Here is a 57,075-nt window from a genome sequence, read left to right as displayed (position 1 = left end):
GTATCTGGGCATCTGCCTCGGTATGCAGGTGGCCGTCATCGAGTACGGGCGCGACGTCGCCGGCCTCGCCGGTGCCCACAGCACCGAGTTCGACCGCGACACGCCGCACCCGGTGATCGCGTTGATCACCGAATGGCAGACCGAGGACGGCCAGCGCGAGGTCCGCTCCGCCGAGACCGACAAGGGCGGCAGCATGCGGCTCGGCGGGCAGAATTGTCGGCTGGAGCCCGGCAGCCTGGCGCGCCGGGTCTATGGCCGCCACCAGATCCGCGAGCGCCACCGGCACCGCTACGAATTCAACAACCGCTACCTGGACGCCATGAAGGACGCGGGGCTGCGTTTCTCCGGCTGGTCGCTGGACTCGAGGCTGGTGGAGATCATCGAGATCCCGGATCATCCATGGTTTGTCGGCTGCCAGTTCCACCCCGAGTTCACGTCTACGCCGCGGGACGGCCACCCGTTGTTCCGCGGATTCATTGAGGCCGCGCTGGCGCAGCGGCAGCGGCAGCGGCGGGCGGCGGACAAGGTCGCCTGAGCGGCATGCCATGCCGCCCGGCCCCCGGTTGTCTGATCCGCGCCGCCCGACCCATGTGGTCCGGGCCATGCCGTCCGGCTGGCTCCGCCGCCTTGCGCCGGTCATTGACGCGCCTCTGTTGCCGAACATGCACATCCCCCTGCCCATCGCTCTGTAGTACCTGCGACCCAAGCTGGAGAACCGAACCATGTCCGAGATCGTCGATGTCCGTGCCCGCGAGATTCTTGACTCCCGTGGCAATCCCACCGTCGAGGTGGATGTCATCACCGCCGACGGCGCCATCGGCCGCGCCGCGGTGCCGTCCGGTGCCTCCACCGGCTCGCGCGAGGCGCTGGAGCTGCGCGACGGCGATAAGGCCCGCTACGGCGGCAAGGGCGTGCTGAAAGCCCGCGACAACGTCAATGGCGAGCTGCGCGACGCCGTCAAGGGCATGGAGGTGAGCGCCCAGGAGGCCATCGACCGCAAGATGATCGACCTGGACGGCACCGACAACAAAGGCCGGCTCGGTGCCAACGCCATCCTCGGCGTGTCCATGGCCGCGGCGCACGCGGCGGCGCAGGAGAAGTCCCTGCCGCTGTACCAGTATCTCGGTGACGACGCGCACGTGTTGCCGGTGCCGATGATGAACATCATCAACGGCGGCGAGCACGCGGACAACAGCGTCGACTTCCAGGAGTTCATGATCCTGCCGGTAGGCGCGCCCAGCCTGCGCGAGGCGGTGCGCTACGGGGCCGAGGTCTTCCATGCGCTGAAGTCCGTCCTGCACGGCCGCGGCCTCGCCACCGCCGTCGGCGACGAGGGCGGCTTCGCGCCGGACCTGTCCTCCAACGAGGCCGCCATCGAGGTGATCCTGGAGGCCATCGACAAGGCCGGCTACAAGGCTGGGCAGGACGTCGCCCTCGGCATGGATGTGGCCGCGTCCGAGTTCTATGTCGACGGCGTCTACGACCTCAAGGGCGAGGGCCGCAAGCTGGATTCCGCTGGCATGACCGACCTGCTGCTGGACTGGGTGCGCCAGTACCCGATCATCAGCATCGAGGACGGCCTCGCCGAGGGCGACTGGGACGGCTGGAAGGCGCAGACCCAGCGCCTCGGCGACAAGGTGCAGCTGGTGGGCGACGACATCTTCGTCACCAACACTAGAATCTTCCAGGAAGGCATCGACAAGGGCATCGCCAACTCGATCCTGATCAAGGTGAATCAGATCGGCACTCTCACCGAGACCTTCGAGGCCATTAAGATGGCCAAGGACGCCGGCTACACGGCGGTGGTCTCGCACCGCTCCGGCGAGACCGAGGACACCACCATCGCCGACCTCGTGGTCGCTGCCGGCACCGGCCAGATCAAGACCGGCTCCATGTCGCGCTCCGACCGGGTGGCCAAGTACAACCAGCTCATGCGCATCGAGGACCAGCTCGGCGATGCCGCCGTCTATCCCGGTCGCTCCGCGTTCAAGTACCTCTGAGTAACGACCCCCATAGGGGAATTTGTCAATGCAGCAGGGGGCAAAGCCGTGACACGCTGGGTTATCCTCGGCCTCCTGCTGCTGTTGGGTCTGCTCCAGTACCGGCTCTGGGTGGGCGGGGGCAGCCTCGAGGAGCTGCAAGCCCTGCGCGCCCAGATCGACGACTACCACGCCGAGCTGGACCGGCTGGAGGCGCGCAACCTCGCGCTGACGGCGGAGGTGGAGGACCTGCGCACTGGACTGGAGGCCATCGAGGACCGCGCCCGCAGCGAGCTCGGCATGATCCAACGTGGAGAGGTTTTCCTGCAGGTGATCGAGAAGGACAGGCCGGAGGCGGGCAAGTGACCGGTATCGGACTGGGCCTCCGGTGAGCGCCCATGCACGCCACTGGGTGCTGATCCCCGCCGCGGGCGTCGGCCGGCGCTTCGGCGCAGAGGTGCCCAAGCAATACCTGGACCTTGCCGGGCGGCCCGTCATCGACCACGCCATCGGCGCCTTCGTGGACCACCCCAGCATCGCCGGCTGCGTCGTCGTGCTGGGCAGCGAGGACGGCTGGTGGGCCGATACCAGTGGCTATGCCGGGCACCCGCGGGTGCATCGCGCGCCGGGCGGTGCCGAGCGCTGCCACTCGGTACGCAATGGGCTGGACGTGCTCGCACGGCACGCCGCCGACGACGACTGGGTGCTGGTGCACGATGCCGCGCGCCCCTGTCTGCGGCGCGCCGATCTCGACGCCCTGCTGGCGACGCTGGCGGACGAGCCCGTTGGCGCGCTGCTGGCCGTGCCCATCGCCGACACCGTCAAGCGTGCCGACGCCGATCGCGTGGCCGCCACGGTGCCGCGCAGTGACCTCTGGCGTGCCTACACGCCGCAGGCGTTCCGGCTCGGTCTGCTGCGCCGCGCCCTGGACCATGCCGAGGCGCAGGACCTGATCGTCACCGACGACGCCAGCGCTGTCGAGCTCCTCGGCATGCGCCCGCGGCTCATCGACGGACATACCGACAATATCAAGATCACCCGGCCCGAGGATCTGCCGCTTGCGGTCTTCTTCCTCGGGCAACAGCAGGCAGCCGACGGGTGCCGACGGGTGAAGGAGTAGTACTAGCCATGCTGATTGGACAAGGCATCGACGCACATCGGTTCGAGACCGGCCGCAGGCTGGTGCTGGGTGGCGTCGAGATCCCTTACGACCAGGGGCTCGCCGCCCACTCGGACGGCGACGTCGTCATTCATGCCCTCTGCGATGCGTTGCTGGGCGCTGCCGGACTGGGCGACATCGGCCACCACTTTCCCGACAACGATGCCGCTTACGCCGGCATCGACAGCCGCATCCTGCTGCGGCGGGTGATGGACGCGCTCGCCGAGCGCGGGCTCAGCGTGCACAACGCGGACCTCACCATCGCCGCCCAAGCGCCGAAGCTCGCGCCGCACATCGCCGCCATGCGCGAGACGCTGGCGTCCGATCTGCGGTGTCCGTCCGCGCGCGTCAACGTCAAGGCCACGACGACGGAGCGCATGGGTTTCACCGGCCGGGGTGAGGGGATTGCCGCTTTCGCGGTCGTCCTGCTCGACGCATCGTGATCAGGCTACACCCCCGCCTCCTGCAGGACGCCGACCGGTCAATGCCAGCACCCACGCCCGCAACAGCAACGGCGAGCGCGCCGCGGCAGTCCGACGAGATGTCCGTCCCCGTGCCCTGGTGGCGGCCGTTCGACACCTTGCCATACGCCCACAGCGAGCCGCTGATCCGCTGTCGGCTGCGCAGCCAGCCCGAGGACTTCGTGGTCGATGAGATCCTCGCCTTCGGCCCCGACGGCGACGGCGAGCACCGCATGCTGCGGGTGCGCAAGACCAACTGCAACACCGACTGGGCGGCGCGGCGCCTCGCGGCGCTGGCCGGCGTGCCCCACAAAATGGTCGGTTACGCCGGGCTCAAGGACCGCCGTGCCGTGACCACCCAGTGGTTTTCGGTGCACCTGGGCGCGAGGCCGGAGCCGGACTGGTCGCTGCTGGCCACCGACGGCATCGAGGTGCTGGAGTCTCATGCGCACAAGCGCAAGCTGCGCCGCGGCGTGCTCGCCGGCAACCGCTTCGACCTGCTGCTGCGCGACGTCGAGGGCGATGTCGATGCGCTCGCGGCACGTGTCGTTGCCATCGCCAGTCTCGGCGTGCCCAACTACTACGGCCCCCAGCGCTTCGGCCGCGAGCAGAACAACCTGCACCGTGCCGCGGCCATGTTCCGCGGTGCCCCCGCCGCCGACGACCGCGGCCGCCGCGCCGACCGCCACCTGCGTGGGCTCTATCTCTCCGCGGCGCGCTCCCAGCTCTTCAATGAGGTGCTGGCGGCCCGCGTGGAGCGCGGCGACTGGCACAGCGCCCTGCCCGGAGAGCGGCTGCAACTGCGCGGCAGCCATTCTCACTTTCTGGCCGAGACCATCGACGAGCGCATCCGCGAGCGCGTCGCCAGCGGCGACACCCAGCCCACCGGCCCACTCTTCGGCGCCGGCGAGCCGCTCACCGCCGGCGAGGTCGCGCGCCTCGAAGCACAGATCGCCGCGCCCTTCGCGCAGTGGCAGCAGGGCCTCGCGGCTGCCGGGCTCAAGCAGGAGCGCCGGCCGCTGGCGCTCTATCCGGAAGACCTGCGGTTGTCCCGAGCCGCGGAAGACCAGGTACGGCTTCAGTTCTCGCTCCCCGTGGGTAGCTATGCCACGGCGCTGCTGCGCGAGCTGGCGGCGGTATGGATGGACGGATGAGCTCGCTGCATCGCTACCACGGTCCCGCGCGCGACAGTTGCGCCCGCGCGGGCGCCGGCTGATCCCGGCTGCGGCAGGCCGCTCTTCCATCCTCGTAAATCCTCGGGGTCACATCTTCGGGGTCAGGTCTTGCAATCCAGCATTCCCGCGGCAGCGGGCCCTCTAGGATGCGGGATTGTTACTCGGACAGCATGTCGCTAGCCGTGAGCCGGTTTCGGCCAGAAGAACTCGCGAGGGGACCTCGAATTTTTCGAGGTGCCCTCGACGCGCGCCACCACGTCCCGCCGGGTACCGCTCCGGGCTTCTCGTAGGCAGCGATGGCGCCATTGTTGTCAGATCCGGCCTCGGCGCTGTTGCGGATGTTGGCGCTTTGACCAAGAATCCTTGGGATGCGCCCGGCTTATCGGTGGGCGGCCGCAAGCGCTGACCTGGCAGGCCGTTTCTTTCCAGCCACTCGCCGCCTAACTACGGTGGAGCGTGCCCCAGACCGCGCGGACGGCTTACCACCGCACAACCGCAGTCCCTCGCGTTCGCGATACGAAACCTGATGAATCGCACGCCGCACCAGCAAGGAGCTGGCATCAGCACACCCGAGGGACGGCACGGGCCCGAAATGATCGTGGGGCTGGGCGCCTCGTCCGGGGGGCTCGAGCCGCTGGAGCAGGTGTTGGCACATCTGCCCCCCGACGCCGGCCTGACCGTCGTCGTGGTGCAGCACCTGGAGCCCCGTCAGCCGAGTATCCTGACGGATCTGCTGGGCCGCCACACCGCCATGCCGGTGCTCGAGGCGGCCGACGGCATGCGGCCCGAGCCTGATCACGCCTATGTCATCGCACCCGGCACGTTGCTGGCGCTGGCAGATGGCGCCTTCCGGGTGACGGCGTTAACCGTGGGGGTTGCCGGCGGTGCCATCGACCATTGCTTTCGCTCCCTCGCCGCGGCGGCGGCGGAGCGGGCGGTCGCGCTGCTCTTCTCCGGCGCCGGCCACGATGGCACTGCGGGGCTGCGTGCGATCAAGGAGCGCGGGGGGCTGACGCTCGTACAGGCCCCCGAGACCGCCCGGTACGCGTCCATGCCCCGGAGCGCGATCGAGGCGGGCCTCGCGGACCATGTCCTGCCGCCGGATGAGCTGGCCGCGAAGCTGCTGGAGCACGCCGGCTATCTCGCCAGCGCGCACAACGCGGCGAGCGCGACCCTAGAGGCGCAGCTCGCCGACCACCTGGAGCGGATCTGCGATCTCATCCAGCAGCAGACCGGCCACGATTTCTCGGCCTACAAGGAGGGCACAATGCTGCGGCGCATCCGCCGGCGCATGCAGGTGATGCATATGCCCGCGGTCGGTCGGTATCTGGCGCTGCTCGGGCGGGACAAGGCGGAGGCCGAAGCCCTCGTCAAGGACCTCCTCGTCGGCGTGACCCAGTTTTTCCGCGATCCGGATGCCTTCCAGACCTTGGCGCAGCGGGTCATTCCGCGGCTGATCCAGGGGCGTCCGGCGGATGCGCCGCTGCGCATCTGGGTGGCCGGCTGCGCTTCGGGAGAGGAGGCGTATTCGATCGCCATCCTCGTGCGGGAGCACTTGGAACGGTTGCGCTCCGCGCGCTTCGTCCAGATCTTCGCCACCGACCTGGACACGGAGATGCTGGCCGAAGCCCGCGCCGGGCGCTACTCCCCGGCCATCGCCGAGCAGCTGAGTGCCGAGCGCCTGTCGCGCTGGTTCGTCTGCGAGGGCCAGCACTACCAGGCGGCCAAGGAGCTGCGGGAGCTGTGCATCTTCTCCGAGCACAGCCTCATCCGCGATCCGCCGTTCTCGCAGTTGGATCTGATTCTCTGCCGCAACGTGCTGATCTATTTCTCCGGCGCGTTGCAGCGGAAGCTGGTGCCGCTGTTGCACTACGCACTGCGCCCCGGGGGCTTCCTGTTCCTCGGGCCCTCCGAGGGTCTCGCCGGCGGCTCCGAGCTGTTCGAGACCATCGACAAGCCGAGCCGGATCTTCCGCCGCAAGGAGACCGTCATCCGTCCTGCCGTGGACTTCCCGATGGCCGCCCGCAGCCAGGCCTCGCTGGTACCGGCCGCGCCGAGCCGGGAGCAGTCCCCGCTGGCGCTGCAGCAGCGTCTCGGCACCGCCTTCGAGCGCATCGTGCTCGACGAGTACTCGACCCCCTGCGCGGTGGTCAATGATCGTGGCGACCTGATCCTGGTGGCCGGACGGCTGGATCGGTACTTCCGGCTCCCCTCCGGTGCCGTCACCACGAACCTCGTCGATCTGCTCCCGGCGGCCTTGCGCGTGGAGCTCCGGCGGGCGCTGAAGATGGCGGCGACGGTGCGGCGGCGGGTGATTCGTGACGACATCCCCGTCGAGCTCGACGACGGCATGCATCGCCTGCGGCTGACGCTGCGGCCCTTGCCTGGCCTGGAGGCCGATGCCGGGCTGCTGTTCGTGGCGCTGCAGGACCACGCGCCGCTGGATACGCCCGAGGCGCCCGACGCCGCCGCCGGGCTGTGCGACGAGCCGGCCCTCGATCGGCTGGAGAGCGAGCTGCGCGCCACCCGCGCTGAGCTCAAGACCACCGTCGAGGATCTCGAATCGGCCAACGAGGAACTCAAGTCGGCCAATGAGGAGCTGATCTCCACCAACGAGGAGCTCCAGTCAGCGAACGAGGAGCTGCAGACCTCCCAGGAAGAGCTGCAGTCGTTGAACGAGGAGCTGGAGACGATCAACGCCGAGCTGCGCCAGAACGTCGAGGAGCTGGGCGGCGCCAACAGCGACCTGCAGAGCCTGTTCGCGAGCACGGAGATCGCCACGCTGTTCCTCGATCGCCGTCTGCGCATCGCGAAATTCACTCCCGCGGCCACCCGTCTGTTCCATCTCGTCGACAGCGATGTGGGCCGGTCGATCGGCGACTTCGCCCCGCGCTTCGAGGACTCGGCGCTCGTCGACACCGTGCAGGCGGTGCTGCGCACCCTGACGCCCGCCGAGCGCCAGCTGCAGAGCGCGGACGGCGGCGCCTGGTTCATCCTGCGGACCATTCCGTACCGGACCGTTCACAACGCCATCGCGGGCGTGGTCGTCACCTTCGTCGACATCTCGGAGCTCAAGCGCGCCGAGGCGGCGCTGCGCGAGAGCGAGCTGCGCTATCGCACACTCGTCGCCGCGAGCAGCGCGGTGACCTGGTCCTGCCCGCCGTCGGGCATGCACGTGGCCCCGCAGCCCGAATGGATGGTGTTCACCGGCCAGAGCGCCGAGGAGATGCTGGGCAGCGGCTGGACGCGGGCGGTGCATCCCGACGACCTCGCGGCGGCGGCCGAGCGCTGGACAGAGGCCGTCGGGCGCGGCGAGCCGTTCTCGAACGAGCACCGCATCCGCCGGCGCGATGGCGCATGGCGCTGGATGAGCGTTCATGCGGCGCCGATCCGCGATGAGGCCGGTGAGGTCGTCGAGTGGATCGGAATGAACCTGGACGTCACCGAGCGCCGGCAGGCCGAGCGGGCCCTGCGGCAGGCCTTGGACAAGGCAGAGGCGGGCGACCGGATGTTGGCGGCGCTGATGGAGCATGTGCCCGAGGGCATCACCATCTGCGATGCCGGCGGCGAGCTGCGGTTGATCAGCCGGCGCGGACAAGAGCTCCTGGGCGGCCCCCACGCCGGCAAGTCGATCCAGGAGGTCGCCTGCGACTGGCAGGTCTTTATGCCGGACGGCGAAACCCCAATGCCGCCAGCAGAGCTTCCTTTGGTGCGCGCGCTCCAGGGCCAAACCGTGCTCGACGCGGAACTGGTGCAGGTCAGTGCCCGTGGCGAGAAGCTTTCGCTGCTGTGCAATGCGGCCCCCATCCGAGATGGCGCTGGCAACATCGTCGGCGGCGTCGTGGCCTGGCGCGATGTGAGCGAAAAGAAGGCCGCCGAGGAGGCGCTGCTGCGCTCCCGCGAGGGCCTGAGCCGGCTCGCCGATGCCTCGCTCTCGGTCATGGCGAAGACCGATCTCGACGATATGCTGCAAGCCGTCGCGGAGGCGGCACTGCCGCTTACCGGGGCGCGGCTCGCGACCTGCGGGCACGGGCTGGTCAGCGGCACGGCGATCGTCGGCGGTGTCGCGCACGCGCCGCACGCGCCGCATGCGTCGGCCCGCCCGCCCGAGGAGATGTTCCAGGTCGACAAGGGCGGCGTGCACATGGACCTGGCCGACGGCACCGACGCCATACGGCTCACCGACGCGCAACTGCGCGCGCACCCCAGGTGGTGGGGGTTGCCGGATGGCCACGTGGGGGTGCGCGGGCTGCTCGGCGTGCCTATCCGCGCGCGCGGTGGCGGCACGAACGGGATGATCCTGGTCACCGACAAGGCGAACGGGGACTTCACGGCGGAGGACGAGGCCCTGCTGCGGCAACTCGCCACCGTGGCCTCGCTGGCCCTCCAGCATGTCGCGGCACGCGTCTCGCTGGAGGAATCCCACCGGCGCAAGAACCACTTCCTGGCCATGCTCGGGCACGAGCTGCGCAATCCGCTCGCCCCCATTCGCAACAGCCTCCATGTGATCGACCACGCGGCACCGGGCGACGCGACAGCACTGAAGGCGAAGGCGGTCATCGAGCGCCAGGTCACCCACCTGACGCGGCTGGTGGACGACCTCCTCGATGTCACCCGCATCGCGCGCGGCAAGATCCAGCTCCAGCGCGAGCGGCTGGACCTCTGCGACCTCATCCGGCGCGCCGTCGAGGACTATCGCGAGCCCATCGCCCAGAGCCGGCTCGGCCTCGAGGTGGCGCTCCCGGAACAGCCGCTGTGGATCAACGCCGACCGTATCCGCATTGCGCAGGTGATCGACAACCTGCTCAACAACGCCGAGAAGTTCACGCCGGGCGGGGGGCGGGTCGTCGTCTCGGCGGTGCACGACACGGCGCTCGGGCAGGCCATCCTGACGGTCCGCGACACCGGGATCGGCATTGCGCCCGACATGCTGCCGCGTGTCTTCGAGCCTTTCGCACAGGCCGACACGACACTCGCGCGCACCCGGGGAGGGCTCGGCCTCGGGCTGGCCATGGTCAAGGGGCTCGTCGAGATGCACGGGGGCACCGCGAGCGCGGCGAGCGCCGGCGAGGGCCGGGGCGCCGAGCTCACCGTGCGTCTGCCGATGGTGCCGCCGCCGCGCCCGGCAAGACTGTCCCAGGCGCGGTCCCGGCCCCGCGGTGACGGGCGGCGCGTCCTGATCATCGAAGACAACACCGATGCGGCCGAAAGCCTGCGGATGCTCCTCGGGCTCACCGGCCACATCGTCGCGGTCGCGCTGTCCGGGCCGGAGGGCGTCGAGCAGGTGCGGGCCTTCGTGCCCGACGTGGTCCTGTGCGATATCGGATTGCCCGGGATGGATGGCTACGAGGTCGCGCGGACGCTGCGCAAGGAGCCCGGACCGCGGGTGCCCAAGCTTGTCGCCCTGTCCGGATACGCCGCGCCCGACGATGTGGCCAGGGCGCTGGCGGCCGGGTTTGACGCCCACCTGGCCAAGCCGCCGAGCCTGCAAGACCTGCAGGCAATTCTGGCGGAGGCCGGGCCACGCGGCGCTGCAACCTAGTGCACCAGTGCACAAGTCCCGAGACCGTCTCAGGTCCTTGTCGTTGTCGTTGTCGAGTATCCGACCACGACCACGACAACGACAACGAGCAGAGACTTCGACCAGGTTCCTCGACGCGGGCCCCCACCCGGGCTGGCGCCCTGCAAAATTGGCTGAAACGGGGCACTCGTGCGCCGGCGCGGAAAGGGTGAGACCACTCGCCGTGTCGGCATCAGCGCCTATCGTGTCGCCCTCCAGGGCGAACTCCCCGGAGCCGTCGGCCCCGAATGTCGGCCGGCATGTCGCCCTCCAGGGCGACACGGGCAAGGATCGGTCCAAGGCCGGTCTCGGAGCGATCGTCCTGGTCCGCGTATTCACCCCAGGCGTTGTTGAACGCCTTACGGTCGATTTCCTGCGCCCCGCCCGGCAGATTGTCGCGCGTCGAGTCGGTCAACTCCCTTGTCTTGTCGTAGGGCATGACGTCGTCTCCATAGCGGCAGCGCGACGAGTCAGGGTGTCGGGTCAATTGCGGTGATCCGGTAGACCTGATCGGCACCGAGCGCGATGTGGAAACGCACCTTGTCGCCCGGCTGCATGCCGTTCAGGTCAACATCCTTGGTCACCGGCAGGTCCATGGTCATCCCGGGCCAGCTCAATGCCGGGATGGGGCCATGGGTGATATTGACGATACGTTTGTCCGTATCAACGCTGTTGATGACGCCCTGGCCTGTAGCACCGGCGCCGGTTTCGCCGTGCATCATGTCGGCCTCGCTGATGGCACCATGTTCTATCGTCTTGCCAGAGTCCGGGAATTGATCTGCGGCGCTCGCGGGCGCCGTCGCAAGCGCCGCGAAGAGGGCGGTGAACGGAATGACCTTATTCATCTGGAATCTCCGGTCTGGCGTTGCAGGCATAGGTCGATGGACCAGCGGGGTTTGTGCTGTCGGTTGTTCGGCGATGAGTCCTGCATGGCCGACTGAAAAGGTCGGATATTCTGCCCCGTCCCGGTAACGCCGATCAACGCGTGGTGCGCTATTACGGTCTCGTCGAGCGCGTCCAGCAGACCGGGTCGGCTGATTGCGTGTTGCGCCTGCGAGATCTAATGCCCTGCGCTATAGTTCTGCACCGCCTGGCGCACGTCGTCCGGCGAGATGTCGTAGCGCTTGCGGATGCGCCCGATGCGCTCGTCCGGATCGATGTCGTGCGGTAGTCCAAGCCGCGCGATCAGGGCATCCACGGGAACCCCCGTGGCCTGCTGCACCTGTCGCAGAGTCATCGAGCCGCGAATGGATTCGATGCCCGGGGCGGTCGACGCGGGCGGTGCTGCCGGCCCGGCCGGCGCCGGCGAGGCGTCCCGCGCTATCGTCGGTGGCAGACCGGCCGCCTGCCGCGGGGTACCGGCCTGCTCCACGGGAGCCAGCAGCGGCGCGGCCGCGAGCCCAACGAGGCCGACGAGCCCGACCACGCCCAGGGCGAGCCTCGCGCCGGATGCGTTTGAGCGCTTGCCTTGCACGGCGTACAGGATCCACTTCCAGTGCAGGGCAACGTGGAGCGCAAGGACGCCCAGCAGCACCACCGCGACCCAGAAGTGGATGTCGCCCCAGCCGTGCCGGTTGAGGCCCCAGAGGGTGGCGTAACGGCCGGACCCGGGCGGCAGCACATACCGGCTCAGGACGCCCGTCGTGGTGAGAAAGGCAAACGCGGTGAAGGCGACGGCGTCTACCAGGAAGTTGAGTCGTTGGCGGTTCATTCCCTCCTCCTGCCGGGCTGATACTGTGGACCCTTCGCCGCTGCCGTCGTTCCGCTGGTTCTCCTCATGCCGCAGAGGGGGCTCGCGCGCACCGCCCCGCGAGCGGACCGGCCACCGGTGCGGCATTGGTCATGGTAATCGGCCGCAGAGCCCGGTGCAGAGCCTGGCGGGCGGTCCTGCCCGCCGGAAGCGCTGCTCAATCGCCACTTCCCGACACGAGATAGGAACCGGCCATCCGCCGAGTGCGGACCGCCCAGACGCCAGGCTTGCAGGGCGTTCAGGCCGCGCAGCGCCTATCGCTGCATGAGCCCCTCCAGCAGGGTCTCGATCTTGGCCATTCTCGCGTCCATCAGGTCAAGACGATTCATCAGCGCGTTGTAGGTCTTCTGCCCGCCGCACGTCCCATGGTGGTGGTGATGGTGCATCATGCCCATGCAGCCGCTCCTACCCGCGCCCGGACCACCCATGCCGTAGCCAGGCCCCATGCCCGCGCCGCCGCCCATCATGTAGGGGCAACCAGCCATGCCCGGGCCACCCATCATCATGCCCGGTCCCATGTAGCCCGGTTGGGTGCTTTCCTCGGCCTCCTGGCCGCCCTCGTTACTCTGGCCGCTCTGGCTGCCCTCGCTGCTTTTCATGCCGGCCCCTGTTGCCGCTGAGCTCCCCGTCGTCATCCCGGCACCGGCACCGGCAGCGGAGGTTTCCGAGGTGCCCGCGGCGGGCTTTATGGCCGTTGCGCTTTCGGTGTTCGTTGCGGTCCCTGACTGCGATTGGCCGGTTTCGGCGGCCATGGCGAACGGGCTTGCCAGCAGCAAGGCCGACAGGGCAAGAGGTGCCAAGTGTGTTCTACGCATCGGATGGTTGCTCCAGTTGTGGGTTGGTTCTTGCAGTGGGTTGGTTCTTGGAAACCGCTCGACGGTCGAAAGTCACCACCGACCGCCGGAAGAACGCGGGCGCGGCTCGCTCGCCCGTTAGGCGAGCGGCTGGTTGCACGCACCGAGCATCCGGACGGCGACTCCCTGGAAGCACACCCCGCGCCAGTTCGGTCCTGTCCGCGCTGGTCAGCGGCTGTCTCGGGCGCGGGCGTAGACCTCCGTCAGCCAGACCGGGGTGAGCGCGGCGTCAACCCGGTGAAAGCCGTGCTCCCGGATGCGCGCGGCGATGCGCTCGGGATCGTGCAGGTAGGGCTGGTAGCAGCAGCCCGCCCGGTGCAGGCCCCAGCGCATTGCCCGCAGCACCAGCCGGGTCAGGCCGCGGTCGCGCGGGTAGGTGAGCGCGTAGAGGCGGCGCGCCTTGCCCAGCGAGCGGTCTAGCATGCGCTCCCAGTCGGGGTAGCAGCAGACCACCTTGTCCAGGACGACCGCGTCGGCGTCCGGCAGTTCTTCCGCCATCGCTGTGAAGTCGCCCTGGCGGTATTCGGTCCGATTGGACATCCCGCTCGCCGCGGCCTCCGCCCGGGCGATGGCGAGCATGCCCGCCGACAGGTCGACCCCCGTCGCCTGGCTGGCGCCCGCCCGCAGCAGGGCGCGCTGGAGCTCCCCGGCGCCGCAGCCGACTTCCAGCAGCGAGGCATCGACGATGCCTGCCCGCCGCAGCCCCGCGACGAGCTGGCGCTGGGTGCGCTCCAGGCCCAGCAGTCGATGGCGCCAGCGGTGCATGCCCGCGAAGCGGGAGAAGATTCGGCCGGTGTCGGCGTTGGACATGGCACAGCAAGTCATCTCGACCTCCGGTTCAGTCTGGCCGCCGCCAATGCAGATAGAGCGTCGGCAGCAGGTTGGTGGACAGGATGGAGCTCCACAGGACGCCGCCCGCGATGACCAGGGCGAGCCCTTGCTCGGGCGCGGCACCGATCCCCCAGCCCAATGCAGTGGGCAGCATGCCGAGCACCGCGGTGAGCGTGGTCAGCACGATGGGGCGGAAGCGAATGCGCATCGGCAAGCATGCCCAACGGGGTCCAGCCCTGCCCGGTCTTGATCAGGATGCCTCCGAGCGCCTCGGTGGAGAGCCGCTCGGCGTGGGTGAGGCGCAGGAAGAGCGCCAATCGATAGTCCCCATCCGGCATCTGGGCGATGACGTCCCCACGCAGGGTGGGCCGCAGCTGCCGGCTCAGCGCCGCGGGAGTGATCGCGAAGGCGCGCATCGCCTCCGGTTTTGGGCTGATCCGCAGTTGCGTCACCGGATAGGCGTCGTTGTTGAATAGGTCGGTTAGGGCCGGGACGGTGCGCAGTCGCGCCACGGCCTGCGCGGAGAGCTTGCGCAGCATGTCCAGGTCGATCATCGTGGCGCGCGTCTGATCGAGTGAGGTCCCCGGGGGCAGGGTGAAGCTGTCGAGCAGCACACCCTCGTTGGGGAGCGGAAGAAAGTGGGTCGGCGCGAGCGCCAGTGCGCCCGCGCTCGCCGCCAGCAGCAGCGCGCTGATGGCCAGACTGACGCGCGGATGTGCGATGGTGATATCGAGCAGTCGGCTGTTCAGTCGGCCGAGCGTCGCGAGCAGCCTGCCACCGCGCGTCTGCGCCGGCTGGCGCGACGATCTGAGCCTCGCGGCAAGCAGCGGAATCGGTGTCAGCGAGACCACGAGCGAGCCAATCAGCGCCAGGCTCATGGCCAGGGCGAAAGGGACGAAGAAGAGGCCGGCGAGCCCGGTCACGGCGACCAACGGCAGATAGGTCGAGACCGTTGTCAGGGTGCCGCTGTTGTCGGGCGCGGCAATGTCTTTGAGGCCCAGCCAAACCCCGTCGCTGCCGAGCTGTCCTTGTTCCCAGCGGTGAAAGATCGCCTCCAGGACGATGATGCCGTCGTCGGCGAGCAGGCCCACCGCGACGGTGAGGGCGCCGAGGGTCAGCAGGTTTAGCGTTTGCCCGAGCGCGTGCAGGCTCGCGAGATCGGACAGCCCCAGCAACTCGCCCTCCAGCGGCCTCAGGACCAGTGCCTCCATCTCGTTAGGCGAGGCGCCGGGCCAGTGCGCGACGATGCCGACCTGGGGATACGCGAAGCGCGGCAGCACCTCCATCGGCATGGCCCAGAGGGCGTAGGCCGACCACGCGATCATGCCCGCGTAGACCATTGTCCAGAGCGACGGGCGGGTGAGCAGCCGAAGTGCGGTCATCCTGTTTGGCCCTCGCGGGATGCATGCCACGGCGCCGCGGTCCGTGGGGCCGAATTTGCTCGCCGCGCCGAGCCCAGCTCAATCGGGCAGATCAATCGGGCGGCGTGTAGTGTTGTCCAAAGTCACGATGAAAGCGCAGGTAGGCGTCGCGAGACACCACCGCGTCTCCTGCCGCGAGCCCCTTCAGAATCAGCGTGTGGTCGCCCCTCGCCGGCCCCGGCTCGACCGCTCTTCGCACGAGGCCGCCGGGGGTTTCGGTGAGAACCCACCAGCGGCCCTGGTCCAGGATCAGCGCGGCAGCGCGGGCCATCATGCGTCGTCCGTACTGGCTGGCGTGTCCTGCGAGCAGGCGAGGGCGCAAAGGGCGCCGGGCAGGGCGCCGACTAGGCTGCAGGACAGGCTCGGAATCCTGATGTGCGTCCATCAAAAGGTGTACTGATAGCCCAGGTAGTAAGAAAAGGTGTTGGTTTCCGATGCGTTCTGGATGCCCTCACCCGCCGAGAACAGCAGGTGGTGCCGAGACGAGAAGTCGTAGACGCCGCCGAGATTGAAGCCCGTGCTGTCGACGCCGTCGACGGTGTCCGCGCTCTGGTGGAACAGCTCACCGCCGAGGGCGAGCTGGTCCGTGACCTGCCGCTGAAGCAGCCAGCCGACGAACCAGTAGTCCTTGTTGCCGCTGCCGGGATTGAACCAATAGCCGCCGCCGCCGTAGGTGGTCCAGCGGCCGAATACCTTCTGCAGCCAAAGCGGCACGTAGACCTGGGTCTTGCCCGCGCCGAGGCCCAAGTGCTCATCGCCAGTGGGCAGCTCGACGAGTGGGAAGAGGCCGGCCATCAGGCCCGTCCCGTCGGGACCGCCGTCGAGGAAGCGGTACTTGACCCCGATCTCGGTATCGCCATAGCCCCAGTTCGTGCGGCCGTCCTCGCGGCTGTACGCGATCGGCAGGATGGCGTGGATCATGGCCTGGGGGGCGAAGCCGTAGTTCGCCTCGATGGCCGGGCCAACGCCCGCGTTGGTTCCCTTCGCCTGACTCCCGGTCGCGAATAGGTACAGCTCACCGTGCCTGTAGTCCACCGGCACCGGGTCGTCGGTGCGGAAGGGGGGGCCGGCGAACGCCGCGGGCGGGACCAAAATCGCCGCCCCGAGCCCGAGCCCGAGCCCGAGCCCGAGCAGCAGCGCCGCCGCGGTGCGCGCGCGGGCTTTGCCACGCCTGATGTCTGAAGCCGCCATCGTGATCCTCCTCTTCGGCGCTTATTCCCACCGGCCACCGGAGGTTAGCCGCATTTCGGGTGGTTGCACGAGTGCTTCGTTGCGGACATTCCGAGACCGGGCTCCCTCGTTGTCGCGGTCGTGGTCGTGGTCGTCATCGAATACCCGGACGGTTGAGATCGGGATTACGACGACGACAACGACAACGACAACGAAGGCAAAGTTAGGTGAAACGCTGCACTAGCTGGGCGCCTGTGTCTGCATGGAGCTGTTGTTCCACCCTTGAGGTTGATCGGACGGCGTGGTCTTGGCCGCGGGCCGGGATGGTCGGAAGCGGCGCAGGCGCAGGCTGTTGGTTACGACGAACAGGCTGGAGATGCTCATGGCGCCGGCGGCGATCATTGGATTCAGCAGCCAGCCGTTGAGCGGATAGAAGGCGCCGGCGGCGAGCGGAATGAGTGCGACGTTGTAGGCATAGGCCCAGAAGAAATTGAGCCGGATGGTGCGCAGGGTGCGCCGCGCCAGCGCTACCGCATCCGCGGCGCCGGTGAGCTCCCCGTTCATCAGGATCAGCTCGCCGGCTTCCACGGCGATGTCCGTGCCGGTGCCGATGGCGATGCCGACATCGGCCTGGGCGAGCGCCGGGGCGTCGTTGATGCCGTCGCCGACGAAGGCGACCTTGCCGCCTTCTGCGCCCTGTTTTTCCTGGAGCCGCTTGACTTCCGCCGCCTTGTCCGCCGGCAGCACCTCGGCCACCACGGATTCGATGCCCACCTGGCGGGCGACGGCCTCGGCGGTGCGCCAGCCGTCGCCGGTCAGCATCGCGACCTCGAGCCCCATCGCCTGCAATCGGGCCACGGCCTCCCGGCTCGAGGGCTTGATCGGGTCCGCCACCGCGAGCACGGCGATCAGCGCGTCGTCGGCGGCGACATAGATGGGCGTCTTGCCGTCCTTCGCGAGGTGGTTGGCCGTCTCCGCGGCTGCCGTCACCGAGACCGAGCGCTGCTCCATGAAGCGGTGCGCACCGACGGCGACCTGCCGTTCACCGATGCGTGCGCGGATACCGTAGCCGGGGACGGCGTCCACGTCGGTGGCCTCGGCCAGGGCCAGACCGCGCTCCCGGGCCGCGGCCACGATGGCGGTGCCGATGGGATGCTCGCTGTCGCGCTCCACCGCGGCAGCCAGGGCCAGTGCCTCGTCCTCGGCAACGCCGTAGGACTGTAGGTCGGTGAGCGCCGGGCGCCCAACGGTGAGCGTGCCGGTCTTGTCCAGCACGATGCGGTCCACCCGCGCCAGGGTCTCGAGCGCGGCCCCGCGGCGAAACAGAATGCCCAGCGCCGCGCCGCGCCCGGTGCCCACCATGATGGCCGTGGGCGTGGCGAGACCCATGGCGCACGGGCAAGCGATGAGCAGCACGCTGACTGCCGCCACGAACGCGAGCTCCAGCGCCGGCTGCGGTCCCAGCCAGAGCCAGGTGATGAAGGTGATCGCTGCGGCGAGGATGACCAGCGGCACGAACACCGCGGCGATCCGGTCGGCGACGCGCTGGATCGGCGGCTTGCCGGCCTGGGCATCCTCCACCAGCCGGATGATCTGGGCCAGCACCGTCTCCGAGCCCACCCGCGTTGCTTGGTAGCGAAAGGCGCCGGTCTGGTTCACGGTGCCGCCGATGACCTCGTCGCCGGGGTGTTTGCTCACCGGTTCGGGCTCGCCGCTGATCATGGACTCGTCGACGTGGCTCCGGCCCTCGGTCAGGGTGCCGTCCACCGGGATGCGCTCCCCCGGCCGCACGGCGATCAGGTCGCCCGGCACCACGGCATCCGCCGGCATTTCGGTCTCGCCGTCGGCGCTGACCACCCGTGCCGTCTTTGGCTGCAGGCCCACCAGGCGGCGGATGGCCTGGGAGGTCCGACCCTTGGCGACTGCCTCCAGGTAGCGGCCGAGCAGGATCAGCGTGATGATGACCCCGGTGGCCTCGAAATACAGGTGGGCCGTCCCCTCCGGAAACGCCTGCGGCATGGTGAGCGCCGCGAGCGAGTAGAGGTAGGCCGACCAGCTCCCCATCAGCACCAGGGTGTCCATGCCGGGGCTGAGATGCCGCAGCTCCGCCCAGCCGCGGGTGATGAAGCGCCGCCCTGACCACAGCAGGACCGGCGTGGCGAGCGCCAGCTCGATCCAGTCCCAGGCCGGCAGAGGCGCCAGCTTCAACAGCAGCGCCCGGACGCCGGGCAGGAACATGGGCGCCATGCTGATCAGCAAGAGTGGGACGGTGAGCGCCGCGGCGAAGATCAGGTCCCGCCGCAGGGCGCGCAGCTCGCGCTCGTGACGGGCGTGCTCGGCGTCCGGCGCCGCGTCCGCCGCCGCCGGCTCGTAGCCCGCCGCCCGGATCGCCTGGGCGATGCGCTCGCGGCTGACCGTGGCGGGCAGGTACTCGACCGCCGCCGACTCGGTGGTGAGGTTCACGGTCGCCGTGATCACGCCCGGCAGCGCCTTGATTGCCCGCTCCACGCGGGCGACGCAGGAGGCACAGGTCATGCCCGAGACGCCGATATTGACCTGCTCGACGACGGCGTCGTAGCCGGCGCCGCGCACCGCCTCCAGCAGCTCGGGGAGTTCCACCTCGTCGTACCGGACCACCGCCGTCTCCGCCGCCAGATTGACGCTGGCGGACTCGACCCCGGGCTTGCGCGCGATGGCCCGCTCGACCCGCGCCACGCAGGAGGCACAGGTCATGCCGCCGACGCCGATGCGCACCTCTTTCGTCATGTCCACCCCCTGCCGGCGGGACGACAATGCTTGAGCCGATGGCTCGTGGATAGAGCGCCTCCTGGCGAAGCGCCTCCGCCGATGGCCATCAACCGGCTGCGCCCGCCTCACGGACCTCGGCCTGATAGCCGGCCTCCTTGACCGCCGCGACCAGGGCATCCGGGTCCGGAGAGCCTTCCACCCTGGCCCTGCCTTGCTCCAGGCTGACCTCCTGGACCTTCGTCACGCCCGGCACCTGCGACAGCGCCTCGGTGACCGCCTTGACGCAGTGCATGCAGGACATGCCTTCGACTTTCAGCTCGATCATGCTGACCTCCGGTGAGCTCACGGATGAGAGAAACCGACCCCCGATGGTGGGGACGATCCACCAGAAGTCGCGCTTGTTCGGCGGCGCCTGGCCCACGGCGCGGGAATCGGCATGCTCTGTTAGATTTGGCGCATTTATTGCTTGAAGCTACAAATATCGTGGCGAGTCGATCAGCGGCTGACCTTTATCCAGCCCATGAGGATGACCATGCGGAAAATGCAACTGATGTGCCCACTACAGCTCCGATGCCTGACGCTCTGTGCCTGCCTGCCGAATGGCCCGGGCGATCACTAATGGTGTCTCCGGCCGTTGGTCCGGCTACGGGCCAATGCCTCCCGGTCAGGCCAGTCGGGCGCAAGCCAATCGACTGGCCAGGTTGATCCTGGATCGTGGGAGATAGCGCGCCCCGGCGCGCGCATGACAGTGCCCCGGGGTTGAGGCGTTCCGCGTCGCCGATTCGGATCAGGCGGGCGTGCTTGGGTTCGTGCGCCCAAGCTTGGCCGCGGCGGGCGCGAGCCATCGCGCTGCTCTCAGAACACCTTGGTCAGCGCTAAGGCCGCGAAGCTCAGAAAGAAGATGCCGCTGATTTGGTGCAACCGATGCAGCGGGATGCGCCGCAGCAGTCGGTGCCCGACCAGCACCGCGAGCGCCGATGTCGCACCGAGCGCCAGGGTGGCGCCAACCCAGACCGAAGCGGCCGGCAGTGTCCCCGTCATGCCGGCCACGGCGAGTTGTGTCTTATCGCCCATCTCCGCGAGAAACAGCATCAGGAACGTGGTGGCAAAGACGCCGTAGCCGCGTCGCTCCGCGATCTGCTCGGTGTCGTCTGCCGCGTCGGCGCGCAGCGAGAGCACCCCAAACAGCGCGAATAGGGTGGCAACGCCCGCCGCCAGGAGGCGCTCCGGAACCCAGTGTGCCAGTCCCGCACCCACGGCCACGGCGAGACTGTTGAGCACGACGAAGGCGGTCAGTGCTCCCAAGAGGACCGGCCGGTGGTGATACCGGGCCGCCAGGGCCATGCAGACGAGCTGACTCTTGTCGCCGACCTCGGCCACGAAGATAAGGCCGAACGTCATCGCGGTGGCGGTCATGCCGCCGAGCGCCGATGCGGAAGCGAGTGCGTCCAGGGTGTGCTCCGGTCGGTCGAGGCCAGGAAAGCCCGCGGATTTACCCCAATCCGTTGGAGACCGCAAGGAAGAGCGCAAAGCCGGCGATGAGGCTGAGCGCGGACCAGCGGCTGTCTTCCGCCGTCTCGTGGGCCTCGCTCAGCATGTCTTCCACCGCGGCGAGGATGAACAGGCCCGCGACGAACACCAGTGCCGTCATCTGCACGGCGTCTTGCTGCCCGCGCAGCGCGACGTAGGCCAGCGCGGCCGTGGCCATGACGGGAACGACGAAGGACGCCGCGAGCAGGAGCCGCCGCGCGCGGCTCACACCCTTGGCGCGGAAATTGGCGATCACGGCGAAGCCTTCGGGCACGTCCGCCAACACCTGGCCCAGCGCCAGGAACAGCGCGAGATGCGTCGACACCGCGGCCCCGGCGCCGATCAAAAGGCCGTCTCCGAGCAGGTCCGTGGTCACCGCCGCGTAGACCATCCAGGCGCCCGTTCCCGCGCCGGTCTGCTTACTCTGCTGCCATCGGTCGACGGCCGTCTCCAGCAGCAGATAGGCGCAGCCGCCGCCGAAAAACGCGAGCGCGAGGAGCCATGCCGGCGCCGTTCCAAGCGCCTCCGGCATCACTTCCACGGAGATGATGGCGAGAATGACGCCCGTGGCGGCGTGCAGCGCGCGGTTCAGGAATGCCCCGGACGGCCGCAAGCCTTCCGCGAGCAGGCCGCCCGCGAAATTGCCCAGGGCAGGGAGGAGCGCCAAGCCGAGAATCTGAAGGAATTCGTTGCTCATGTCGGAATCGCCGCCGCGTTGCGTGGGCATGATCGCGATGCCGCCGATCGCCCACTGGAACCGCCGTCGCGGCGGAAGTATGGAGGCCGCCGCTCTCGAGGCCTCCCGCGGCGCTGATCCGTGTCGCCCTCCAGAGCGACACTCCGGCCGACACTCGCTCACGCCGGACAGCGAACGGTATCGACAATTCCAAGGCCGTGCACTAGCCGGACCAGCCCCGTCTTGTGGGAGCGGCACTCCCGGTGCCGCGACCCGCGGCCAGGCCGCTTGCGCGGGCCCGAGCGCTCACCAAGGCGCAGGCCACCGCGCATCCCTCATCGCGCCACGAACAGCAGTGGCGCTCCCACGGTTGCGCGCAGCGGCGCAACGACGCGCCGCCCGTCGCAATCATTGTGGCGCAGCGCCCATTGCGCGAGACATTCGGCCTCCGCTTTGCACTGCAAATCCCATGCAGGCCGTCCACGGGCCGGGCGGCGTCTGCTGGTGTTCGCCGCATCGCAGCGCGGGTGCATCAGCACCCGGTCAGCTCTGTGCAATCTCGGCATATGCCCCGTCCGATGGCTCATTTGCACCGGCAATTCGGCTGGACCCGGCGCGCCGCGCGGGTCAGCGAGCTCCAAGCGCCCTGCCTGGCCCGCGCAATGTGCGACTGCTGCCGGAGGCGGTCGGGCTCATAGGCGCCTTGGTATCAATCTTGTGTATGCCTCAGGGAGGCGCAGTGTGGCCCAAGATCAGGCTGTGCCGCAGTTAGCCCCTGACTGCGCAAGTCTTGAACAAAGTGTCGAGGAGGTTTCGTTGAAGTTATCGAGTATTCGCACGACAACGACAACGAGGAGATGCTTCGGCCACGGGGTTGGTTCCGGCTCTCCCGGGTTAGGGGGAGATGACCGCGATGACGGACGCTGCGTCCAGGCTATGCCTTAAGGCACGAATGGGGCCGGTTCGGCGCCGGACGGGCGTCAAGACCTTCGGGGGTGGTGTATGACAGCGCTGATCGCGCTCGCGCTCATCCTGCTGTTGTCCGGCGGGCTGATGCTGCTGCTTGCCCAGGTCGAGGTGGGACCGATGCCGGGCAGCGAGCCGCAGAAGGTGCCTTTTCTTGGCGGCAGCGAGCCTGCGACGCACGCCTGGCAGCGCTTCCACCTGCGCTACTACCCCATGACGCTGCTCTTCATCGCCTTCGAGATGGAGATGATGTTCATGTACCCCTGGGCCGTGGTCTATGCCGAGATCGGCGCCAAGGCGCTGGCCGAGATGGGGATGTTCCTGCTGATCCTGTCCATTGGCATCTTCTACGGCTGGCGGGAGGGGATCTTCCGGTGGCAGTGAGCGAAGCGATCCCGCGCGGACACCGGCAAGTTCGCTACTTCGCCGCTATCGGCGAGGACGCCCTGGCGTGGGTCGAGGGTCTGGCGCGGGACGCCGGGCTGCGGCGCGTGCCCACGCCGCGCGCCGCCAGCCTGCTGTTGATCGCGGGACGGCTGCCGGAGCGGAGCTGGCCCGCGCTGCGCCGGGTGCACGACCAGATGCCACATCCGCGGGCGGTGCTCCATTGGGGCGAGGGGGCGCAGCCGGTGCCGGACGCGGTGGCGCTCGCACCGGCCGCCACGCCCGCCGTCGCAATGCGCGCTTTGCAGGGCGATCTGGACCGTGGCGCCAGGGGCTCGTCGCCGGACCTGCTCCCGAACGAGCCGCCGGCACCCTGGCTGGGCAAGGGGCCGCACGGTCAGGGCGGGGAGGGCATGATGGGTGGTACGCCCTACGGGCGCCCCATGACCATGCGTGGCGACGAGCTGCGGGACGGTCTCAGGCTCGACGCCCACGCGGTCACCCTCGGTCCGTTCGCGCCCATGCTGCCGCCGGGCCTGGCGCTGGACTTGCGGCTGCAAGGCGACGTCATCCAGCGGGTCGAGGTGATGCAGCCGCCGTTTCGCGATGCGATGGTGGAGGCACCCTTCGCCGCGGCCATCGACCGGCCCATGTCGGCCGCCGGTCTCGAGCGCGCCCGCGCGGTGCACCATCTGCGCTGCCTCGGGCGCTTCTGCGCCCTGCGGGGTGCCGCAGCGCCGGCGGCCCGCGCCTACGCGTCGGCGTATCGGGCAACGATTGGCGGCAGGGTCGACCTCGGGTCGCTCAGGCGGTGGCTTTGGCTCTCGGGGTTGCGGCCGGGCATCGCGCCCGGGCTCGGCACTCTGAGTGCAGCGCAGCGGGGCTGTCTGAGTGGGCCGGCGCTGCGCGCGGCTGGGGTGCCGGACGACCTGCGCACGCGGCTGGAGCCATACACCGGGGTCGGCTTTGCGCCCATCGCCCGGCAAGCCGGCGATGTGCGTGCCCGCATCGATCAGTGGCTCGCCGAGGCGGCGCAGGCGCTGGATCTCGCGGCGCGGCTGGAGGGGCTGCCGCCGACGACCTTCGCCGAGGGGCTGGAAGGTCCGGCGGGTGCGCTCGGCGCGCCCGCGGGCGGCGACCGGGGCGACCGGCCGGCACTGGACCTGGATGCGCTGCTCCGCGGTCTCGAATGGGGCCAGGCCGTCAGCGTGCTCGCCAGCTTCTCGCCCGATGCCCTGCGCCGGATGCTCGGGGCGGCAGGATGATGGGCCCGCTCACCGCGCTGCCCCTCACCCTCTGCGTGCTCTTCGCCGGCATGATCCTGGTGGGTGTGCTGGACGCGCTCGCCTGGCGCCTGCTGGGACGGGTGCCCATCGATGACGATGATCGCCTGACGCTCGGCGGGCTGCGCGCCGTGATCCGCCGCCAGTCGATCAGCACGGAGCGCCCGGATCTCGCCGCCTGGCGGCTCGCGCCGGCACTGTATTTTGGCCTCGCCGCGGCCGGGCTGGCGCTGGTGCCGGTGGCGGTGGCGGTGGGTCGGGCGCCCGTGGACGTCGAGGCCGGCATCGTCGTCTGGGGGGCGGTGGAGGCGCTGACGGTGATCGCCGTCTTCCTGCACGGTTGGTCCAGCAACGCGCTGTTGCCGCTGATGGGCGCCTATCGCTTCGTCGCCATTGGGCTCTCCATCATGCTGGTCAGCATGTTCGTGCTCATCGGTGCGGCGCTGCCGGCCGGGTCGCTGCGCCTGACCGCCATCGTCGAGTCGCAGCGCGAGCTCTGGAACCTGGTCCGCCAGCCCCTGGGCCTGCCGCTGTTTCTGCTGCTCGGGCTCGCCATCACGCTGCGCGGGCCGCTGGATTACGCCGATGCGCCGGATCTGGCGGGCGGCACCTCCGCCGAGGACAACGCCCAGCTCCGGCTCGCCTGGCAGCTCGCGCGGGCGGCCATGCTGGTGGCCTTCGCCGCGATGGCGGCGACGGTCTTCCTCGGCGGGCCGCTGGGGCCGGTGCTGCCGGGGCCCGTCTGGCTCGCGCTGAAGGCCGGGCTCGTCGCGGCCGTGCTGGTCGTGCTCGGTCACCTGCTCGCCCGGCCGGACGCGTCGCGCATGATGACCTTCATCTGGGTGGTGCTGCTGCCGCTGTCGTTTCTGGATCTCGCCATCGCCGGCCTGGAGGCGTTGCGATGAGCTGGGCGGACGGCGTCTTCTGGCTGCTCGCCGCGGTGGCGCTGCTGACAGGCTGGCGCGTGTTCCGTACCGACTCCATGGTGCGCGCGTCGTTCTTGCTGCTCGCGTCCTTCATCGCGGTGGGCGCCATGATGCTGATGCTCGGCGCCGCCTATCTCGGCTTTGCGACCATTTTCATGATGGCCGTGGAGATGATGGTCATGGCCCTGTTCATGGTGATGTTCATGATGAACCCGGCCGGGCTGAATCCGATGGTCATGGTCCATCAGCATGGCCTCGCCATCGTCGCCGGACTCGTGACCTTTGCCGGCCTCAGCGCCTTTGCGCTGAGCCTCGACCTGCCGGACCGGCCACTGCCGGGCGGCGCCGAGGTGATCGCCCCGCTCGGGCGCGAGCTGCTCGGCCCATCGATGCTGGTGTTCGAGTCGGCGGGGGTGACGCTGCTCGCCACCATGCTCTGCGTGGTCATCCTGTCCAGCCGCTCGGGGCGCTTCGGCCCGTCGGACCTGGGCTCGGTGCCACCGGCCGTCGATCCAGCCATCGAGGAAGATCCATGACCCTGCAGGCCATCGGGGTGGTGGCGGCCGGCCTGATCGGGCTCGGCGTGTACGGGACGCTGTCGCAGCAGTCCATCGTGATGCTGATGATGGGTCTGGAGCTCATCATCAACGGCGTGCTGCTGGCCACCGTGGGCTTCTGGTCCTTGACCACCGGGGGCTTGCCGGAGGGGCAGTTGCTGGCCATCGTCGCGATGGCGGTGATGGCGGTGGAGATGGCCATCGGCTTTGCGCTCGTCGTCGCCGTTTTCCGACGCCGGGAAGTGGATATGACCGACCGGCTCGGGAGCATGAAGCACTGATGCTCTGGCTGCTCCCGCTCACCGCCATGCTCGCGGCCGTACTGGCGCTGGGCCTGCGCGGGCGTATCGCGCTCGCGGCCTGGGGCACGGCAGCCATGCTCGCCGCGCTCGGCGAGAGCGCGGCGGCGGTGCTCGGTGACTGGAGCGGGCAGTGGGGCTTTGGGCCGGCAATCACCCTCCATGCCCGGCTCGCGCCCGCGAGCGACGTGCTCGTCTGCCTCGTCCCGGCGGTTGCGCTCCCCGTGGTGCTCTTCGCGGCCATGCACGAGGCCCGCGCGGGGCTGACGCGGCTGGTCGCGCTGCTGCTCTTCTTCGCCGGCGCCATGCAGCTTCTGGTGGTGGCCGATGATCTGCTGACCCTGCTCATCGGCTGGGAGCTGGTGGGGGCCTGCTCCTGGGCGCTGATCGCGCACGACTGGCGTGCGCTCGAGAACCCGCGCAGCGCGACACTCGCGCTGTTGGTGACGCGCTTCGGCGACCTGGGCCTGTTCCTGGCCGCGATGACCACCTTCGCGGCCACCGGCTCCTTCGCGTTCGAGGCGATCGGCACGCTGCACGGGTGGCCGCTCCACCTGGTGGCGGCCGGGCTGCTGCTGGCTGCTGCCGCCAAGTCGGCGCAGCTCCCGTTCTCGTTCTGGCTGTTTCGCGCCATGGCCGGGCCGAGCTCGGTCTCGGCGCTGCTGCATGCCGCGACCATGGTGGCCGCGGGGGCCTACCTGCTGGTGCGGCTGCAGCCGGTGCTGGCCGGTGTTGGCTGGGTCGCCCCGACCGTCATCGGCATCGGGCTCGCGACGGCCGTGGGCGGTGGTCTGGTGGCGGTCTTCCAGCCCCACGTCAAGCGGCTGCTCGCGGCCTCGACCTCCGCCCACTACGGGCTCATGTGGGTGGCCGTGGGTGCTGGCTACCCACTGGTCGCCCTGCTGCACCTGGTGGTGCACGCTTCCTTCAAGGCGCTGTTGTTCCTGAGCGCGGGTCTCGCCGCGTCGGCAGGGGGCAGCGCGCTGCTCGCCGATTTGGGGCTCGGCCGGCGCCTGCCGCGGCTGGCGCTGCTGTCGCTCATCGGCACCCTGGCGCTCGCGGGCGTCCCGCCGCTCGCGGGTGCCTGGAGCAAGGAGCTGATCGGGGCGGCAGCGGAGCAGTGGAGCCCCTGGCTCGCTGCGGGCGTGCTGCTCGTCGGGGCGCTGTCGGGCTGCTACGCGGCGCGCTGGCAGTGGCAGGTGTTCGGACCTTCGGGCGGGGAGGGCGGCGAGCTCCACGCGCGGCCGGGCCGCGGCGCCATGGCCGCCGTCACCTTGCTGGCGGTGGAGACGCTTGCGCTGTCGCTGCTGTTGGCGCCGCCGGTGAGGGATTGGCTGGCGGCCGGCCCGGATGCCAGTGCCGGTTCCGGCCTCGCTTCCGCGCTGCCCAGCGAGACCTTGTGGATGACGCGGGCGACACTGCTGGCGCTGGGGGTCGGCCTCTACGCCGCGCGCTGGCTGGTGGCGAGCCGGCCGCGCCTGGGCGAGCGCGACGCCGATGGCGCGCTGGCGGATTGGCTCGGGCTGCCGACCCTGGTGGATACTGCCGTCTCGCGCCCGCTGGCGCGGCTGGCGACGGCGGCGGCGCGGTTCGACGACGCCGTGCTGGATGCGATTCCCACGGGCATTGCCCGGCTCGGCCGCTGGTCCGTGGGTGTCACGGCGCGGGGGATCGAGCGCGTCATGGACGGAGCCGCGGAGGGCGCTGCCTGGCTCACGGATGGTGCCGGCCGCGACCTGCGACACCTGGAGACGGGGCTCGCCCATCATTACCTGTTCTGGATCGCGGCCGGCGCGGTCGGGATGGCGGCCTTCGTCCTGCTCGGAGCCTGAGATGCTGAGCGCCACGATATGGGTGCCATTGATCGGCGCCGTGCTGCTCGCCGCCTGGCGCGATGCGAGCCCGCGGGGGCTGCGCATCGCCGCCGTGCTCATCGCATCCATCCCGCTCGTCCTGCTCGTCGTGGCCTGGGTGCGCTTCGACGCCGCGGCGGATGCGCCGCTGTTCCAACTGGTGGAGGAGCTGCGCTGGATTTCGACCCTGGGTGTCGCCTGGCGGCTCGGGGTCGACGGCATCGCGCTCGCGGTGGCGAGCGTCAGCGCCCTGGTCTTCGTCGCCGCGGTCGCCTATCCGCCGCCCAACTCCGCGTCCGACGAAGGCCGGCTGCGGCACTACTACGCTTGGCTGCTTTTCCTCGACGGCATCTCGCTCGGCGTCTTCCTGGCGCTGGACCTGCTGCTGTTCTATGTCTTCTTCGACCTCAGCCTGGTGGGGATGTACTTCTTGATCGGCCGCTTTGGCCACGGCGAGGACGCCAGGCGGGCGGCGCTCAAGTTCTTCATCTATACGCTTGGCGGGTCGCTGGCGATGCTGCTCGGCATCATCGGCCTGGTGCTGGCGACGGACCCGCTGACCTTCGACATGCGCACCCTCATCGCCGCGCAGCCGCTCTCCGGGGGCGGGACCTACGCGGGGCTCGTGCTGCTCGGTCTGATCCTGGGGCTCGGGATCAAGACGCCCATCGTGCCCTTTCACACCTGGCTGCCGCCGGCGCACGTGGACGCACCCGGGCCGGCCTCGGCGATCCTGGCCGGCGTGCTGCTGAAGATGGGCACCTACGGGCTGGTGCGTCTGCCGTTTTCCATGCTGCGCGAGACCTTTGCGCACTACGCCTTGCCGCTTGCGATCGTCGCGGTCGTGTCCATCGTCTACGGCGCCCTGGTGGCCTGGGGGCAGACCAACCTGAAGCGGCGCATCGCCTACACCTCGGTCAATCACATGGGGTACGTCGTGCTCGGCATCGCGGCGGCCGCCGGGCTGAGCGGGCAGGCGAGCGCGCGGGCGGTGGCGTTGACGGGCGCAACGTTCGAGATGGTGGCCCACGCCCTGATCACGGGCGCGCTGTTTCTGATCGCGGGCGCCTTCTGGCAGCGCGGCGGCGAGTACGAGCTGCGCGCCTATGGCGGACTGGCGCGGCGCGCGCCGCGGCTGACCGGCCTCACGGTGCTCGCCGCCTTCGCGAGCCTGGGCCTGCCGGGGCTCGCGGGCTTCGTCGCGGAATTCCAGGTCTTCGCCGGGGCCTTCGCTGTCTACCCCTGGCTCGCGGCCATTGCCCTGCTCGGCATCCTGATCACGGCGGCGCTGTTCCTGCAAATGCTGCAACTGCTCTTCTTCGGCGAGCTGCCGGCGCGTTGGTCGGGCTTTGCCGATCTCGGTTGGTCCGAGACCCTGGTGCTCTGCGGCCTGCTGTTGCTCGTCGTCGTACTGGGTGTCTATCCGGGCTGGGCACTCACGGTGATCGGCGCGACGGCCACGCGATTGGTGGCGGGCTGAGATGCCGCTGGCACGGCTCGTCCCGGAGCTCGCCGTGCTGCTGGCCGCCATCGTGGTGATCCTGTCCGCGAGCCTGCTGCCGCGGCGGCAGCAGGGGTTCTGCGCGCTGCTCGCGGCGCTCGGGCTCGTCGTGGCGGCGGCGGCCGCGGGCTTGCAACTGGGCTGGCCCGCGGCGCTCGGCTTCAGCGGCACCTGGGCGATCGATCGCGTCACCGTCTGGGCCAAGCTCATCATTCTGGGCGGGACGCTGCTGGTGCTCTTGATGTCGCCGGAATGGCTGCGCCGCGACCCCAGGCACGGCGAATACTATGCGGTGCTGCTGTTCGCGACCGTCGGTGCGCTGATGATGGCGGGCGCCGCCGACACCATGGAGCTGGTCATCGGCGTCCTGCTCAGCTCGACCACCGGCTATACCCTGGCCGCCTATCACCGCGGCGATGACCTGTCCGTCGAGGCCGGGATGAAGTTCTTCCTGGTGGGCGCGCTGGCGAATGCGCTGCTGCTGATCGGCGTCGTCTGGCTGTTCGGGCTGGCCGGCTCGACGGAGTACGCCGTCATCAAAGAGGCGGTCGGGAGCGGGCAGCCGGACACGGCCTGGCTGGTCGCGGCGACCTTCGTGGTGATCGGGCTCTGCTTCAAGCTCGGCGCCGTGCCGGCGCACACCTGGATGCCGGACGCCGCCCAAGGCGCACCGGTGCCGGCGGCCGGCTATCTCACCGTGGTGCCGAAGGTGGGCGCGGCCGTCGCGCTGGCCCGCCTCGGCCAGGTGCTCGGCGGCGAGCTCGCAGGCTGGTCCGGGCTCATTGCCACGCTGGCCGTCCTGAGCATGACCCTGGGCAACCTGGCAGCGCTGCGGCAGACGGACGTGCGCCGGCTGCTCGGCTGGTCGTCGGTGTCCCAATCCGGGTATCTGCTGGTGGCCGTGGCCATGATCGGCCGCAGCGGGCAGGCGCTGCCGGCGCTGATCGTCTTCCTCGCCGGCTATGCGGCGGCCAACCTGGCCGCCTTCGCCGTGGTGGCGCGGCTGCGGGGGCGCGCTGATCTTCAGGACTATCGCGGACTCGCCCGCGCGCGGCCCTGGAGCATGCTGGTGCTGACCATCGCGCTCCTGTCGCTGCTCGGGATTCCGCCGCTCGTGGGCTTCGCGGGCAAGCTCTTGCTGATGCTGGCGGCGGTGGACGGCGGCCTGAGCTGGCTCGCGGTGGCCGTGGTGCTGAACTCGGTGATCTCGCTGTTCTACTACGCCCGCGTCATCGGCCCGATGTACTTCGAGCCGCCACCGCCCCGGGTCGCCGTGCTGGGGCCCTGGGCGCAGACGGCGATGCTGCTCGCGGGTGCGTTAACCGTCGGGCTTGGGTTCGGCGTGGATGGGCTGCTCAGGGGCCTGGCCGGGGCAGTGCTGCTGCCTTAGGGCAAGAGAACGAGGACAGGATGGAATACGCGAAACTCGCAGACACCGATCTCACCGTCTCCCGCATCGGGCCTGGCACCCGAGCCATCGACAAGGTCATTGCCGAGCACGTCACCGATTCGGCCGGTCCGGAGCTCATGGCGCCGCCGGTGCGGGAGGAGACCGAATAGGGCGGGGCGGGGGCAACGCGGGGCTGGCGTCAGCGCTCCGCAGGTCGGGCTGAGGAACGAAGCCCGACACCGCGCTTTGGACCTTTTCGCTTGGTTCGTGTATTTCGTCGTCGAACGATGCCCGAGCGGAGTCCCTCCATGCCCGAGTTCCAGCAAGCCGTCGCCGAAGTCCTGTCGCGCGTGAACCGCCCGGGAAGCTTCTGCGCGTCCGGCACCGTCGACATCCATCTGCCGGGCCTCAGCGTCGACGGCGTCGGCACCCTCGCGCTGCCGCTGTTGCCGGCGCAGGCCGAGCAGCTGATCGCCGTCGCCGAGCAAGCGCCTTACGGCCGCGGCCCCGAAACCATCCTCGACACGGAAGTCCGCCGCACCTGGCAGATCGATGCCGGTAGCATTCGCATCACCGGCCGGCGCTGGTCGGAGGACCTGGAGCGAATCCTGCGCGCGGTCACCGAGGGGCTCGGCGTTCAGGGCCAGGTGCAGGCAGAGCCTTACAAGCTGCTGATTTACGACACCGGCAGCTTTTTCGTCAGCCACCGCGACACCGAGAAGGCACCCGGCATGTTCGCTACGCTAGTGCTGGCTCTGCCGTCCGAGTTCAGCGGCGGCGAGCTGGTGATCCGCCACAAGGGCGACGAGGTCCGCCTCGGCCTGCAATGCGACGACCCGTCCGAGGTCGCCTACGCTGCCTTCTACGCCGACTGCCGCCACGAGGTGCTGCCGGTGAAAGGCGGCTACCGCTGGGCGTTGGTCTACAACCTGCTGCGCCCCGACGGCGGGCCGCTGCCCGAGGCGCCGGATCATGACCGTGAGCGCCGGCAGCTCGCCGAGCTGCTGCGCCGCTGGGGAGACACCGAGCCGGGGGCGGGCCTGCCGCACAAGCTGCTCTGCCCGCTGGAGCACAGCTACACCGAGGCGGAGCTGGGCTTCGCCGCGCTCAAGGGCGTCGATGCCGCCGCGGCCTTCATCGCCGAGGCCAAGCGCCGGCATGTGGAAGACAGCATCCGCACCCACCGCTGCGACCTCGACACCCACACCGACAAGGCCGGCCGCCCCTACACCCTGGTCTGCACCAAGAACCAAGCGAGCTACGAGCGGCGGGTGCAGCAGCGCAACAAGGACTTGGCCAACCGGGAGCGGTTGTTGGGGGCGGGCGGGGGGGAACGCCGCGCTGAGCAACCTCGATCATAAGTCCGTCCCCCACCGTGGGAGCGCCGTCCTCGGCGCGATCGGCCGTGAGTCGCGGCGAGGACGCCGTTCCCACGGCAGGTTCCGCCGCGCCTACACTGCTGCGAAGCTTGCCGGCCGTATAGCACTGATATCCAGTTATGCGCGTGATCAAGCACTTCCGGCACAAAGGGCTGCAGCGCTTCTTCGAGACCGGACCGAAAGCCGGCATCCAGGCTCCACACGCAAGTTGGCTTTCGCGCCAGCTTTCCCGCCTCGACGTCGCCAAAACCCCGCAGGATATGAACCTGCCCGGTTGGAAGCTGCACCCATTGTCAGCCGATCTGGCCGGGCATTGGGCGGTATCGGTCAGCGGCAATTGGCGCCTGACGTTTGCCTTCGACGGCGAAGATGCCATCATCGTGGACTATCAGGACTACCATTAAGCCCACCTCGAAACACGAAATGCACAGTCCCCCCCATCCCGGAGAAACCCTGCGCGAAGAACACGGCGGCCCGGTCGATCCCGCGCAGAATCACGTGCATCGGAAAGCCCGCGGCGACGATACCGGTGCGTCTGGGCATCGGGCTGGGCAGGGAGAAGATCGTTGAGGCTGCCGGAATCTAGCAGAAAAACGTGGTCTGTCCCTCTTTTCTCCGACCAACCATGAGCAGAACCATCCTCGCGACCCTATCTAGCAGAAAAACGTGGTCTGTCCCTCTTTTCTCTCCGCTCCCACGGCAGGAAACCCCCTGCCCAAAGTGCTCGTGAAGGCCAAACCGGCATCGTCCATGCCGGCATCTCCCTGGCGGGGTTGGCCGCGGGTGGCGGTCACGCTGCCTTTTCGATCGCGATCGCCAGACGTCGCCCGACGGTGAGCAATGCCTGCTCCAGCGTCGCTGCCTTGCTTGCGTGACGGGGATCGACCAGGCGTCGCGCCGCCTTCTCGTGGATGCCCAAGCGCCGCGCAAGCTCGGTCGGGCCGACGCCGGTCTCGCGCATGGCCAAGAACAGCGCTGCCTTGAGCGCGGTTTGGATTGGGACCGCCACCGGATGCTCGTCGGGCAGAGGGGCCGAGGCCGCCGGAATCTCGTCTCGATCGTCGATGCGCGCGGCGACGGCCTCTTCCAGACAGTCGGCTGCCTCCAGAAGCGCCTCGTCGGGGCTCTCGCCCTGGGTGATGGCCTCCGGCCAGTCGCGAAAAGTGACCACGAAGCCACCGGTGGGGTCGGGCGTCAGGGTCGCGGGATAGATGAATTGCATCGGATGCTCCGCTCAGAGATCGCTGAGGCTCAAGCTAAGCTGCCTGAGCATTGCATGCAAAGTTCCGGTCTTCAGCTCATCCTTGGGGTTGCGGACGATGGTGAGCCGCGCGCCGAGATAAAGCGTCACATGGCTCCCCCTTGCCGCGCTTTTCGTCCACGTGGCTGGCGACCCCATGGGCCTTGGCATAGCGTTGCACCCGCTGGATGAATTCCGTCCCTTTCATGCGTGACAGTATCGGACATTTTTGTCCGCTCGGCTATCGGCGCGACGCGACCCCAGCGGCAGGCGTTGGCGGGAAGTCCAGCGCCGGCGACCGGGAGTTCGTGGCTAATACGATACCGGGGTTGAGCTTTGATCTCGTGCCGAGGCTGGCCCCGGCACGCCGTCTGCCTGGCTCCGCCACACGCCGAGAGCGACGCTGACGGCAGAGCCGTCAAGCGCGTTGCCGAGGCGGAGCTCCGGCGCCAGCCGGAGTGCCGCGGCACCAGTGCAGCAGCGCCCGGACCGCCGGCCTCTTCTGTTTCTGTTTTCAGGTGTCCGGTTGCGTTCGTGTGCGGCTCGCCAAACGGTTTGACAGACAGCCTGAAGCCGGGGTCATCCCCATGCGCATCAACACCGGACTCGATGACGAGCAGTCGCGCAAGCTCGACCACCTGCGCGCGCTGACGGGCAGGACGGTCTCCGAACTGATCAAGGAGGCGTTGGAGCACTACGATGCCGAGGTCACGGCGAAGCCGGTGCGAGCGGAGGAGGTGCTGTGTCGCACCGGGTTGATCGGCTGCACCGAGGGCGACCCGGACCTGTCGTCTGGTCGGTCTTGGTCACAACTTCTACCAAGCGCGTGCCCTGTGGGAGCGGCGTCACCGCCGCGACTGGGCGCCCGTCGCGCCGAGGACCGCGCTCCCACGACGATGGATGGACCTATGATCAAGGCCGTGGTGTCCTCAAGACATCTGTCGCCTCGACAGAGGCTTACATACGTGTCGATGCCCTGACGCCGCGTGCCCGGCGTCGCGCCGGGCACGCGGCGAGCCGGCTGAAAGCCGGCGCTTCCAGCACGACTCTTCGCGGTCGGCCCGTCCCTACGCCGGAGCAGTGATTGCCGGCGGCGCTCGCAACCTCCTGATTTCGGGCGCCGCGGGCACTCCGGCGTCGCCGAGTTGGACGGGCATGGCCGCGGTGGTGTGCGAGATTCGCCACAGCCAAGTAGTCGCGCTCGGCGGTGCCCGCGTCGATCTGGGGCATGTCTTCGCCGGCCTGGACGCATCGAATTCCGTGACGCTCGCATCGAGCCCGGACTACGTGGCCGGCGGCGCGCGGCTCTTGGCCCTTCCTGTGCGGGCGGATGCGCTTCGAGATGCGGCTCCTCCGGGCGAGCCGGCGTGGGAGCGCCACTGTCTTTTGTGGCGCGATGGCGGCTGGGAGGTTGCCTGCCGCCGCAAGCTACTCAGGGCGTGGTGTGCTGTCTTGCCGCTGGTCGCGGCACCGAGCGTGCCGCTCCCACCAGAGCTGCTACACCGAAAGACGTGAAAGAGCTCGTCGTCACGGATTGTGGCGTGGAGCTCACGCTGATGCCGGCGGCGTTGTACGCCCGTACGCGAACGTAGTAAGTGCGGTAAGGTCGCAGACCCGAGACTGCTTGGCTGGTGGCGGCGCCGACGTCCAGATCGTCATAGCCTCGGACCAGCCGGCGGAAATCGCTGCGCAGCGAGACGTCGAGACGGTAGCCCGCGGCATCCGGGACTGCATTCCAATTGGCGGTAAAGCCGCTCGTGGAGACGTTGGTGGGGGCGCTCAGGACCGGCGCTTCGGGCGGCGCGGGAGGCGTGGTTGGCTCGTCCCCGTCGTCACCGGGCAGCTCGCCGGCGCTCAATGCCGCGATTGCCTCGGCGGCCTGGATCCTGGAAATCGTGAAGCCGTTGTCGCTGTCGGTCACCGCTTTGCCGCTGTCCCTGAATGCCGCCAGGAGCGGGTCGACACCGGCCGTTGGATAGGCCTCTTTCAACACCGCCCAAGCCCCGGCGACATGCGGTGCGGCCATGGAGGTGCCATGCCAGCTCGCGTAGTCGCCCCCCGGCACGGACGATGTGATGAGGCTCCCCGGGGCCAGCAGGCTCAGGAAGTCGGCGCTGTTCGAATAGTCGGCCACCGCGTCCTGGGCGGCGCAATAGACGCCGGCATCGTCGCAGGTGGCACCGACACTGATCGCGCTGGAGACGCAGGCCGGCGCCGCGAGGGCGTTGACGTAGCCACTGTTCCCGCTGGCCACGACAGTCGCGATTCCGGCCGCGCGCAGGCTGTCGATGGCCGGCTTGCTCGGGTCGCCGTCGCAGGGCTCGGTATAGCTTCCACCGCCGAGACTGAGATTGGCGGCTGCGATGGTGTACGACTCGCGCAGTGCCTGGACCCGCTCCAGGCCCTTGATGATGTCGGAGGTGTAGGCCATCACGCAGGGGGCGCCGCCGCAGGCGCTGGCGCTGAAGCCGCTGTAGACCTGGATTGCAATCACTTGGGCATCCTTGGCGGCGCCAACGTGAAGGCCGTCGTCCCCGGCCGCAATGCCGGCGACGTGGGTGCCATGATCACACCCGGAGCCCCAGAGATCGCTGTCGCAGGGCCGTGCCGAGTCGACCGCGGTGGAGGATGTCACCGCATCGGGACACAAGGAGTAGACCCCGTAGCGCGGACTGCTGGTGGAATAGCAGGCCTCGGAAACGACCTTGCCGACCAGCATGGGATGATCCTTGTCGACCCCGGTGTCGAGGATGGCGATGGTTTGGCCGGCGCCGGTGTAGCCTGCCATGCTGCCGTCGGCGGCGGCGCCGATGAGGGGCATGCTGTCCAGAACGGCCGGCGAATACGCGGCATCCTCCACAACCTCCAGTACCTCGGGATCATTGATCAGGCGGGCGATGTCGCGGGCGCTCGCCCGCATGGCAAAGCCGTCCAGCCGCTCGAAGGACTTCACGCGCGCGCCGGTGCGGTCGCGCTCGTCGTGCAGGCCCAGCGCGGCGAGCGCTCGTGTCCGCTTCGCCCGCGACAGGGATTGGCGCTCAGGGAGCGTCAGCCCTTCTGTCATGGTCGATTCCCTGAAGCGGACGATGACCGGGACCGTGTCGCTCGTGGATGCGCGATCGAGCAGGGCCGCATGACGCTCCTCTCGGGACAGGCCGGAATGCGCCGGCGACATCAGGTCATTGGTCTGCGCCTCCCGGTCCGCCGCAGCCTTGATGGCATCGGCATGCTGGTCCGGCACGCCGGCCTGCACCGGAACCGTGATCGCGAGCGCCGCCAGAACGATGAGCCACATGGGCAGGCGCCTCGCGGAAAGATTCGGGTGTTTGGATGGATGCATTGGGTGTTGTGCTCCAGGAAAGGGCCGCGACGGCCGGTTTCTTTTGTTGTCGATATGCAGGGGGCGGATTGATCGAAGCGGACTGCCGCTTACGTGCCGCTGCCGCCTTTGCGCTTGCGCCCACGCTGGCCGGACCCGCTGCCGTTGCCATTGCCTCCGCCCTGACGCTTCTGCTTCGCGAGCGGTGCGTGCGCTGGCGTGTCGGCCAGCACCAGGTCGAGCGCTTGGCGGGTGTCGCGAGGCCTCGGCGCCGCGGCATCGGCATGCCGCGGGGTCGATGCGGGATCGATGTCGATGGCTCGCGTGCCGACAGTCGACGGCGAGGCGGCGGTCAGGGTGAGCGGGGCGCAGAGCAGCACGCTCAGAGTCATCGGGATCAGGCGATGTGTCGTCATGGATGGTTGTCTCGCGGTGGATGTGGTGAGGGAAGCTCTGACCACAAAGCACGACTTGTGCCATCCAGAAAACCCCGTCGATATCGAGCGTTGCGGCAATCGGGACGGGGGCGAGCTCGACAACATTTTCCGGACTCGACAAGAATGTCGACCGCGTGCCGGGTTGCGCCGATCGTGGGGCAGACCACGATTTGCAGATTTCTGCCGAGAAGCCACGTCCATTCCCGCAACCGCCGGCGGCTACAGACAGCTCATCGGTTATGCCGGCATCGCCCTGGCGGGGGTTCGCGGCGTGAGGGTCACGCTGGCTTTTGGACCTCGATCGCCAGACGTCGTCCGACGGCGAGCAAGGCCCGCTTCAGCGCCTCTGCTTTGCTGGCGTGGCGGGGGGGATCGAGGAGGCGCGACGCCTCCTTCTCGTGGGTTCCCAGCCGTCGCGCAAGCACGGACGGGCCGACGCGGGTCTTGCGCATGGCCAGGAACAGGGCTGCCGCGAGCGCGGCCTGGAGTCGTGTTTCGACGCAGCCCGACCCAAGCGACGAGTCAGGGTTTGGAGCAGTACAGCGAAAGGAAAGATTCGGCGTCTCGCCAGCGTGGCGGATCGGACGCGGCCATCAGCCATCGCCTGCATCCAGCTTGTAGGAACGTCTGCCCTCCAACCTTCGATCTTGCCCCCGTCGCGCGATGGCGGCAAGCCGAAACCGGAACTGAAGAACTGGTCTCCGAAACTGCCGCCGCGGCTTCCGTCCTCGCCGCGCGTGCGGATCAGCTGCCTTTGCGCGCCACGATCGCCCGGTGTCGAGGATCGCTCGGCGCCGTCACCGGTGCCTGGAAGCCGGCCTGTTCGAGGCCCCGCGCGACATCGAATGTGTAGTAGTCATCGCTCCAGGGCTCGGTGCTCTTCATCAGCGTGAAGAGCACCGGCGGCAGGCTTTGGAGGGCGGGGGACTTAGGATCGCTGTCCACCAGCGCGATGGTGCCGCCCGGGCGCAACATCCGGTGGGCCTCGTGGAAGATGTCGAGCGCGGCGTCGCGGGGGAGCTCGTGAGCGACGAATTGCAGCGTGATGAGATCGAAGGACTCGGGCGGGAGCCCCGTGTCCTCGGCCGGCGCGTGCAGCCAGGCTGTGATTTCGTCTTTGGTGTCGCGGGTCTTGGCCACGGCCAGCATGTAGGGCGACAGATCGAGACCGGTGGTCCTCACCGGCTGGTGCTGGCCCTCGGCGAAATGGCGGTGAATGGTCAGCGTCGAGATGCCGACCGAGCAGCCGATGTCGAGTATGTCCCGGACCTCGCCTGGGCCGTATTCATCCAGAATCCGAAGGAAGCCGCCGCGCATTCTGGCGTGCGACGCGTCGGGAGTCAGGGATTCCTGCGGCCAGAGCCGTGCGGCCACGGCATAGGTCGCCGGCGCGGCTTCGAAGGCCGCGAGCCAGCACAGGTTGCCCTGGGCATAGGCATGAAAGGGCACCTGGTAGTAGTCGGGATAGCGCACCGTTGAGTTGGTGAGGCGATCAGCCAAGGCCCTGATCCCGGGCGTATCCAATGCCTGCACCTGCGCACTCCAGGGGATGCCCTTCTTCTGCGCGGTCTTGATCATGACCCGCCGGGCCTGGCGCTTCATGACCGCGTAGATCGGCTTGGTGTTGATCAGCAGGTTGACCAGACGGGATTGCCAGTCTTCGCCGGCCCAGTCGGGCTTCTGTTTCGTCGTCGTCATTGGGGTTCAGCAGGTATCAGTCGTCGCAGGGGGAAAGGCGGTGGGGCCGCGGGGACGGCGGCACAGGGTGTGCCGGGTGTTCAGCATGGTGTCGATCATCGATCATAACGCCGCCCAGCCATAGCGCTATCTGCATCCGTTCGACTCCATTGCCCTTGCGAACCGCTTCTCTTTCGCCTCTAACTGTTGCGAGTTCCGACTCACGCAACGTGTTCGAAAAGGGCTTGATTTGGGCGGTGGGGTTGGGTTTTGGGGCGAGTTGGCCCTGATTCCTTCAGCTTTTTCGAGGCGCACCCGGTGGCCGGGCGCACCTCACCTGCATTCAGGCCATCAGCGGCCTGCGCAGCAGGTAGAGATTGGCCAGGGCGAACAGGATGTGCAGGTGGGTCGTGTTCTTCTTCAGCCCCCGGTAGCGCGCCTTGCGACGGCCGAAGAGGTTCTTGACGACGTGGAACGGGTGTTCGACGCGCGCGCGGATCTGCGCCTGGAGGCGTTTGGCCTGCTTGGCGAGATACTTCACTGGCCCATCGTCCATGGTCGCGAGCTTGCCGCGCTTCTCGGCGATGTGCCAACGCCCGTCGCGCTCCTGCAATGCCTCACGCTTGTCCGCGCCGATGTAGCCGGCGTCGGCGCAAACCGTCGCTTCGCGCCCGTGCAGCAGGTTCGCCGTCGCGGTGATGTCGGCGACGTTGGCGGCGGTGCAGGTGAGGCTGTGCACCGCCCCGCTGTGCAGGTCGGCGCCGATATGCGCCTTCATCCCGAAGTACCACTGGTTGTCCTTGCGCGTCTGGTGCATGTCGGGATCACGCGCCTTCTCCTGGTTCTTGGTCGAGGACGGCGCGGCAATGATGGTGTCATCGACCACCGTGCCCTTGTCCAGCAGCAGCCCGTGCGCGCGCAGCACCGCGTTGACCCGCTCGAACAGCCGCTCACGGAGCGTGTTGTACTCTAGCTGGCGGCGGAACTTCAGCACCGTGGTGGGCATCCGGCACCGACTCGTGCACCAGGTCCAGGCCGAGGAAGGCGCGAGCGAGGCCGAAGTCTGGCCCAGGCCACTCCTCCTGGTGAGGAGGTTACCTGGGGACTCAAGGCCATCAAGGAGCTTACCTCGTGCTTCGGGACTCTTCCTTGACAGCCCCTAGCCCGAAGGTCGTTGGTCACCATGAGGGGTGGCCTCACTCTCCCATCGAAGATGAGCGAATCCCGGTCAATTCAAACGGGACGGGGCGGGTTACGTCCGCATAGCGGACCTCCACACCAAGCCAGCGTGCCCGTTCGTTAGGGTCACCTATCCCATATGTACCTGGCGCCTAGTGCAGCGTTTCTCCCAGCTTTGCTTTCGTTGTCGTTGTCGTTGTCGTTGTCGAGTATCCGACCACGACCACGACCACGACCACGAGCAGAGACTTCGACCCGGTTCCTCGGCTCCGCCCTCAACCGGGTTGACGCCTGCAAAATTGGCTGAAACGGGCACTAGCGTGCGGTTCAGGTCTCGCGTCCCGACGCCTGCAGCAACCAGTCGGTGTAGTCCCGGTTGAGTCGGGCGCCGGCGGAATTGGCTCGGACCGCCGCATCCTCGGTGTGATCGAGCGCCGTGCCGAGGACCTCGGACGGAGACACGCCGAACCGGCTTCGAAAGCGGCGGCTGAAGGCGCTGGCGTCGACGAATCCCCAGGAAGAGGCGATGTCCGCGATCTTGACGCGCCGCGGGTCAGCCCCGCGCAACTCGCCATAACAACGCTCCAGGCGGGCGCCGTTGATGAATTGCCGAACCCCTCCGAGCGGCTCGAACAGCCGATACACTTTGCTGCGGGAGACGTGAAAGTGTCGGCAGAGCGCCTCGACGCCGACGCTGCCCTGCAGGCGCGTCATCAGGAATTGCTGCATGGCGCCCAGGCTCGCGGGAGTCGTCTGGGTGGGGCCATAGCCCAGCAGGGCATCCAGAAAGGCGAGAAAGGCGTCGCAGAGGGTGCGCGCGTGCGGCAAGGTCACCTGCCCCAGCTCGGCGAGCAATTGCTGCCACAGCATCGCCAACAGCCGGCCTTCAGGGTCGGCAATGGACCAGGACAGGACCGGGGTGTGCGCCTGTATGCCGGCGCCAGCGCGCAACCGATGGCGCGGAATCATGATGGCGTTCAGGCGCATGGCCGACGCCTCCGAGTCGAAGGCGTAGGCCCAGTCGCGTAGGTAGAGGTTCCCGGTAAGCAGACGCACGTGACCGTCGGACATGATCAGGCGCTCCTCGCCCGCGAGCTGCATCTGCAATGACAAGAAGTCCCGGCCCTCCCCGACAAGCAGCTCCGGGCCACGCAGAAAGCGTGCCGGGGTGAACTCCGCCTGGTTGAAGACCAGCTCACCCACCTTGTACCCGGCGGCCTGGGCGCGGAAGCCCTCTGGCTCCCCCCTGGGCCAGGTCTGATAGAGCGAAGCGGTCATCTGCCGCCATGCGGCAAGGCCCGCACCCGGCGGAAACTGATCGGAGTCGAAATGGGCTGAGGGGACCTTGTCCAAGGGTTGTTTGTGGGCGTCGGCTTTGCCCACGCAGGTCACAAATCGACGCCGGATGGAAGGGCCGATAAGCGTAGAACACTGAGCGGTGAGACGCCAGGTCAACAAATTTTGAGACTCCAAGCCTAACAGACCCATTTGGCCCAGCGCTACGCTAGGTTCATCGATGCCGGTAAGTCGGACTGTCGGCGCTCGCCTCGTGGGATCACGCGAGCGCACAACCTGTACGGGGTGGCCCATGTCTTTCAAGATTGAGGGTGAGCGACTGCATTCCTCGTGTGCTGACTCGATTGATTCGGGCGGCGTTCTAGTCCATACGAACACGCCTGGCTCCGCGCAATGTCCAGAATTCTCCAAGCTGTCAACCCGCGAAACAAATAGCCGAACAACACAATCAGATGAATATTCACTGGTGGTTCGGCAACATAATGATCTGCATCAAGGAGAAAATACAATGCATCGAACCTCGGTCACCACTGTCGCGCTTTTCGCCGGTCTGTTGGCATGTATTGCCATCGCGTCTGCCGCCCCGCAAGAAAAAACCTGCGAATCAGGCCAGGACAAGGTGCTGCTCGTCTTCAACGCTGGGGCCAGCACCATAACGGCGCCCCCTAACGACCGCAGCAATGTCAGCATTACGATCGCGGACACCGACAGGCAGAGTGTCGTGTTTGGTGATCGACCCAGCCGCCTGGTTGCCGCAATCGATACGCAGACCGTCATCGACTTCCTAGCCGATGTCGCGACAAACGATCCAGCCAATCTCGCGATTGTCGGCCATTTGCCGGATGGTAATGTGGAGATACTGATCATCGAGACGCTGGACGCCAACGTTGAGCCAAACGGCGGGTATGTCTTTCTCAAAGGTCGTTTGCTCGAAGGATTCGATGCCCCCGACCTCATTTCTAACATCTCTAATGGGATGACCTTTAGCCAACTGGATGAGAATCGCAGCTACGAATCGATTGACGTTTTTGTGGACGATGTGGCTTCGTGCTGCCCCGGGGACATAGGCTGCGACATACAGGTCTGCGGTGATTAGCGCCATAACTTAGCCGGGTCCCGGACGGAGACACACGAGGCTGGGGCGCACCATATCGTGGACGAAAGGTATCGCTTTCGACGATGGTCGTCTACGCTTCGTCATGCCAAGAAACCTAGAAAGCGGGTCAAGCCGGGTCAGCTGAGTTACAGAGCGAATCATCTCGCTACCTGACTTTCGCTTGAGGGTTTCGCTCGCACACCTCGCGACCTTCTTGATCCCCGCGCTCGTCGCGCAAGGCGCGCATGCCGGGCCACGCAAAGCGTGTTTAGGGAATTTCGTTGAGTCACTGCCGGAGAGCTTTCGCTTCGTATGGCTGCGCCTCTATCTGCCGGCAAGCGGTCGCGGTTCTGTACAGCTTGCGCCGAATTACAGTGGTGAAGGACGGGCAGAGCACGACGCTGCCGGAATGCCCTAGCGCGCCGCGTCGCTGCGTGATCACCGACAGGCAGAGCGGGCGGTCGCGAGTGAGGATTTGGACGTCCGGGACGTCGTGTGCATCACCGCCCGCATCATCAAGCTGAAGATGGCCGGCGAGCCGCCGTACTGTGCCTGGCTGTTTGTCATCGATAACCAGACTTTCAACATCGCATTTCCGGACTCGAATGCAGCTTATTGGTCCACACGGCAACAATCGGTGGCGCGCTTCTGAACCACCAAGAGGTCGCGCGCGCCCGTACGCCGACGTTACCGATCCTGGAGCAGGATCAGGGCGGCCTCGCGGTGCTGAGGGTGCCGCCGACACCGGGCACCTGAAGGGACACGCTGAAAAATGCCATCCCGGAATTTCCAGCGAACGCGATTCGAACAGCGTGGCTTTCGAATCGCTCCATTTTCAGCCCCTTGCGGTCTCGAATTTGGGGGCATCCTGCACTGCACGGGAAGACCTGAATAGGTGAGCGATTCCCTAGACAGCGCGCTCGCGGGCCGATCGCCACGCTGCACGAGAAGCCCAAATCCATGTAGACACGCGGAGGCATGCAATGCAAATCAAAGACCTGGAAATCTTTAACGAGATGCCGTTCCTGTTCTGGGTGAAGAACGCCGAAGGCCGGCACCTGTTCGGCAACAAGGTAATCTGCGATCTCGCCGGCGAAGACGTGGTTGGAAAGACCGACCACGACCTGGTTTGGCGCAAAGACGCCGACGCACTGCAAGCAGACGATCGACGGGTTTTGGAGTCCGGAAAGACTTCCTTCATCCACGAGCATGTCCGCCAATCTGCGCACGGTGATGCGGCACTGAGCGTCTGCAAGTGGGTCGGGGATCTCGACGGCCAGCGATGCTGCTTTGGTATTTCCTTCGTCATCGAATAGCGAGTGAAGGTCGCAAGCCGCCGCGGGCGAGGCAGTTGTAGCGATACCGGCGTTGCTTCTGGTGCCTCGCTGGCGGCCAAGTGCCCGTCATGACCCGCGGCCAGGCCACGGCAATGGTTCGCGCGGGCTTGCCGATTGTCTCTTTGAGCAGGAGCGAGTCGATGCTTCGACCGATGGAAGGTGGTGGCGTCTACGACCACCACAACGAGTACTAGATGCATGGCGGCCTCTTGCATGCGGATCTCATCGCGACGGCCGCGAGTTTCACTGTCTCGATGCCAGCGCGGCGCAGGGCCAACCGGTGCGCAGAATTACTGTGGAGCTTCTTGTAAGGTGGATTGAGGACTGCGTGGGTAAAGGGTTGCGGCGGGCTGGAAAGAAAGTCGCCGGTCAATGATTCAGTCGCGCAGTGAATAAAGTCGTCTGCTCGGATTATGGAGGAAAAGTCGCCTTGGCCATCGTACTTGTTGAGTGTTCCTGACAAATGTTCAATTAGGTCATGGTCAAGCTCGAAGGCATCGACTTCCACGCGCTGAAAGTGAAACGGTCCATTCCTCCATCTATCCAAAAAGGCTGCAGATAGCGAGCCGATCCCTGCTCCCGCGTCTAAAAGGCGGCAGTGCCCCTTGTCATCTGGAAAGAGGTCAGCCATAAACGCGGCGGTTCTTGCCGGCGTGAGAAACTGGCCGAAATGCGCCTTTTTCTACGCTCGGATGCTATTTGAAAGCTGCAGTCTTCTGTCTTCAACCGTCAATGGCACAGTGGTTTCTCCTTGTTCTTTCGCCCCTAACCAGCAACTGTATGGTTTCCAGTCATCAGCCCCGATGCGATGTCACCCGGAAGTAAGAACTGCGCATAACGGTATTGTAACGACGCTGGATGTCCAACAAAAGCAGAGCGGCTGTGCTCAGGTGCCCCATGACTGCCAGTCGGCGTACCCAGGTGAGCGGCGGAGTGGACTCATGCTCTGGCGGTGGAGCCGGGCGGTTCGCGCGGTAGCGCTCAGGTTGGCACTTCGAGCGAGTCGCTGTAGGTTTCGATCCCCAGCGCCGTGGCTATGTCCATGGCCTTCGGCTCGATCATCGGCGAGACGACGATCAGTCGATCGGCGGTGCGGTCATGGCGCTTCTCGTAGTAGCGCGCCTTGCGCTCGAAGATGTACATGGCGGCCTTGTCCACGGAGGGCTTGAGCGCGAGGATCAGGAGCGCGCCGTTCTTGATGGTGATGGGGCATCGGTATCCAGCTTCACCCGCCCGCCTTGCCCCGGTGCGCCGCGGCCCAGCCGTGATAGCGCGCGACGAGCCCGTCCAGAGCGGCTTGGTCCAGCGGACGCAGGCTGCTCAGGACCAGCTTCTTGGTGCCTTCGCCGATGCGCTCGCTGTTGGATGTCAGGTCGAAACGCAGGCGCGCGTCACCGCGGCGTCCGGCGACGTCCAGCGTGCTGTCGACGAGCTCCAGCCCGTCCAGGGGGCGATCCAGGCTGCTCAGTTCGAAGGCCATGCGCTCGTAGATGACCAGGGGCCGCTCGGTGTTGATCATGACGCCGTGGCGCTGCATCAGCGGGACCAGGAAGTGGGGGAAGTTGTGGCCGGAGAAGGCCACGTAGCGCCGCACCAGCGACTCGATCAGGTCCGGGTCCCGGGTCGAGGCGCCGGCACGGGTGACGGTGAGGCAGGTCTTGCCGGACTCGTCGCGCACCAGCACCTGTTCGTCCGAGCTGTCGATCCGCTGCGGCACATCGGCGCCAACCATGCCGCTGAAATGGAATTCCATTCGGCTGCTCAGCCCGAATTGGGTCAACACCAGCGCGAAGAGCAAGTCGCCGGGAACGCAGAAACGCGGGTTGTCGGCGTCGTGGATCGGGTTGAAATCGCCGGCGATGTCCTTGGCGAAGGCATTACCCTGCGCGGCGGAGATACGCGGCGCATCGGCGTCGCCGCTGAGATAGGGGTCGAGAAACATGCCTTTCTGCCTCGGGAAGGTGTGTAACAGGGCGCGGTCGCGCTCCTGTCGTCGGGACGGCCGGCGCGCGTGCAATCCGTCGATCCGCTGCAAGGTGGCGCACCCGGCTGCATCCTACAGCGTCCGCGGCGGAGGAATGCCTCGGGTTGGCCTCGCCGCCGGGCGCTTCGGACACGACGAGGCCGGCGCCAGCCACGCCTGCGTCCCGGCTGCTCCGGATTGGCCGCTCGCCTGCGCACCTTCTTGACCTGGCGCAGCTCAAACCCAGGGGGACCGACTAACCCTGATGGTCCTGAGCCCTGTTTCAGATTACCTGTCTAGTCCTGAAGTCGGATCTGCCCGACCCGAAGGTGAGCAACATGACAGAGCGCGAGTCCTTCATCGACTACCTGAGCCGGCGCGGCATCAGCCGGCGCGGCTTCCTCGGCTTCTGTGCCGTGACCGCATCGGCACTGGCCCTGCCGATGGGGGCGGCCAGGACCATGGCGGCGAATCTGGCGGCGGCGCAACGACCCTGTGTGATCTGGCTGTCGTTCCAGGAGTGCACCGGCTGCACCGAGTCCCTGACGCGGGCCGCAGAGCCAACCATCGAGTCGTTGATCCTGGACCAGTTGTCCCTCGACTATCACCACACGCTGCAGGCCGCCAGCGGCGAGGCCGCGGAGCTGGCCCGGCAGAACGCGATCGACGACAACTTCGGCAGCTACGTGTTGATCGTCGATGGCGCGGTGCCCACTGGCGAGCAGGCCACCTGGTCCACCATCGCGGGCCAGACGAACCTCGACATGCTGAAGGAGACCCTGGACGGCGCCGCGCTGGTGATCGCGGTCGGCACCTGCGCCACCTTCGGCGGCGTGCCGGCGGCGGCGGCCATTGCCGCGGAGCGGCCGAATCAGTCTGGCGCCAAGGGCGTCGGCGACTTGATGTCGGCGAGCGAGGTGCCAGAGCGACCCCTGGTGAACGTGCCGGGCTGCCCGCCGGTGCCGGGCGCGATGACCGGCGTCATCGCCCATTTCCTCGCCTTCGGGACACCGCCCGAGCTGGACGACCTGCGGCGGCCGGTGGCCTATTTCGCCGACACCGTGCACCAGCGTTGCCCGCGGCTGATGCACTTCCGGAACGAGCGTTTCGCGCTCGCGTTCGACGACGAGGGCGCCCGCAACGGCTATTGCCTGGCCAAGCTCGGCTGCAAGGGGCCGAAGGCCCACAACGCCTGCGCGACGCTCAAGTGGAACCTCGGGACCAGCTTCCCGATGCTGTCCGGTCACGGCTGTCTCGGTTGCGCCGAGCCCGGTTTCTGGGATCGGACCCTGGCACCGGAGGGCGATCGCTTCCTCGGTAGCGCGTTCTATCCGGATGCGCCGCCGGCCGCCTGACGCGGCGCCGATCCGAGCCCGCCCGATTCCCACTCTGTCGCAACCGGCGATGTGCCTTCGCTGTGCGCGCCCGCGCGCCGAGCCGTCGGCCATCGGAGCCCTTTCCGGAGAACCCCATGAATACCGTCGTCGTCGATCCGGTCACCCGCATCGAAGGTCACCTGCGCATCGAGGCCCAGACCGAGAACGGCATCATCACCGCCGCGTCCAGCACCGGCACCATGGTGCGTGGCATCGAGAACATGATGATCGGCCGCGATCCCCGCGACGCCTGGGCCATCGCCCAGCGCATCTGCGGCGTCTGCACCCTGGTCCACGGCATTGCCTCGGTGCGCGCCGTCGAGAGCGCGCTGGACTATCCCATCCCGCCCAACGCAGAGCTGATCCGCAACCTGATGATCGGCGCGCAATTCGTGCACGACCATGTGATGCACTTCTATCACCTGCACGCGCTGGACTGGGTGGACGTGGTCTCCGCGCTGGACGCGGACCCGGCCGCCACTGCCGATCTCCAGCAGGGCCTGAGCGCCTGGCCGAACAACTCCAGCGCCTACTTCGCGGACGTGCAGCAGCGGCTCGCCGGGTTCGTTGGCAGCGGCCAGCTAGGCATCTTCGCCAACGGCTACTGGGGGCATCCCGAGTACCGCCTGCCGCCGGAGCTGAACCTGCTCGCCTTCGCGCACTACCTGGAGGCGTTGCAGTGGCAGCGCGAGGCCGCCCGGCTGCACGCTCTGCTCGGTGGCAAGAACCCACATCCGAACTTCGTCGTCGGCGGTGCCCCGTGCGTGCTCGACGGCAACGCCGGGCGAACCGCCATGGACCGCAACGGTCGCCGGCTGATGGCGCAGATCATCACCGGCATGCAGACCTTCGTCGACCAGGTGTACGTGCCGGATACGCTCGCCATTGCGCGCTACTACAAGGACTGGAGCGCTCGCGGCGAGGGCGTCGGCAATTTCATGGCCTACGGCGAGTTCCCGGACGCGCTCGGCGGCGCCGACGACACCGCGGGCCTGTTCATCCCCCGCGGCGCAATCCTGAACCGGGACCTCTCTAGCGTGCTCCCGGTGGACTTGGACGACCCGGAGCAGGTGAGCGAGGACGTGAGCCACGCCTGGTACGACTACAGCGCCGGCAACGCCCAGGGCCTGCACCCCTACGACGGTGAGACGCGCCCCAACTACACGGGCCCCACGCCCCCGTACGCCCACATCGATCCGCAGCAGGCCTATTCCTGGCTCAAGTCCCCGCGCTGGCAAGGGCTGCCGATGGAGGTGGGACCGCTCGCACGGGTGGTGATGCTCTACGCGACCGGGCACCAGGACACCCGGGATCTGGTGGACGCCAGCCTTGCGGACCTGGAGCTCCCCCTGTCGGCGCTGTTCTCCACCCTCGGCCGTGTTGCCGCGCGCACGCTGGAGACCAAGCTCATTGCGGATCGCATGAGCGATTGGCAGGCGCAGTTGGAGGCCAATATCAGCGCCGGCGACCTCGCCACCCACAACGCGGACCTGTTCTATCCGCAGAGCTGGCCGGCATCGGCGCGCGGCGCCGGTTACATGGAGGCACCGCGCGGCGCCTTGGCGCATTGGGTGGTGATCGGCGACGGGCGCATCGCCAACTACCAGTGCGTCGTCCCGAGTACCTGGAACGCCGGCCCCAGGGACGCCGCCGGGCAGGAGGGACCCTACGAGGCCGCGCTACGCGGACACCCGCTGCACGACCCGGCGCAGCCCATCGAGATCCTGCGCACCATTCACAGCTTCGACCCGTGCCTTGCCTGCGCCGTGCACGTGGCCGATCCGGACGGTGGCGGGATGATCCAGATCGCCACCACGACCGGCGCGGCGCTGTAGGTCTGCGTGCCCGGGCTGCGCTTGCTGGCAGGTCGCCCGGGCATGCCGCGTCAAGCGGGTGCTCAATGAGCTGGCACTCAAGCTGGCGTGCCGTCTTCCCCGACCAGTTTGGCCAGCTCGCCCATGACGGACTGCACCGTGAGCAGTCCGAGGAACTCGCCGCTCGCGGCGTCCACGACGGGTATCGGGCTGCCGCGCCGGAAGAGCTGGCGGATGCCTTCCCAGAGCGGGGTCTCGGGATGGACGACGTTGGCCGGCGGGTCCATCACGTCCGCGAGCTTGACCGGAAGCAGTTCGCCGAGATGCCTGGCGACCTTCTCCTCGGCATCCACCAGGTAGTCCAGGCGCAGGTCCGTGTCTTCCAGGCCGTGGTGCTCCAGCGTGATCGCGCCGGGAAGGAGTCGCGAGAGCACGACATCGAAGCTGAAACACCCCGCCAGGACTTGCTTGTCGTCGACGATAGGCAGGGAGCGGATGCCGTGCTGCTGGAGCAGCGCGAGGGCATCCGCGATCGTCTCGTCGGGACCCGCCGAGATGACCTGGGGAACCAGCGCATTTCGACAGAACATCGTCTTAGCCCTCAGTGGATTGTGCCTTGCAATGATGGCGCCGATGACCGTCACCGGCCGCCATGGATGGGTATCGAGAAGAAGTCGAAGTACATGATCACGAACACGCTGCAGACCACCAGGGTCGTCAGCATGGCCGGGGTGCCCTTGCGGAACCACAGCCCGGGCGTGATGGCCAGCGCCGGGTTGCGCTCCTTCTGTGCCAGGCGCTCGGACAGGGTGACGATGAAGACGTTCGCCGTGGAGCCGATATGGGTGCCGTTGCCGCCCATACCGACGCCCATGGCCAGGCACCACCACAGCGGCGCCACGTTGACCCCCTGGCTCTCCATGCTGAGGATGATCGGGATCATCGCCGCGGTGAAGGGGATGTTGTCGATGGCCGCCGACAGGATCGCGGAGACCCACAGCAGCGTCAGGCAGGCCACCAGCAGGTCGTGCTCCACGAAGGGCATGATGTGCTGGCCGAGCCACTGCAGGAACTGGCTCTGCTCGACGCCGCCGACCATGACGAACAGGGAAATGAAGAACAGCAGCAGCGTGTACTCGACCTTTTCCAGGTAGGGGTCGAGCTGCAGATGCCGGCCCGCCAGGAAGAGTGTCGTCATGCCCACGGTGGCCACTACCCAGGCGTCCCAGTGCAGCTGGCGATGGATGACGAACAGCACCACCATCAGCCCGAGAATCTTGACGGACAACCACCAGGTCTTGGGGTCATCGATGCGGACGTCCGGCGCGAACTTGACCACCTGCGGCTTGACGGACAGATCCTTCCAGAACAGGAAGCGCAGCGCCACCAGGGTCGCGAGCCAGGCCGCCAGCACGACGCCGCCCATGCGCAGCAGGAAGGCGTTGAAGCTGATGTCGGCGGCCGAACCGATCATCAGATTGGGCGGATCACCGATCAGCGTCGCCACGCCGCCGGTGTCGGTGAGCAGCGCGGCCGCCAGCAGATAAGGGATCGGCGAGACCTTCAGCACCTCGCAGATGAGCACGATCAGCGGGCCGAAGATGACGACGGTGGTGACGTTGTCCAGCAGCAGCGACAACAGCGTCACCGCGGTGCCCAGCATGGCCAGCAGCAGGAACTGCCGCCCGCCCGAGATCCGGGCGATGTAGAAGGCGATGGCCTGGAAGCCGCCAGTGGGGATCATGACCGCGATGATCAGCATCATCGCGCCAAGCAGAAAGACCACGTTCCAGTCGATGGCCTCGATGGCCTGCTCCGGGCCGTAGAAGCCGAAGATCTGGCCGGCGAACACCATGGCCGCGGCGCCGACCATCGCGATCTTGGTGCGGTGGATGTGGTGGACGCCCTCGGTAAAGATGCCGGCGAAGGTCGCGGCGAGGATGAGGGCGGATACGAACATGTCGATATCGAAGGACAGCATCGGCATGGGGAGTTCCTGGGGCAAGACGCCCAGTTTGCGGGCGGTGTGACGGCAACGGGCCTGAGGATGCCGCGCAGTGTAAGGGAAACGCCGATGTCTGGGTGTTTCCGATGGGGCACGGGGTGCGGACACCTTTTGTGCCCATCCGTTGCCATTGGGTCACGGCAGCGGGATGACTGCAAACGATGGCGCGGCAGGGGCGCATCCTGCGGCGCCCGGCCGGTTTTGGCCCTGACTTCGGTCAGTTTCCCGAACCGGGGACGCACCGCAACCGGCAACTCGTGCACTGGCGCGGCAATGCCGAGGCCGCTCCGCCATGTCGGCCGGAGTTTCGGCCGAAGTGTCGGCCGGAGTGTCGCCCTCCAGGGCGACACGGCCAAGGTTCAGCCCAAGACCAGTCTCCAAGCCTTCCCATCGGTCCACAAGCCCGACACTTAGAGGCGCCCTAAGCCCTCAGGACCCGGCCGCCTCCAACGCAAGCTGACTGTGGCTTCGGGAGTACATGAAGTAGACGATCAACCCGATCACCAGCCAGACGCCGAAGCGGACCCAGGTCACGACCGGCAGGCTCAGCATCAGGTACAGACAGGCGATGGCACCGAGCGCCGGGGTCAGCGGGCTCCACGGCGCCTTGAAGGGGCGCGGGAGGTCCGGATGGGTGCGGCGCAGGCTGACGACCCCAACGCAGACCAGCAGAAACGCGGCCAGCGTGCCGATGTTCACCAGCTCCGCGACGTCGCCGATGGGCGTCAGCCCGGCCACCGTGGCGATGAGCAGGCCGCTCACCATAATGATGCGCACCGGGGTCTGGCTGCGTGCGTTCACGCGCGCGAACACGGGCGGCAGCAGGCCGTCGCGGGACATCGCCAGAAACACCCGCGTGAGCCCATAGAAGAGCACCAGCATGACCGTCGTCAGGCCGGCAATGGCGCCGGCGGCCACCAGTCCCGCGGCCCAGGGGTAGCCGAGGCGCAGCATCACGTCGGCCACCGGCGAGCCGACGTTCAGCGTCGGATAGGGCACCACCGCCGTCAGCAGCCCGGCCACGGCGATGTAGATGAGGGTGCAGACGGCCAGCGAGGCGAGGATGCCGATGGGCAGGTCGCGCTGCGGATGTCGCGCCTCCTCGGCCGCGGTGGAGACCGCATCGAAGCCGATGTAGGCGAAGAAGATCAGCGCTGCCCCGCCCATGACGCCGCTCCAGCCGAAGGGCATGAAGGGCGTCCAGTGCTCCGGCTGCACGCGGCTCGCGGCCACGCCGATGAACACCGCGATGGCCAGCAGCTTGACCACCACCATGGCCGCGTTGAAGCGGGCGCTGGCGCGCACCCCGAAGGCCAGTAGCCCGGCCAGGATCAGCACGATCAACACCGCCGGCAGGTTGACGAGCCCGCCGGCGGCCGGCGCCGCGAGCAACGGCGGCGGCAACGACAGCCCCATGGCCGTCAGGGCGTTGTCCATGTAGCCGGACCAGCCGATGGCAACCGCGGCCGTGGCGACGCCGTATTCCAGGATCAGGTCCCAGCCGATCACCCAGGCCACCAACTCGCCGAGCCCGGCGTAGCTGTAGCCGTAGGCGCTGCCGCAACCGCCGACGGCCGCCGCCAGCTCCGCGTAGGCCAGGGCGCTGAAGGCGCAGGCGATGCCGGCGATGGCGTAGGACAAGGTGATGGCCGGACCGGCCTTGGTCGCCGCGGCGACCCCGGTCAGCACGAAGATGCCGGCGCCGACGATGGCGCCGATGCCGAGCAGGGTCAGATCAAGGGGGCCGAGCACGCGCCGCAGGCCCGTGCTCGCGAGGTGATGGTCGGCATTGATCGGCTTGGTGCGCAACAGGCCGTTCATCGGGCATCTTCCTCCACCGGCTTGCCGGTTTGCTTGTCGATGGTCGCGAAGTCCGTGCGCGTCGCGCCCAGGTCCAGCGCGACCGCGCTGGCGACATAGATGGACGAGTAGGTCCCGACCACGATGCCGATGACGAGCGCGACCGAGAAGCCATACAACAAGGGGCCGCCGAAGAACAGCATCGCGATCACCACCGCCAGGGTCGTGCCGGAGGTGATCACCGAGCGCGACATGGTCTGGTTGATGGAGGCGTTGATGACGTCTGGCGGCGCTGCCCGGCGCATCTTACGGAAATTCTCCCGGATTCGGTCGAAGATGACGATGGTGTCGTTCACGGAATAGCCGACTACAGCCAGGATCGCGGCGAGCACCGTGAGGTCGAATTCGGTGCCGGTCAAAGAGAACCAGCCCAGGGTCAGGATCGGGTCGTGCAGGGTCGCGGCCAGCGCGCCGATGGCGAAGCGGCGCTCGAAGCGCAACCAGATATAGAGCGCGATGCCGCCCAGGGCGATGATGACCGCAACGCCGCCCTTGTCCACCAGTTCCTGCCCCACCTGGGCGCCGACGATCTCGACCCGCCGGATCTCGGGCGCCGGCCCGCCGGCTTTCCGGAAGGCGTCGAGCACCTGGTCCTGAAGGTTGGTCTTGTCGACGGCCGCCGTCGGCGGGATACGCACCAGCACGTCGCGATCCGTGCCGAAATGCTGAACGGTGGCGTAGGTGATGCCCGCGCTGTCGAGGCGTTGGGTGACATAGGTGGTCTCGACGGCCTGCGGGAAGGCCAGATCCACGAGCTTGCCACCGGTGAAGTCGATGCCGAAGTTGAGCCCCTGGACCGCGAGCGACACCAGGGACAGCACGATGGCGGTAATGGAGAACGCATACGCGGGAACGCGCTTGGAGACAAAGTCGATATGCAGCGGCTTGCGAAACAGGTCCACGGTCATGCCCCCGATGATCACGTCTCAACACGAAACGTGAATGCACCACTGCCGCCCATCGTGGCCGGGCATGCAAACCTCGGTCTCGACGGCACGGGCTGCCGAAGCGTGTCTATTCGCCCGCGTCGCGCGGACGGACGGCCAGCGCGGGTGGTTGCATCGGCGGCACCGATTGCGGCGCCTGCCAGGTCGATGGAGCGCTCGGACGGCGCCGGGAGTCACCGACGCGGGTGTCGCTGTCGAAACCTTGAGCGCTTGCGGTTCCGGGGCGCCCGCCGACATGGCTGTCGGTACCGGGCGCTGACGGGGCGAGGGGTGGGGTTACAGCGGCAGGTCACATCGCTGCGCGAACAGTCGGACGCCACTTGCCTGGTGGCCGCAGATTACGAGCGCCCGCGCGGGTCGGCAAGGGAGACGCCAGCCCTAGGGGACGAGGCGGGTCAACGAGGCGCCGAAGCATGGCTGACCACCGCTCTGAATGGCGCCGGCGGCCCGCCGGTGGACGTCGGGCAAGCGGGGCGGCGCCGGTGTAGCATCTTACGGGTACGCGGCTGGTCTCCTGCGGGTTTGGTCGCTTGTCGGTTGGCACCACCTCCTGTGACAGGGGTGCCCTCTGAAGGCTGAGGGAGGCCGATCTCCATGAAGATTGTGATCCTGGGCGCCGGGCAGGTCGGTAGTTCCGTGGCCGAGCAATTGGTCTCGGAGGACGACGAGATTACCCTTGTCGATAGCGATGCGGTCCGGCTGGCGCGGCTTCAGGATCACCTGGACCTGCGCACCGTGGTGGGTAATGCCGCCTTGCCGTCGGTCCTGGCGCGGGCCGGGGCGGAGGATGCCGATCTCCTGATCGCGGTGACTCAGAGCGATGAGACCAACCTCTGTGCCTGCCGCACGGCCAGGACCCTGTTTCGCACGCCCAAGTGCATCGCCCGGCTGCGCTCCGCGGACTACGTCAGTTTCCCGGAGCTGCTGGCGCCAGAGAACTTCGCGGTGGACTTCAGCATCTGCCCGGAGCAGATCGTCACTGACTACATCGTCAAGCTGATCGAGCTGCCGGAGGCGCTCCAGGTGCTGGAGTTCGCCGACGGCCTGCTTAGCCTGGTGGGTGTGTGCGCGGTCGAGGGTGGACCGCTGGTGGGTCACCCGATCGCGGACCTGCGGCGCCATCTGCCGAAGCTCGATGCCCGCATCACCGCCATCTATCGGCGAGACCAGGCCATTGTCCCCGAGGGCGGTACCTGCATCGAGGCGGGGGATGAGGTCTTCTGCCTCGCCGCCACCCGGGATCTGCGTGCGGTGATGCGCGAGCTCAGGGGGCGCGACCGCCCGACCCGGCGCATCCTGATCGCCGGCGGCGGCAACATCGGCGAGCGCCTGGCTTTGGCGACCCAGCACGGCTATCACGTCAAGGTCATCGAGCGCGACGAAGCCAGGGCCAAGGAGATCGGCGCCAGGCTCACCGACGCCCTGGTGCTGGTGGGCGACGGGTCCGACGAGAACCTGCTCTGGGCCGAGGGGATCGAGGATATCGATTTCTTCCTTGCGCTGACCCCCGACGACGAGAACAACATTCTGTCCGCCATGCTTGCGAAGGATCTGGGCGCGCGGCGGGTGCTGGCGCTGATCAATCGGCGCATCTACGTCGACCTGGTCCAGCGGGACCGCATCGATGTCGCCATCTCACCGGCCCAGGTCTCGATCGGCTCGCTGCTGGCCCATGTGCGCCGGGGGGACGTCGCCGCGGTGCACAGCCTGCGCCGGGGTGCCGCCGAGGCACTGGAACTGGTGGTCCATGGCGACATCACCACGTCCAAGGCGGTCGGGCGGCGCATCGGCGAACTCGATCTGCCCCACGGGGTGACGGTCGGGGCCGTCGTACGGCAAGGCGAGGCGGGGCGCGGGTCCGCGGACCGGCCGCGGGTGCTCATGGCCCATCACGACATCCTCATCGAGGCGGAGGACCACCTCATCCTGTTTCTGGTGAGCAAGGCGCTGGTGGCGAAGGTGGAGCGTTATTTCCAGGTCGGCCTGGGCTTTTTTTGATGCGCGCGCTCTGGTCCGTCACCAACACCCTGGGCCGGCTGCTGATGGTGTTCAGTCTCACCTACCTGATGCCCATCACCAGCGCGCTGTATTTTCAGGATGGGACCCTCGCCATCTTCTCGTTGAGCCTGCTCGCCTGTCTGGTGAGCGGTGCCCTGCTGGCGTGGATCAGTCACCACGGCCGACAGGAGCTCAAGGCCCGGGACGGGTTCGCGCTGGTGGTCATGGCCTGGGTCCTCACGGCGGCCATCTCCACCGTGCCCTTGCTGCTGCACGAGCCAACCCCGGAAACGGGCGCCATGTCCTTCACCGACGCCTTCTTCGAGACCATGTCGGGGCTCACCACCACGGGCGCGACGGTCATGGTGGGTCTCGACCATCTGGCCCCTTCGATCAATCTGTGGCGGCATACGCTCAACTGGCTGGGCGGGATGGGCATCATCGTACTGGCCGTGGCGATCCTGCCGCTGCTCGGCGTCGGCGGCATGCAACTGCTGCGCGCCGAGGTGCCAGGGCCGGTCAAGGACACCCGACTCACGGCGCGGATCGGCGATACCGCGGCCATCCTGTGGACCGCCTATCTCTGGATCACCATCGCTTGCATCCTTGCCCTCAAGCTCGCTGGGATGCGCTGGATCGATGCGGTCTGTCATGCCTTCTCCGCCATGTCGCTCGGCGGCTTCTCCACCCGGGATGCAAGCGTCGGCGCCTTCGATTCGCCGGCAGTGGAGGGCGTGCTCATCGTTTTCATGGTGATCGCGGCGCTCAACTTCGCGACCCACTACACCGCCTGGCGCACCCGCAGACCGTGGGCCTATCTGCGCGACGCCGAGGCGCGGGGGGTGCTCTTGGTGCTGGCACTTAGCGTGCTTTTCTGCGCCGGCTATCTCTGGGTGCGGGGCACCTACACGGAGCCGTTGATGGCCCTGCGGGAGGCAGGCTTCAACCTGGTCTCCATCGCCACCGACTGCGGCTTCGTCAGCACCGACTATGCGACGTGGCCGATCTTCGTCCCCTTCTGGATGCTCTTTCTCTCCTGCATCACCGTGAGCTCCGGATCCACGGGTGGTGGGATCAAGATGGTCCGCACCTTGATCCTGATGCGCCAGAGCACCCGCGAGCTCAAGCGCATGATCCACCCCACCATGGCGGCACCCGTCACCATCGGCGGCGCCAAGGTGCCGAACAGCATCGTTTTTGCCATCCTCGGCTTTATCTTTCTCTATTTCATGAGTGTCGTCGTACTGACCTTCCTGCTTATTTTCGGCGGACTCGACTTCATTACCGCATTCACCGCCGTCATCGCCTGTATCAACAATGCCGGCCCGGGGCTCGGCCTGGTGGGGCCGGCGACCAACTACCAGGGGCTCAGCGACTACGAGACCTGGGTGCTGACCTTCACCATGCTGCTCGGCCGCCTGGAGGTCTTTTCCCTATTGATCTTGTTCACGCCCGCGTTCTGGCGTCGATAGCCGGCCGCACGGTTCGCAGGCTTGCCGGGTGAGCACGCGTAGCGACCGGGAAAGCATTGCTCGCAACTCGGACGACGAGTGAATCGTAGGGCGGGTTAGCGATGGCGTAAGCCGACAATCAACGGCTTACCGACACTGAACGTCGGGTTACGCTGCGCTAACCCGACTACACCGAATACTTACACAGTCTCGTAGCGCATCCGCCAC

At 67.8% G+C, this 57,075-nt stretch carries 51 protein-coding genes and 2 pseudogenes (1 of these 53 only partly in view); 26 read left to right on the top strand and 27 right to left on the bottom strand.

Annotated features, from left to right (window positions below; genetic code table 11):
* The 7 genes from LJE69_RS10490 to LJE69_RS10460 all read left to right on the top strand — a co-directional run.
* A protein-coding gene (locus LJE69_RS10490; protein WP_296924642.1) for a CTP synthase crosses the window boundary here: on the top strand, positions 1-535 show its 3' portion. It extends 1,118 nt beyond the left edge of the window; the window shows 535 of its 1,653 coding nt (coding positions 1,119-1,653); the start codon falls outside the window, past its left edge; the stop codon is at positions 533-535.
* Between the two features lie 187 nt (positions 536-722).
* Positions 723-2,000, top strand: a complete 1,278-nt coding sequence (gene eno / locus LJE69_RS10485; RefSeq protein ID WP_296924639.1) for a phosphopyruvate hydratase — start codon at positions 723-725, stop codon at positions 1,998-2,000.
* Between the two features lie 48 nt (positions 2,001-2,048).
* On the top strand, positions 2,049-2,345 hold the full coding sequence (gene ftsB / locus LJE69_RS10480; protein WP_296924637.1) for a cell division protein FtsB: 297 nt from the start codon (positions 2,049-2,051) through the stop codon (positions 2,343-2,345).
* Positions 2,346-2,367: 22 nt separating this feature from the next.
* On the top strand, positions 2,368-3,099 hold the full coding sequence (gene ispD, locus LJE69_RS10475; RefSeq protein WP_296924635.1) for a 2-C-methyl-D-erythritol 4-phosphate cytidylyltransferase: 732 nt from the start codon (positions 2,368-2,370) through the stop codon (positions 3,097-3,099).
* A gap of 8 nt (positions 3,100-3,107) precedes the next feature.
* Positions 3,108-3,581: a 2-C-methyl-D-erythritol 2,4-cyclodiphosphate synthase gene (gene ispF, locus LJE69_RS10470; protein ID WP_296924633.1), complete on the top strand. Its 474-nt coding sequence runs from the start codon at positions 3,108-3,110 to the stop codon at positions 3,579-3,581.
* A gap of 98 nt (positions 3,582-3,679) precedes the next feature.
* Positions 3,680-4,753: a tRNA pseudouridine(13) synthase TruD gene (gene truD / locus LJE69_RS10465; RefSeq protein ID WP_296924631.1), complete on the top strand. Its 1,074-nt coding sequence runs from the start codon at positions 3,680-3,682 to the stop codon at positions 4,751-4,753.
* A gap of 613 nt (positions 4,754-5,366) precedes the next feature.
* On the top strand, positions 5,367-10,316 hold the full coding sequence (locus tag LJE69_RS10460) for a chemotaxis protein CheB (protein ID WP_296924630.1): 4,950 nt from the start codon (positions 5,367-5,369) through the stop codon (positions 10,314-10,316).
* Between the two features lie 211 nt (positions 10,317-10,527).
* On the opposite strand, the gene LJE69_RS10455 is transcribed toward LJE69_RS10460, so the two are convergent.
* The 13 genes and pseudogenes from LJE69_RS10455 to LJE69_RS10400 all read right to left on the bottom strand — a co-directional run bounded on the left by LJE69_RS10455 (position 10,528) and on the right by LJE69_RS10400 (position 21,335).
* A complete protein-coding gene (locus LJE69_RS10455) occupies positions 10,528-10,773 on the bottom strand; it encodes a hypothetical protein (protein ID WP_296924627.1) in 246 nt (81 codons plus the stop codon).
* A gap of 31 nt (positions 10,774-10,804) precedes the next feature.
* Positions 10,805-11,179 (bottom strand): copper-binding protein, encoded by a 375-nt coding sequence (locus LJE69_RS10450; RefSeq protein ID WP_296924625.1) that lies wholly within the window; start codon positions 11,177-11,179, stop codon positions 10,805-10,807.
* A 215-nt stretch (positions 11,180-11,394) separates the two neighbouring features.
* Entirely contained in the window at positions 11,395-12,045 is a 651-nt protein-coding gene (locus tag LJE69_RS10445; RefSeq protein ID WP_296924623.1) for a DUF4405 domain-containing protein, read from the bottom strand.
* Positions 12,046-12,338: 293 nt separating this feature from the next.
* On the bottom strand, positions 12,339-12,899 hold the full coding sequence (locus LJE69_RS10440; RefSeq protein WP_296924621.1) for a hypothetical protein: 561 nt from the start codon (positions 12,897-12,899) through the stop codon (positions 12,339-12,341).
* Between the two features lie 207 nt (positions 12,900-13,106).
* Complete coding sequence (locus LJE69_RS10435; RefSeq protein WP_296924618.1) at positions 13,107-13,763, bottom strand: class I SAM-dependent methyltransferase; 657 nt, start codon at positions 13,761-13,763, stop codon at positions 13,107-13,109.
* 13 nt (positions 13,764-13,776) lie between these two features.
* Positions 13,777-13,923, bottom strand: coding sequence for a hypothetical protein (locus LJE69_RS21005; RefSeq protein WP_367114660.1), 147 nt, complete (start codon positions 13,921-13,923; stop codon positions 13,777-13,779).
* Between the two features lie 406 nt (positions 13,924-14,329).
* Positions 14,330-15,151, bottom strand: a pseudogene (locus LJE69_RS21000) (efflux RND transporter permease subunit); the annotation flags it as partial.
* Between the two features lie 91 nt (positions 15,152-15,242).
* Positions 15,243-15,464: a hypothetical protein gene (locus tag LJE69_RS10425; RefSeq protein ID WP_296924616.1), complete on the bottom strand. Its 222-nt coding sequence runs from the start codon at positions 15,462-15,464 to the stop codon at positions 15,243-15,245.
* 110 nt (positions 15,465-15,574) lie between these two features.
* Positions 15,575-16,381 (bottom strand): hypothetical protein, encoded by an 807-nt coding sequence (locus LJE69_RS10420; RefSeq protein ID WP_296924614.1) that lies wholly within the window; start codon positions 16,379-16,381, stop codon positions 15,575-15,577.
* A gap of 219 nt (positions 16,382-16,600) precedes the next feature.
* Entirely contained in the window at positions 16,601-19,126 is a 2,526-nt protein-coding gene (locus LJE69_RS10415; protein ID WP_296924611.1) for a heavy metal translocating P-type ATPase, read from the bottom strand.
* An 88-nt stretch (positions 19,127-19,214) separates the two neighbouring features.
* Entirely contained in the window at positions 19,215-19,433 is a 219-nt protein-coding gene (locus LJE69_RS10410; protein ID WP_296924609.1) for a heavy-metal-associated domain-containing protein, read from the bottom strand.
* 530 nt (positions 19,434-19,963) lie between these two features.
* Positions 19,964-20,524 (bottom strand): TMEM165/GDT1 family protein, encoded by a 561-nt coding sequence (locus LJE69_RS10405; RefSeq protein WP_296924607.1) that lies wholly within the window; start codon positions 20,522-20,524, stop codon positions 19,964-19,966.
* A 76-nt stretch (positions 20,525-20,600) separates the two neighbouring features.
* Entirely contained in the window at positions 20,601-21,335 is a 735-nt protein-coding gene (locus LJE69_RS10400) for a peptidoglycan-binding protein (protein ID WP_296924604.1), read from the bottom strand.
* 981 nt (positions 21,336-22,316) lie between these two features.
* Here LJE69_RS10400 and LJE69_RS10395 point away from each other — a divergent pair.
* The 11 genes from LJE69_RS10395 to LJE69_RS10345 all read left to right on the top strand — a co-directional run bounded on the left by LJE69_RS10395 (position 22,317) and on the right by LJE69_RS10345 (position 32,256).
* On the top strand, positions 22,317-22,664 hold the full coding sequence (locus tag LJE69_RS10395; RefSeq protein ID WP_296924602.1) for an NADH-quinone oxidoreductase subunit A: 348 nt from the start codon (positions 22,317-22,319) through the stop codon (positions 22,662-22,664).
* Entirely contained in the window at positions 22,661-23,929 is a 1,269-nt protein-coding gene (locus LJE69_RS10390) for a hypothetical protein (RefSeq protein ID WP_296924600.1), read from the top strand. Before LJE69_RS10395 ends, LJE69_RS10390 begins: the two co-directional genes overlap by 4 nt.
* Entirely contained in the window at positions 23,929-24,852 is a 924-nt protein-coding gene (locus LJE69_RS10385) for an NADH-quinone oxidoreductase subunit H (RefSeq protein WP_296924598.1), read from the top strand. Before LJE69_RS10390 ends, LJE69_RS10385 begins: the two co-directional genes overlap by 1 nt.
* The gene (locus LJE69_RS10380) at positions 24,849-25,409 is read left to right on the top strand and encodes an NADH-quinone oxidoreductase subunit J (protein WP_296924595.1); all 561 of its coding nucleotides are present in this window, start codon (positions 24,849-24,851) and stop codon (positions 25,407-25,409) included. The genes LJE69_RS10385 and LJE69_RS10380 overlap by 4 nt, the downstream gene beginning before the upstream one ends.
* Positions 25,406-25,711 carry an NADH-quinone oxidoreductase subunit NuoK gene (gene nuoK, locus LJE69_RS10375; RefSeq protein ID WP_296924594.1) on the top strand — a complete coding sequence of 102 codons (306 nt, stop codon included), beginning with the start codon at positions 25,406-25,408 and terminating at the stop codon, positions 25,709-25,711. Before LJE69_RS10380 ends, nuoK begins: the two co-directional genes overlap by 4 nt.
* The gene (locus tag LJE69_RS10370; protein WP_296924592.1) at positions 25,711-27,561 is read left to right on the top strand and encodes a proton-conducting transporter membrane subunit; all 1,851 of its coding nucleotides are present in this window, start codon (positions 25,711-25,713) and stop codon (positions 27,559-27,561) included. The genes nuoK and LJE69_RS10370 overlap by 1 nt, the downstream gene beginning before the upstream one ends.
* Before the next feature lies 1 nt (position 27,562).
* Positions 27,563-29,062, top strand: a complete 1,500-nt coding sequence (locus LJE69_RS10365) for a NuoM family protein (protein WP_296924590.1) — start codon at positions 27,563-27,565, stop codon at positions 29,060-29,062.
* Position 29,063: 1 nt separating this feature from the next.
* Positions 29,064-30,473 carry an NADH-quinone oxidoreductase subunit N gene (locus LJE69_RS10360; protein ID WP_296924588.1) on the top strand — a complete coding sequence of 470 codons (1,410 nt, stop codon included), beginning with the start codon at positions 29,064-29,066 and terminating at the stop codon, positions 30,471-30,473.
* Positions 30,474-30,493: 20 nt separating this feature from the next.
* Positions 30,494-30,643, top strand: coding sequence for a hypothetical protein (locus LJE69_RS10355; protein WP_296924586.1), 150 nt, complete (start codon positions 30,494-30,496; stop codon positions 30,641-30,643).
* A gap of 138 nt (positions 30,644-30,781) precedes the next feature.
* Positions 30,782-31,834, top strand: coding sequence for a 2OG-Fe(II) oxygenase (locus LJE69_RS10350; protein ID WP_296924584.1), 1,053 nt, complete (start codon positions 30,782-30,784; stop codon positions 31,832-31,834).
* Between the two features lie 143 nt (positions 31,835-31,977).
* On the top strand, positions 31,978-32,256 hold the full coding sequence (locus tag LJE69_RS10345) for a type II toxin-antitoxin system RelE/ParE family toxin (RefSeq protein ID WP_296924582.1): 279 nt from the start codon (positions 31,978-31,980) through the stop codon (positions 32,254-32,256).
* A 386-nt stretch (positions 32,257-32,642) separates the two neighbouring features.
* Here LJE69_RS10345 and LJE69_RS10340 read toward each other — a convergent pair whose 3' ends face one another.
* The gene (locus tag LJE69_RS10340; protein ID WP_296924580.1) at positions 32,643-33,074 is read right to left on the bottom strand and encodes a type II toxin-antitoxin system HicB family antitoxin; all 432 of its coding nucleotides are present in this window, start codon (positions 33,072-33,074) and stop codon (positions 32,643-32,645) included.
* A 12-nt stretch (positions 33,075-33,086) separates the two neighbouring features.
* Entirely contained in the window at positions 33,087-33,251 is a 165-nt protein-coding gene (locus tag LJE69_RS20995) for a type II toxin-antitoxin system HicA family toxin (RefSeq protein ID WP_367114659.1), read from the bottom strand.
* Between the two features lie 428 nt (positions 33,252-33,679).
* Between LJE69_RS20995 and LJE69_RS10335 the strand changes: the two genes are divergently transcribed.
* A complete protein-coding gene (locus LJE69_RS10335; RefSeq protein WP_296924578.1) occupies positions 33,680-34,072 on the top strand; it encodes a ribbon-helix-helix protein, CopG family in 393 nt (130 codons plus the stop codon).
* Between the two features lie 452 nt (positions 34,073-34,524).
* On the opposite strand, the gene LJE69_RS10330 is transcribed toward LJE69_RS10335, so the two are convergent.
* From LJE69_RS10330 to LJE69_RS10305, 6 genes and pseudogenes are all read right to left on the bottom strand, one after another.
* Positions 34,525-36,432 carry a S8 family serine peptidase gene (locus LJE69_RS10330; RefSeq protein ID WP_296924576.1) on the bottom strand — a complete coding sequence of 636 codons (1,908 nt, stop codon included), beginning with the start codon at positions 36,430-36,432 and terminating at the stop codon, positions 34,525-34,527.
* A gap of 89 nt (positions 36,433-36,521) precedes the next feature.
* Entirely contained in the window at positions 36,522-36,827 is a 306-nt protein-coding gene (locus LJE69_RS10325; RefSeq protein ID WP_296924574.1) for a hypothetical protein, read from the bottom strand.
* A gap of 299 nt (positions 36,828-37,126) precedes the next feature.
* Positions 37,127-37,300, bottom strand: a complete 174-nt coding sequence (locus LJE69_RS10320) for a hypothetical protein (RefSeq protein WP_296924572.1) — start codon at positions 37,298-37,300, stop codon at positions 37,127-37,129.
* A 292-nt stretch (positions 37,301-37,592) separates the two neighbouring features.
* A complete protein-coding gene (locus LJE69_RS10315; protein ID WP_296924570.1) occupies positions 37,593-38,546 on the bottom strand; it encodes a class I SAM-dependent methyltransferase in 954 nt (317 codons plus the stop codon).
* Between the two features lie 322 nt (positions 38,547-38,868).
* A pseudogene (locus tag LJE69_RS10310) lies at positions 38,869-39,574 on the bottom strand (IS5 family transposase); the annotation flags it as partial.
* 457 nt (positions 39,575-40,031) lie between these two features.
* Positions 40,032-40,982: a helix-turn-helix domain-containing protein gene (locus tag LJE69_RS10305; RefSeq protein ID WP_296924568.1), complete on the bottom strand. Its 951-nt coding sequence runs from the start codon at positions 40,980-40,982 to the stop codon at positions 40,032-40,034.
* A 310-nt stretch (positions 40,983-41,292) separates the two neighbouring features.
* Between LJE69_RS10305 and LJE69_RS10300 the strand changes: the two genes are divergently transcribed.
* The 3 genes from LJE69_RS10300 to LJE69_RS10290 all read left to right on the top strand — a co-directional run bounded on the left by LJE69_RS10300 (position 41,293) and on the right by LJE69_RS10290 (position 43,412).
* On the top strand, positions 41,293-42,096 hold the full coding sequence (locus tag LJE69_RS10300) for a hypothetical protein (protein WP_296924566.1): 804 nt from the start codon (positions 41,293-41,295) through the stop codon (positions 42,094-42,096).
* Between the two features lie 493 nt (positions 42,097-42,589).
* A complete protein-coding gene (locus LJE69_RS10295) occupies positions 42,590-42,748 on the top strand; it encodes a hypothetical protein (RefSeq protein ID WP_296924564.1) in 159 nt (52 codons plus the stop codon).
* Between the two features lie 331 nt (positions 42,749-43,079).
* Entirely contained in the window at positions 43,080-43,412 is a 333-nt protein-coding gene (locus tag LJE69_RS10290) for a PAS domain-containing protein (RefSeq protein WP_296924561.1), read from the top strand.
* 1,002 nt (positions 43,413-44,414) lie between these two features.
* On the opposite strand, the gene LJE69_RS10285 is transcribed toward LJE69_RS10290, so the two are convergent.
* The gene (locus LJE69_RS10285) at positions 44,415-44,633 is read right to left on the bottom strand and encodes a hypothetical protein (RefSeq protein ID WP_367114658.1); all 219 of its coding nucleotides are present in this window, start codon (positions 44,631-44,633) and stop codon (positions 44,415-44,417) included.
* A gap of 25 nt (positions 44,634-44,658) precedes the next feature.
* A complete protein-coding gene (locus LJE69_RS10280; protein WP_296924559.1) occupies positions 44,659-45,375 on the bottom strand; it encodes a DUF3581 family protein in 717 nt (238 codons plus the stop codon).
* A gap of 359 nt (positions 45,376-45,734) precedes the next feature.
* On the opposite strand from LJE69_RS10280, the gene LJE69_RS10275 reads away from it, so the two are divergent.
* Both LJE69_RS10275 and LJE69_RS10270 read left to right on the top strand, forming a co-directional pair.
* Positions 45,735-46,751 carry a hydrogenase small subunit gene (locus tag LJE69_RS10275; protein ID WP_296924557.1) on the top strand — a complete coding sequence of 339 codons (1,017 nt, stop codon included), beginning with the start codon at positions 45,735-45,737 and terminating at the stop codon, positions 46,749-46,751.
* Between the two features lie 116 nt (positions 46,752-46,867).
* On the top strand, positions 46,868-48,607 hold the full coding sequence (locus LJE69_RS10270) for a nickel-dependent hydrogenase large subunit (protein WP_296924555.1): 1,740 nt from the start codon (positions 46,868-46,870) through the stop codon (positions 48,605-48,607).
* Between the two features lie 77 nt (positions 48,608-48,684).
* Here the strand turns inward: LJE69_RS10270 and LJE69_RS10265 are convergent, their stop codons facing one another.
* From LJE69_RS10265 to secF, 4 genes are all read right to left on the bottom strand, one after another.
* A complete protein-coding gene (locus LJE69_RS10265) occupies positions 48,685-49,176 on the bottom strand; it encodes a CBS domain-containing protein (protein WP_296924553.1) in 492 nt (163 codons plus the stop codon).
* A 50-nt stretch (positions 49,177-49,226) separates the two neighbouring features.
* Complete coding sequence (locus LJE69_RS10260) at positions 49,227-50,573, bottom strand: ArsB/NhaD family transporter (RefSeq protein WP_296924550.1); 1,347 nt, start codon at positions 50,571-50,573, stop codon at positions 49,227-49,229.
* A gap of 447 nt (positions 50,574-51,020) precedes the next feature.
* Entirely contained in the window at positions 51,021-52,412 is a 1,392-nt protein-coding gene (locus LJE69_RS10255; protein WP_296924549.1) for an amino acid permease, read from the bottom strand.
* Positions 52,409-53,353 carry a protein translocase subunit SecF gene (gene secF / locus LJE69_RS10250; RefSeq protein WP_296924547.1) on the bottom strand — a complete coding sequence of 315 codons (945 nt, stop codon included), beginning with the start codon at positions 53,351-53,353 and terminating at the stop codon, positions 52,409-52,411. Before secF ends, LJE69_RS10255 begins: the two co-directional genes overlap by 4 nt.
* A 639-nt stretch (positions 53,354-53,992) precedes the next feature.
* Here secF and trkA point away from each other — a divergent pair.
* Together trkA and LJE69_RS10240 are read left to right on the top strand one after the other, a co-directional pair.
* The gene (gene trkA, locus LJE69_RS10245; protein ID WP_296924545.1) at positions 53,993-55,396 is read left to right on the top strand and encodes a Trk system potassium transporter TrkA; all 1,404 of its coding nucleotides are present in this window, start codon (positions 53,993-53,995) and stop codon (positions 55,394-55,396) included.
* Entirely contained in the window at positions 55,396-56,868 is a 1,473-nt protein-coding gene (locus LJE69_RS10240; RefSeq protein WP_296924543.1) for a TrkH family potassium uptake protein, read from the top strand. Before trkA ends, LJE69_RS10240 begins: the two co-directional genes overlap by 1 nt.
* Positions 56,869-57,075 lie beyond the last annotated feature (207 nt).

The sequence above is a fragment of the Thiohalocapsa sp. genome, from assembly GCF_022340605.1.
GTDB lineage: Bacteria > Pseudomonadota > Gammaproteobacteria > Chromatiales > Chromatiaceae > Thiohalocapsa.
The sequence above is the reverse complement of the archived record's forward strand: the minus strand, read 5'-3'. Positions and strand labels throughout refer to the sequence as shown.

Bases quoted from the DNA above. Each gene is read 5' to 3' on its own strand.
- LJE69_RS21005 (WP_367114660.1), bottom strand. From the start codon at position 13,923: ATGCTGCCCACTGCATTGGGCTGGGGGATCGGTGCCGCGCCCGAGCAA.
- LJE69_RS10280 (WP_296924559.1), bottom strand. From the start codon at position 45,375: ATGTTTCTCGACCCCTATCTCAGCGGCGACGCCGATGCGCCGCGTATC.
- LJE69_RS10410 (WP_296924609.1), bottom strand. From the start codon at position 19,433: ATGATCGAGCTGAAAGTCGAAGGCATGTCCTGCATGCACTGCGTCAAG.
- LJE69_RS10275 (WP_296924557.1), top strand. From the start codon at position 45,735: ATGACAGAGCGCGAGTCCTTCATCGACTACCTGAGCCGGCGCGGCATC.
- LJE69_RS10335 (WP_296924578.1), top strand. From the start codon at position 33,680: ATGCGCATCAACACCGGACTCGATGACGAGCAGTCGCGCAAGCTCGAC.
- LJE69_RS10255 (WP_296924549.1), bottom strand. From the start codon at position 52,412: ATGAACGGCCTGTTGCGCACCAAGCCGATCAATGCCGACCATCACCTC.
- LJE69_RS10350 (WP_296924584.1), top strand. From the start codon at position 30,782: ATGCCCGAGTTCCAGCAAGCCGTCGCCGAAGTCCTGTCGCGCGTGAAC.
- LJE69_RS10435 (WP_296924618.1), bottom strand. From the start codon at position 13,763: ATGACTTGCTGTGCCATGTCCAACGCCGACACCGGCCGAATCTTCTCC.
- LJE69_RS10330 (WP_296924576.1), bottom strand. From the start codon at position 36,432: ATGCATCCATCCAAACACCCGAATCTTTCCGCGAGGCGCCTGCCCATG.
- LJE69_RS10400 (WP_296924604.1), bottom strand. From the start codon at position 21,335: ATGAGCAACGAATTCCTTCAGATTCTCGGCTTGGCGCTCCTCCCTGCC.
- ispF (WP_296924633.1), top strand. From the start codon at position 3,108: ATGCTGATTGGACAAGGCATCGACGCACATCGGTTCGAGACCGGCCGC.
- LJE69_RS10460 (WP_296924630.1), top strand. From the start codon at position 5,367: ATGATCGTGGGGCTGGGCGCCTCGTCCGGGGGGCTCGAGCCGCTGGAG.
- LJE69_RS10405 (WP_296924607.1), bottom strand. From the start codon at position 20,524: ATGACCGCCACCGCGATGACGTTCGGCCTTATCTTCGTGGCCGAGGTC.
- LJE69_RS10420 (WP_296924614.1), bottom strand. From the start codon at position 16,381: ATGGCGGCTTCAGACATCAGGCGTGGCAAAGCCCGCGCGCGCACCGCG.
- LJE69_RS10355 (WP_296924586.1), top strand. From the start codon at position 30,494: ATGGAATACGCGAAACTCGCAGACACCGATCTCACCGTCTCCCGCATC.
- LJE69_RS10340 (WP_296924580.1), bottom strand. From the start codon at position 33,074: ATGCAATTCATCTATCCCGCGACCCTGACGCCCGACCCCACCGGTGGC.
- LJE69_RS10305 (WP_296924568.1), bottom strand. From the start codon at position 40,982: ATGACCGCTTCGCTCTATCAGACCTGGCCCAGGGGGGAGCCAGAGGGC.
- LJE69_RS10415 (WP_296924611.1), bottom strand. From the start codon at position 19,126: ATGACGAAAGAGGTGCGCATCGGCGTCGGCGGCATGACCTGTGCCTCC.
- LJE69_RS10370 (WP_296924592.1), top strand. From the start codon at position 25,711: ATGCTCTGGCTGCTCCCGCTCACCGCCATGCTCGCGGCCGTACTGGCG.
- LJE69_RS10385 (WP_296924598.1), top strand. From the start codon at position 23,929: ATGGGCCCGCTCACCGCGCTGCCCCTCACCCTCTGCGTGCTCTTCGCC.
- trkA (WP_296924545.1), top strand. From the start codon at position 53,993: ATGAAGATTGTGATCCTGGGCGCCGGGCAGGTCGGTAGTTCCGTGGCC.
- LJE69_RS10260 (WP_296924550.1), bottom strand. From the start codon at position 50,573: ATGCCGATGCTGTCCTTCGATATCGACATGTTCGTATCCGCCCTCATC.
- LJE69_RS10265 (WP_296924553.1), bottom strand. From the start codon at position 49,176: ATGTTCTGTCGAAATGCGCTGGTTCCCCAGGTCATCTCGGCGGGTCCC.
- LJE69_RS10270 (WP_296924555.1), top strand. From the start codon at position 46,868: ATGAATACCGTCGTCGTCGATCCGGTCACCCGCATCGAAGGTCACCTG.
- LJE69_RS10360 (WP_296924588.1), top strand. From the start codon at position 29,064: ATGCCGCTGGCACGGCTCGTCCCGGAGCTCGCCGTGCTGCTGGCCGCC.
- LJE69_RS10320 (WP_296924572.1), bottom strand. From the start codon at position 37,300: ATGCGCAAGACCCGCGTCGGCCCGTCCGTGCTTGCGCGACGGCTGGGA.
- LJE69_RS10240 (WP_296924543.1), top strand. From the start codon at position 55,396: ATGCGCGCGCTCTGGTCCGTCACCAACACCCTGGGCCGGCTGCTGATG.
- LJE69_RS10395 (WP_296924602.1), top strand. From the start codon at position 22,317: ATGACAGCGCTGATCGCGCTCGCGCTCATCCTGCTGTTGTCCGGCGGG.
- LJE69_RS10450 (WP_296924625.1), bottom strand. From the start codon at position 11,179: ATGAATAAGGTCATTCCGTTCACCGCCCTCTTCGCGGCGCTTGCGACG.
- LJE69_RS10315 (WP_296924570.1), bottom strand. From the start codon at position 38,546: ATGACGACGACGAAACAGAAGCCCGACTGGGCCGGCGAAGACTGGCAA.
- LJE69_RS10290 (WP_296924561.1), top strand. From the start codon at position 43,080: ATGCAAATCAAAGACCTGGAAATCTTTAACGAGATGCCGTTCCTGTTC.
- truD (WP_296924631.1), top strand. From the start codon at position 3,680: ATGTCCGTCCCCGTGCCCTGGTGGCGGCCGTTCGACACCTTGCCATAC.
- LJE69_RS20995 (WP_367114659.1), bottom strand. From the start codon at position 33,251: ATGGGGTCGCCAGCCACGTGGACGAAAAGCGCGGCAAGGGGGAGCCAT.
- LJE69_RS10365 (WP_296924590.1), top strand. From the start codon at position 27,563: ATGCTGAGCGCCACGATATGGGTGCCATTGATCGGCGCCGTGCTGCTC.
- LJE69_RS10380 (WP_296924595.1), top strand. From the start codon at position 24,849: ATGAGCTGGGCGGACGGCGTCTTCTGGCTGCTCGCCGCGGTGGCGCTG.
- nuoK (WP_296924594.1), top strand. From the start codon at position 25,406: ATGACCCTGCAGGCCATCGGGGTGGTGGCGGCCGGCCTGATCGGGCTC.
- eno (WP_296924639.1), top strand. From the start codon at position 723: ATGTCCGAGATCGTCGATGTCCGTGCCCGCGAGATTCTTGACTCCCGT.
- LJE69_RS10425 (WP_296924616.1), bottom strand. From the start codon at position 15,464: ATGATGGCCCGCGCTGCCGCGCTGATCCTGGACCAGGGCCGCTGGTGG.
- LJE69_RS10325 (WP_296924574.1), bottom strand. From the start codon at position 36,827: ATGACGACACATCGCCTGATCCCGATGACTCTGAGCGTGCTGCTCTGC.
- LJE69_RS10300 (WP_296924566.1), top strand. From the start codon at position 41,293: ATGTCTTTCAAGATTGAGGGTGAGCGACTGCATTCCTCGTGTGCTGAC.
- LJE69_RS10440 (WP_296924621.1), bottom strand. From the start codon at position 12,899: ATGCGTAGAACACACTTGGCACCTCTTGCCCTGTCGGCCTTGCTGCTG.
- LJE69_RS10455 (WP_296924627.1), bottom strand. From the start codon at position 10,773: ATGCCCTACGACAAGACAAGGGAGTTGACCGACTCGACGCGCGACAAT.
- LJE69_RS10445 (WP_296924623.1), bottom strand. From the start codon at position 12,045: ATGAACCGCCAACGACTCAACTTCCTGGTAGACGCCGTCGCCTTCACC.